Origin of the sequence: Blautia sp. AM29-29 (genome assembly GCF_003480555.1) — a bacterium.
GTDB classification, from domain to species: domain Bacteria; phylum Bacillota; class Clostridia; order Lachnospirales; family Lachnospiraceae; genus Fusicatenibacter; species Fusicatenibacter saccharivorans.
Genome location: NZ_QUJD01000001.1, coordinates 230,686 through 288,356, shown reverse-complemented (window position 1 = coordinate 288,356; position 57,671 = coordinate 230,686). Strand labels below are relative to the sequence as shown.

At 47.9% G+C, this 57,671-nt stretch carries 53 protein-coding genes, 1 other RNA gene and 2 pseudogenes (2 of these 56 only partly in view); 53 read left to right on the top strand and 3 right to left on the bottom strand.

Features of this window, described 5'->3' with window-relative positions:
• The 23 genes from DW769_RS01325 to rny all read left to right on the top strand — a co-directional run.
• Positions 1-135, top strand: partial view of a replication-associated recombination protein A gene (locus DW769_RS01325; protein WP_022462529.1) — the 3' portion only. Its footprint begins 1,188 nt before the window's first position; the window shows 135 of its 1,323 coding nt (coding positions 1,189-1,323); its start codon lies beyond the left edge, outside the window; its stop codon occupies positions 133-135.
• 14 nt (positions 136-149) lie between these two features.
• Positions 150-1,097 carry a TIGR01212 family radical SAM protein gene (locus tag DW769_RS01320; protein WP_118749863.1) on the top strand — a complete coding sequence of 316 codons (948 nt, stop codon included), beginning with the start codon at positions 150-152 and terminating at the stop codon, positions 1,095-1,097.
• On the top strand, positions 1,094-1,612 hold the full coding sequence (locus DW769_RS01315) for a DUF4364 family protein (protein ID WP_022462531.1): 519 nt from the start codon (positions 1,094-1,096) through the stop codon (positions 1,610-1,612). The genes DW769_RS01320 and DW769_RS01315 overlap by 4 nt, the downstream gene beginning before the upstream one ends.
• Before the next feature lie 107 nt (positions 1,613-1,719).
• Entirely contained in the window at positions 1,720-3,312 is a 1,593-nt protein-coding gene (locus DW769_RS01310; RefSeq protein WP_022462532.1) for a peptide chain release factor 3, read from the top strand.
• Between the two features lie 38 nt (positions 3,313-3,350).
• Entirely contained in the window at positions 3,351-4,034 is a 684-nt protein-coding gene (sdaAB, locus tag DW769_RS01305; protein ID WP_055218253.1) for an L-serine ammonia-lyase, iron-sulfur-dependent subunit beta, read from the top strand.
• On the top strand, positions 4,024-4,896 hold the full coding sequence (gene sdaAA / locus DW769_RS01300) for an L-serine ammonia-lyase, iron-sulfur-dependent, subunit alpha (RefSeq protein WP_118749862.1): 873 nt from the start codon (positions 4,024-4,026) through the stop codon (positions 4,894-4,896). Before sdaAB ends, sdaAA begins: the two co-directional genes overlap by 11 nt.
• A gap of 70 nt (positions 4,897-4,966) precedes the next feature.
• Positions 4,967-5,359: an Asp23/Gls24 family envelope stress response protein gene (locus DW769_RS01295; protein ID WP_022463352.1), complete on the top strand. Its 393-nt coding sequence runs from the start codon at positions 4,967-4,969 to the stop codon at positions 5,357-5,359.
• Positions 5,360-5,486: 127 nt separating this feature from the next.
• Positions 5,487-5,924 (top strand): transcription antitermination factor NusB, encoded by a 438-nt coding sequence (gene nusB, locus DW769_RS01290; protein ID WP_022463351.1) that lies wholly within the window; start codon positions 5,487-5,489, stop codon positions 5,922-5,924.
• Positions 5,914-7,140, top strand: a complete 1,227-nt coding sequence (xseA, locus tag DW769_RS01285) for an exodeoxyribonuclease VII large subunit (RefSeq protein ID WP_117509110.1) — start codon at positions 5,914-5,916, stop codon at positions 7,138-7,140. Before nusB ends, xseA begins: the two co-directional genes overlap by 11 nt.
• A 22-nt stretch (positions 7,141-7,162) precedes the next feature.
• Positions 7,163-7,408: an exodeoxyribonuclease VII small subunit gene (gene xseB, locus DW769_RS01280; RefSeq protein WP_226906307.1), complete on the top strand. Its 246-nt coding sequence runs from the start codon at positions 7,163-7,165 to the stop codon at positions 7,406-7,408.
• On the top strand, positions 7,386-8,300 hold the full coding sequence (locus DW769_RS01275; protein WP_330415388.1) for a polyprenyl synthetase family protein: 915 nt from the start codon (positions 7,386-7,388) through the stop codon (positions 8,298-8,300). Before xseB ends, DW769_RS01275 begins: the two co-directional genes overlap by 23 nt.
• Before the next feature lie 11 nt (positions 8,301-8,311).
• Positions 8,312-10,189: a 1-deoxy-D-xylulose-5-phosphate synthase gene (gene dxs / locus DW769_RS01270; protein WP_118749861.1), complete on the top strand. Its 1,878-nt coding sequence runs from the start codon at positions 8,312-8,314 to the stop codon at positions 10,187-10,189.
• Positions 10,186-10,995, top strand: a complete 810-nt coding sequence (locus DW769_RS01265; protein ID WP_055218243.1) for a TlyA family RNA methyltransferase — start codon at positions 10,186-10,188, stop codon at positions 10,993-10,995. The genes dxs and DW769_RS01265 overlap by 4 nt, the downstream gene beginning before the upstream one ends.
• A 19-nt stretch (positions 10,996-11,014) precedes the next feature.
• Positions 11,015-11,872 carry an NAD(+)/NADH kinase gene (locus DW769_RS01260; RefSeq protein ID WP_055218241.1) on the top strand — a complete coding sequence of 286 codons (858 nt, stop codon included), beginning with the start codon at positions 11,015-11,017 and terminating at the stop codon, positions 11,870-11,872.
• Between the two features lie 28 nt (positions 11,873-11,900).
• Positions 11,901-12,377: an arginine repressor gene (argR, locus tag DW769_RS01255; protein WP_022463344.1), complete on the top strand. Its 477-nt coding sequence runs from the start codon at positions 11,901-11,903 to the stop codon at positions 12,375-12,377.
• A gap of 64 nt (positions 12,378-12,441) precedes the next feature.
• Positions 12,442-14,133, top strand: a complete 1,692-nt coding sequence (gene recN / locus DW769_RS01250; RefSeq protein ID WP_118749860.1) for a DNA repair protein RecN — start codon at positions 12,442-12,444, stop codon at positions 14,131-14,133.
• A gap of 165 nt (positions 14,134-14,298) precedes the next feature.
• Complete coding sequence (spoIVB, locus tag DW769_RS01245; RefSeq protein ID WP_070103244.1) at positions 14,299-15,519, top strand: SpoIVB peptidase; 1,221 nt, start codon at positions 14,299-14,301, stop codon at positions 15,517-15,519.
• 206 nt (positions 15,520-15,725) lie between these two features.
• Entirely contained in the window at positions 15,726-16,526 is an 801-nt protein-coding gene (gene spo0A, locus DW769_RS01240) for a sporulation transcription factor Spo0A (RefSeq protein ID WP_055218233.1), read from the top strand.
• A 192-nt stretch (positions 16,527-16,718) separates the two neighbouring features.
• Complete coding sequence (gene glgA, locus DW769_RS01235) at positions 16,719-18,161, top strand: glycogen synthase GlgA (RefSeq protein WP_055218231.1); 1,443 nt, start codon at positions 16,719-16,721, stop codon at positions 18,159-18,161.
• A gap of 39 nt (positions 18,162-18,200) precedes the next feature.
• Complete coding sequence (locus DW769_RS01230; RefSeq protein WP_118749858.1) at positions 18,201-18,452, top strand: hypothetical protein; 252 nt, start codon at positions 18,201-18,203, stop codon at positions 18,450-18,452.
• The gene (gene recA / locus DW769_RS01225; protein ID WP_022463338.1) at positions 18,442-19,509 is read left to right on the top strand and encodes a recombinase RecA; all 1,068 of its coding nucleotides are present in this window, start codon (positions 18,442-18,444) and stop codon (positions 19,507-19,509) included. The genes DW769_RS01230 and recA overlap by 11 nt, the downstream gene beginning before the upstream one ends.
• Positions 19,510-20,136 carry a regulatory protein RecX gene (locus DW769_RS01220; RefSeq protein ID WP_117800848.1) on the top strand — a complete coding sequence of 209 codons (627 nt, stop codon included), beginning with the start codon at positions 19,510-19,512 and terminating at the stop codon, positions 20,134-20,136.
• Positions 20,137-20,284: 148 nt separating this feature from the next.
• Positions 20,285-21,850, top strand: a complete 1,566-nt coding sequence (gene rny, locus DW769_RS01215; protein WP_117800851.1) for a ribonuclease Y — start codon at positions 20,285-20,287, stop codon at positions 21,848-21,850.
• 112 nt (positions 21,851-21,962) lie between these two features.
• Here the strand turns inward: rny and DW769_RS01210 are convergent, their stop codons facing one another.
• A complete protein-coding gene (locus tag DW769_RS01210; protein ID WP_055267029.1) occupies positions 21,963-22,793 on the bottom strand; it encodes an AraC family transcriptional regulator in 831 nt (276 codons plus the stop codon).
• Between the two features lie 187 nt (positions 22,794-22,980).
• On the opposite strand from DW769_RS01210, the gene DW769_RS01205 reads away from it, so the two are divergent.
• From DW769_RS01205 to xerD, 3 genes are all read left to right on the top strand, one after another.
• Positions 22,981-25,563 (top strand): glycoside hydrolase family 3 protein, encoded by a 2,583-nt coding sequence (locus DW769_RS01205; protein WP_118749857.1) that lies wholly within the window; start codon positions 22,981-22,983, stop codon positions 25,561-25,563.
• Between the two features lie 214 nt (positions 25,564-25,777).
• Entirely contained in the window at positions 25,778-26,353 is a 576-nt protein-coding gene (locus tag DW769_RS01200) for a stage II sporulation protein M (protein WP_117814068.1), read from the top strand.
• A gap of 111 nt (positions 26,354-26,464) precedes the next feature.
• Complete coding sequence (gene xerD / locus DW769_RS01195) at positions 26,465-27,346, top strand: site-specific tyrosine recombinase XerD (protein ID WP_117509101.1); 882 nt, start codon at positions 26,465-26,467, stop codon at positions 27,344-27,346.
• Positions 27,347-27,444: 98 nt separating this feature from the next.
• Here xerD and DW769_RS01190 read toward each other — a convergent pair whose 3' ends face one another.
• Positions 27,445-28,479 carry a 3-deoxy-7-phosphoheptulonate synthase gene (locus tag DW769_RS01190; protein WP_022463331.1) on the bottom strand — a complete coding sequence of 345 codons (1,035 nt, stop codon included), beginning with the start codon at positions 28,477-28,479 and terminating at the stop codon, positions 27,445-27,447.
• 167 nt (positions 28,480-28,646) lie between these two features.
• Complete coding sequence (locus DW769_RS01185) at positions 28,647-30,008, bottom strand: oligosaccharide flippase family protein (RefSeq protein WP_118749856.1); 1,362 nt, start codon at positions 30,006-30,008, stop codon at positions 28,647-28,649.
• Positions 30,009-30,166: 158 nt separating this feature from the next.
• Between DW769_RS01185 and DW769_RS01180 the strand changes: the two genes are divergently transcribed.
• From DW769_RS01180 to DW769_RS01055, 27 genes and pseudogenes are all read left to right on the top strand, one after another.
• Positions 30,167-30,622 (top strand): RrF2 family transcriptional regulator, encoded by a 456-nt coding sequence (locus DW769_RS01180; RefSeq protein WP_022463329.1) that lies wholly within the window; start codon positions 30,167-30,169, stop codon positions 30,620-30,622.
• A gap of 6 nt (positions 30,623-30,628) precedes the next feature.
• Positions 30,629-31,810 (top strand): cysteine desulfurase NifS, encoded by a 1,182-nt coding sequence (gene nifS, locus DW769_RS01175; RefSeq protein ID WP_022463328.1) that lies wholly within the window; start codon positions 30,629-30,631, stop codon positions 31,808-31,810.
• Between the two features lie 107 nt (positions 31,811-31,917).
• On the top strand, positions 31,918-32,355 hold the full coding sequence (nifU, locus tag DW769_RS01170; RefSeq protein WP_022463327.1) for a Fe-S cluster assembly scaffold protein NifU: 438 nt from the start codon (positions 31,918-31,920) through the stop codon (positions 32,353-32,355).
• 2 nt (positions 32,356-32,357) lie between these two features.
• Positions 32,358-33,452, top strand: coding sequence for a tRNA 2-thiouridine(34) synthase MnmA (gene mnmA / locus DW769_RS01165; protein ID WP_055218213.1), 1,095 nt, complete (start codon positions 32,358-32,360; stop codon positions 33,450-33,452).
• Positions 33,449-34,249, top strand: coding sequence for a histidinol-phosphatase HisJ family protein (locus tag DW769_RS01160; protein WP_117800863.1), 801 nt, complete (start codon positions 33,449-33,451; stop codon positions 34,247-34,249). The genes mnmA and DW769_RS01160 overlap by 4 nt, the downstream gene beginning before the upstream one ends.
• Positions 34,250-34,512: 263 nt before the next feature.
• On the top strand, positions 34,513-35,526 hold the full coding sequence (gene gap / locus DW769_RS01155; RefSeq protein WP_022463324.1) for a type I glyceraldehyde-3-phosphate dehydrogenase: 1,014 nt from the start codon (positions 34,513-34,515) through the stop codon (positions 35,524-35,526).
• A gap of 214 nt (positions 35,527-35,740) precedes the next feature.
• Positions 35,741-36,934 (top strand): phosphoglycerate kinase, encoded by a 1,194-nt coding sequence (locus tag DW769_RS16710; protein WP_022463323.1) that lies wholly within the window; start codon positions 35,741-35,743, stop codon positions 36,932-36,934.
• A gap of 81 nt (positions 36,935-37,015) precedes the next feature.
• Positions 37,016-37,768: a triose-phosphate isomerase gene (gene tpiA, locus DW769_RS16705; RefSeq protein WP_022463322.1), complete on the top strand. Its 753-nt coding sequence runs from the start codon at positions 37,016-37,018 to the stop codon at positions 37,766-37,768.
• 247 nt (positions 37,769-38,015) lie between these two features.
• Positions 38,016-39,296 carry a type I restriction endonuclease subunit R, EcoR124 family gene (locus DW769_RS01140; protein ID WP_416822260.1) on the top strand — a complete coding sequence of 427 codons (1,281 nt, stop codon included), beginning with the start codon at positions 38,016-38,018 and terminating at the stop codon, positions 39,294-39,296.
• Positions 39,297-39,380: 84 nt separating this feature from the next.
• Entirely contained in the window at positions 39,381-40,889 is a 1,509-nt protein-coding gene (locus DW769_RS01135; protein ID WP_117814072.1) for an ATP-binding protein, read from the top strand.
• A 347-nt stretch (positions 40,890-41,236) separates the two neighbouring features.
• The gene (locus DW769_RS01130) at positions 41,237-41,620 is read left to right on the top strand and encodes a RidA family protein (RefSeq protein ID WP_055218381.1); all 384 of its coding nucleotides are present in this window, start codon (positions 41,237-41,239) and stop codon (positions 41,618-41,620) included.
• 15 nt (positions 41,621-41,635) lie between these two features.
• Positions 41,636-42,925, top strand: coding sequence for a homoserine dehydrogenase (locus DW769_RS01125; protein WP_118659126.1), 1,290 nt, complete (start codon positions 41,636-41,638; stop codon positions 42,923-42,925).
• Between the two features lie 181 nt (positions 42,926-43,106).
• Entirely contained in the window at positions 43,107-44,648 is a 1,542-nt protein-coding gene (gene gpmI, locus DW769_RS01120; RefSeq protein ID WP_022463319.1) for a 2,3-bisphosphoglycerate-independent phosphoglycerate mutase, read from the top strand.
• 270 nt (positions 44,649-44,918) lie between these two features.
• Positions 44,919-45,101, top strand: a complete 183-nt coding sequence (locus tag DW769_RS01115) for a hypothetical protein (RefSeq protein ID WP_118749855.1) — start codon at positions 44,919-44,921, stop codon at positions 45,099-45,101.
• Positions 45,102-45,233: 132 nt separating this feature from the next.
• Positions 45,234-46,577 carry a phosphopyruvate hydratase gene (gene eno / locus DW769_RS01110; RefSeq protein ID WP_022463318.1) on the top strand — a complete coding sequence of 448 codons (1,344 nt, stop codon included), beginning with the start codon at positions 45,234-45,236 and terminating at the stop codon, positions 46,575-46,577.
• Positions 46,578-46,663: 86 nt separating this feature from the next.
• Complete coding sequence (secG, locus tag DW769_RS01105) at positions 46,664-46,900, top strand: preprotein translocase subunit SecG (RefSeq protein ID WP_055226503.1); 237 nt, start codon at positions 46,664-46,666, stop codon at positions 46,898-46,900.
• Between the two features lie 223 nt (positions 46,901-47,123).
• Positions 47,124-48,953 (top strand): ribonuclease R, encoded by a 1,830-nt coding sequence (rnr, locus tag DW769_RS01100; protein ID WP_416388390.1) that lies wholly within the window; start codon positions 47,124-47,126, stop codon positions 48,951-48,953.
• A gap of 19 nt (positions 48,954-48,972) precedes the next feature.
• The gene (gene smpB / locus DW769_RS01095; protein WP_022463315.1) at positions 48,973-49,443 is read left to right on the top strand and encodes an SsrA-binding protein SmpB; all 471 of its coding nucleotides are present in this window, start codon (positions 48,973-48,975) and stop codon (positions 49,441-49,443) included.
• Between the two features lie 128 nt (positions 49,444-49,571).
• Positions 49,572-49,929, top strand: a transfer-messenger RNA (tmRNA) gene (gene ssrA, locus DW769_RS01090).
• A 745-nt stretch (positions 49,930-50,674) separates the two neighbouring features.
• Positions 50,675-52,114: pseudogene (locus DW769_RS17230) on the top strand (ATP-binding protein).
• A 13-nt stretch (positions 52,115-52,127) separates the two neighbouring features.
• Positions 52,128-52,434 (top strand): annotated as a pseudogene (locus DW769_RS17365) (DUF188 domain-containing protein); the annotation flags it as partial.
• Positions 52,435-52,823: 389 nt separating this feature from the next.
• Complete coding sequence (locus DW769_RS01075; RefSeq protein WP_117509086.1) at positions 52,824-54,176, top strand: ABC transporter substrate-binding protein; 1,353 nt, start codon at positions 52,824-52,826, stop codon at positions 54,174-54,176.
• A 35-nt stretch (positions 54,177-54,211) separates the two neighbouring features.
• The gene (locus DW769_RS01070; protein WP_055266562.1) at positions 54,212-55,060 is read left to right on the top strand and encodes a carbohydrate ABC transporter permease; all 849 of its coding nucleotides are present in this window, start codon (positions 54,212-54,214) and stop codon (positions 55,058-55,060) included.
• A gap of 21 nt (positions 55,061-55,081) precedes the next feature.
• Positions 55,082-55,846 (top strand): carbohydrate ABC transporter permease, encoded by a 765-nt coding sequence (locus DW769_RS01065; protein WP_147326093.1) that lies wholly within the window; start codon positions 55,082-55,084, stop codon positions 55,844-55,846.
• Between the two features lie 16 nt (positions 55,847-55,862).
• Positions 55,863-56,483 carry a hypothetical protein gene (locus tag DW769_RS01060; protein ID WP_022463309.1) on the top strand — a complete coding sequence of 207 codons (621 nt, stop codon included), beginning with the start codon at positions 55,863-55,865 and terminating at the stop codon, positions 56,481-56,483.
• A 242-nt stretch (positions 56,484-56,725) separates the two neighbouring features.
• Entirely contained in the window at positions 56,726-56,887 is a 162-nt protein-coding gene (locus DW769_RS16335; protein WP_158565807.1) for a hypothetical protein, read from the top strand.
• A gap of 203 nt (positions 56,888-57,090) precedes the next feature.
• Positions 57,091-57,671, top strand: partial view of a type IV toxin-antitoxin system AbiEi family antitoxin domain-containing protein gene (locus DW769_RS01055; protein WP_117804027.1) — the 5' portion only. The gene runs 13 nt beyond the window's last position; the window shows 581 of its 594 coding nt (coding positions 1-581); it begins with the start codon at positions 57,091-57,093; the stop codon falls past the right edge of the window.

Here is a 57,671-nt window from a genome sequence, read left to right as displayed (position 1 = left end):
TACCCGAATCACTACGTCGAGCAGCAGTATCTGCCGGACGAGATCTTAGGAAGCCGTTTCCTTCATCTTGGAACGAACGGCTATGAGCAGAAGATCCGGGAAAACTTCAAAAAAATTGGAAAAGACATCGAATAAAAGGGGAAGAAATCATGACAGACTGGCTTGGAAAGCCGTATTATTCGCTGGACGCCTATCTGAAAAAGACGTTCGGGGAAAAAGTGTACAAGCTCTCGCTCGACGGGGGGATGACGTGTCCGAACCGGGACGGCACCTGCGGTGACCGGGGCTGCATTTTCTGCAGTGCGGGCGGCTCCGGTGATTTTGCCGGGGACAGAAACAAATCCATCCCGGAACAGATCCGGGAGCAGAAATCCCTCCTGCAGCAAAAGCGGCCGGTGCATAAGTTCATCGCCTATTTCCAGGCGTATACGAACACGTACGCGCCGGTAGAATATCTGGAAAAAATTTTCCGGGAGGCAATTTCGGACGAGGAGGTCGTGGTCCTTTCGATCGGAACGAGACCGGACTGCTTAGGGGAAGAGGTTCTTTCTATGTTAGAAGAGCTGAACCGGATCAAACCGGTCTGGGTGGAGCTGGGACTGCAGACGATGCATGAAAAAACGGCACAGTATATCCGAAGGGGCTATCCGCTTTCCTGTTTTGAACAGGCAGTAAACGAGCTGCACAGGCGGGGGATTCCCGTGATTGTCCACACGATCCTCGGTCTGCCGGGGGAGGGACAGGAAGAAGTCTTTGCAACAATGGATTACCTGAATGGACTTTCCATTTCCGGCATCAAGCTTCAGCTGCTTCATGTGCTGAAAAACACGGATCTTGCGGCGGACTACGCGGCCGGAAAATTTGAGGTGCTAGAGCAGGAGGCGTATCTTACCCTTGTCATCGACTGCCTGCGGCGCCTCCGTCCCGATCTTGTGATCCACCGTGTGACGGGAGACGGCCCCGGGGATCTTCTGATTGCACCAACATGGAGCCAGGCAAAACGCACCGTCTTAAATGAGCTGCATCATCGCATGAAAGAAGAACATGCGTATCAGGGACAGCTTCTGGACGAAGAAAAAGGAGGAAACACACCGTGATTGAATCATCCTTTACGTTATACAAACTGATTATTCTCTACATGCTGCAGAATGTGAATTTTCCGCTGTCAAATACACAGATTTCGGATTTTATCCTGGAAAAAGAGTACACGAACTACTTTCATCTCCAGGAGGCGTTAAGCGAGCTGCAGGATACAAAGCTGATCGAGATCGAGAAGGTGCGCAACACCTCGTACTACCACATGACTGAGGAGGGCAGCAAGACGCTTTCCTTCTTCGAAAACGAGATCTCTCCGGAAATCCGGGAGGAAATCGACCGCTATATGAAGGAACACTCCTATGAACTGCGGAAAAAAGCGTCCGTTGTGGCCGATTACTACAAGACCGCGGGAGATGACTACGAGGTCCGCTGTCAGGCAAGAGAGCGGAAGACGACTATTTTTGAGATTGTCGTGACGGTTCCGTCCGAGGAGGCGGCCAAAAAGATCTGCAGCAACTGGGAAAACCGGAGTCAGAAGATTTATGCTTCGATTATGAATGAACTGTCAAGATAACGATTGACAGGAATGGTGGCATATAATAGAATAAATTAGTATGTCTAAAAAGCATAAACATGGAAAACATAGTAAATAAGATTTTATATTCTAAAGGAGATAAAACCGTGCCTGATTATACAAAAGAAATTGAAAGACGGCGTACCTTTGCCATCATTTCCCACCCGGATGCCGGTAAAACCACACTGACTGAGAAATTCCTGCTGTACGGAGGAGCGATCAATCTCGCCGGTTCCGTAAAAGGAAAAGCGACTGCGCGCCATGCCGTATCCGACTGGATGGAGATCGAGAAAGAGCGTGGTATTTCCGTTACCTCTTCCGTTCTGCAGTTCAATTACGACGGCTACTGCATCAACATTCTGGATACCCCGGGACACCAGGACTTCTCGGAGGATACGTACCGTACCCTGATGGCAGCCGATTCCGCCGTCATGGTTATCGATGCATCGAAGGGTGTCGAGGCACAGACCAGAAAGCTGTTTAAAGTCTGTGTCATGCGCCACATCCCGATCTTTACCTTCATCAACAAGATGGACCGCGATGCGAACGATACCTTCGAGCTGCTCGACGAGATTGAAAAAGAGCTCGGCATTGCAACCTGCCCGATCAACTGGCCGATCGGTTCCGGAAAGAAATTCCGTGGTGTTTACGACCGTGACAAAAAGAAAGTCCTTACCTTCTCCGATACAATGAAGGGAACAAAGGAAGGTATCGAGGAAGAAATCGATATCGACGATCCGCATCTTCTCGATGTGGTCGATGAGGACCAGAAAGAACAGCTCATGGATGAGATCGAGCTGCTCGACGGCGCAAGTGCAGAGTTTGACCAGGAGCTTGTCAGCAAGGGAGAGCTCTCCCCGGTATTCTTCGGATCTGCGCTCACCAACTTTGGTGTGGAGACTTTCCTGCAGCACTTCCTCACGATGACGATGCCGCCGCTTCCGCGTACGGCAGACTGCGGCGTAATCGATCCGGTCAAAGAGGATTTCTCTGCGTTTGTCTTTAAAATCCAGGCAAACATGAACAAAGCACACCGTGACCGTATCGCATTCATGCGCATCTGCTCCGGCAAATTCGACGCCGGAATGGAAGTCTTCCATGTGCAGGGAGGAAAGAAAATGCGTCTTTCCCAGCCGCAGCAGATGATGGCGAGTGACCGTCATATTGTTGATGAAGCATACGCCGGCGATATCATCGGTGTATTTGACCCGGGCATCTTCTCTATCGGAGATACGATCTGTATGCCGGGCAAAAAATTCGCATACGAGGGAATTCCGACCTTCGCGCCGGAGCATTTTGCAAGAGTGCGCCAGCTCGATACGATGAAGAGAAAACAGTTCGTCAAGGGAATTTCCCAGATTGCACAGGAAGGTGCGATCCAGATTTTCCAGGAGTACAAAGGCGGCATGGAGGAGATCATCGTCGGCGTTGTCGGCGTCCTGCAGTTTGACGTTTTAAAATACCGTCTGGAGAACGAGTACAACGTGGATATCCGTCTGGAGAACCTGCCGTATGAGCATATCCGCTGGATCGCAAACAAAGAGGAGATCAACCTGGACCGTATTCAGGGTACATCCGATATGAAGAAGGTCATGGACCTCAAGGGAAATCCGTTGCTTCTCTTTGTCAATCCGTGGAGTGTCGGCATGGTACAGGATCGAAACAAAGACCTTGTGCTGACCGAATTCAGCAAAAACTAAGAACAAAAGAGCGGGATGCCGCTTAAAAAGGAGAAGGAATGAACTTATTCGATATTCTGGGCCCTGTGATGGTCGGTCCGTCGAGTTCGCACACAGCGGGGGCAGTGCGGATTGGATGGATGACGCAGAAACTTCTCGGGGAACAGCCGGTGGAAGCAAAAATACTGATGTACGGTTCCTTTGCCGCAACGGGAAAGGGCCATGGAACGGACCGCGGTCTCGTCGCGGGTCTTCTCGGCATGCGGCCGGATGACGAGCGGATTCCGGACAGCTTTGAAATTGCCCGGAAGATGGGTCTTTCCTATTCATTCGGCATCGCCAATCTGACGAGTGCCCATCCGAACAGCGTCGTTCTGGAAGTAAAGGGAAAGAGCGGCCGGACGCTCGAGGTGCAGGCGTGCTCCCTTGGCGGCGGCCGTATCATGATCAACCGCCTCGACGGGCTGGATGTCAACTGCAGCTGCGAGATTCCGACCCTGATCGTCCACAATCTGGACCAGCCGGGCCACGTAGCCGAGGTTACGTCGATGCTGGCACATAAGTCAGTCAACATTGCGAATATGTCCCTCTACCGCGACAAGAGAGGCGGATCGGCCGTCATGGTCGTGGAGATGGATCAGCCGCTTCCCAAAGAGTCGCTGGAATGGCTGGAGCATCTTGAGGGCATTGTAAAGGTAACATACATCAACGTAACGGAAGGAGAAGAGGACGATGTCTTATAATTCACTGGAAGAAATTGTCCGGGAGTGCCAGGAAAAAGACCTGCCGTTTGATGAAGTTATCCTTCTGGACGATATGAATGAGAGAAATGTAAGCCGCGAAGAGTCCATTGAGACGATGCGCGGCATGTGGGAAGCCATGAAAGGCGCTGAACGGAATTACGACGGTTCGCTGCAGTCGAGAAGCGGTCTTGTGGGCGGCGCCGGAAAGACGATGCGCACGTATGTCGAGAGCGGGAACACGCTCTGCGGACCGTTTGTCGGAAAAGTTATGGCATCTGCACTTGCGATGGGTGAGTCAAACGCCTGCATGAAGCGGATCGTTGCAGCACCGACCGCAGGAGCGTGCGGTGTGCTTCCGGCTGTGCTCGTGAATTACCAGAAAGAGAAGGGGACAGCGGATGAGCAGATCGTGCGTGCGCTCTACACGGCAGCCGGTATCGGCCAGGTCGTTGCGGCGCGGGCCTACATTGCGGGCGCTTCCGGCGGCTGCCAGGCCGAAATCGGAACAGCAAGCGCGATGGCGGCAGGCGCACTGACCGCACTTGGCGGCGGCACTCCGTCCCAGATCACGCATGCGGCAGCGATGGCATTAAAGAACCTGCTCGGTCTCGTGTGTGACCCGGTCGGCGGTCTTGTCGAGGTCCCGTGCGTCAAACGGAATGTGATCGGTTCCGTGAATGCACTTTCTGCGGCGGACATGGCACTTGCGGGAATCATAAGCCGCATTCCGCCGGATCAGGTGATCGATGCGATGCGGGAAGTCGGCGACCAGATGCATCCGAGTCTGCGCGAAACCGGCCAGGGCGGCCTTGCCAACACGCCGGCAGCACGCGAGTGGTGCGCGGCACAGGAAGAAGAATAAAAAAAACTTTTATTTTCGGAAAACTTTTGGTATAATAAAGGAAAGTCAGCCAAGGAGGAGGTTCTTTAAGATGGCAGAGGCAAAAATTCAGAAAAGAAACACTTATACGATATATGATGACGAAGGAATCGGAACCGTGCAGATTGCAGACGAGGTGGTAGCTATTATCGCAGGACTTGCGGCAACGGAAGTGGACGGGGTAGCCTCCATGGCCGGAAATATTACCAACGAATTAGTCAGCAAGCTTGGCATGAAAAATCTTTCCAAGGGTGTCAAAGTTGATGTACTCGACGGCGTTGTCTGCGTGGATCTTGCCCTCAATCTCAAATATGGATACGAGATTCCGGCAACCTGCAAAAACGTACAGGAAAAAGTAAAAACAGCGATCGAGAATATGACAGGCCTGGAAGTTTCCGATGTCAATGTAGCCATTGCAGGCGTGAATATGGAACAGACGAAATAAAAAACAACGAACCGCGAGGGAATAAGGCGACCCCTTACAACCCCGCGGTTCTTGTTAACTATTCAGAGCCAGATAAAATGGAAGAAAAATAGTTAATTAACTATACAGGAAGGAATTAAAACAGACAATGAACAGAAGCAAACTTCGCGAAAATATTTTTAAACTTCTCTATACCGCAGAGTTCCAGGAGAAAGAGGAGATGCCGCAGCAGATGTCTCTTTACTTTACGTACTCTGACGACAACGACGAGGATGAAGAAGTAACCGTAAGCGAAAAAGATCAGACCTATATGGAAGAGAAATACCATCATGTGACCGAGCACATCCCGGAAATCGACGAGATGCTGAACCGTACTTCCGAGGGCTGGAAAACGACCCGTATGGGAAAAGTAGACCTGGCGATCCTGCGTCTTGCCGTTTACGAGATGAAATTCGACGAGGACGTTCCGGTCGGTGTAGCCATCAACGAGGCCGTTGAGCTGGCAAAACGCTTCGGCAGAGACCAGTCTCCGTCCTTTATCAACGGTATTCTTGGAAAACTGGCAAGAGAAGAAGATGAGAAATAAAAATCAGAATGTTTACACCGTAGGCCAGGTCAATTCATACATCAAAAACATCTTTGACCAGGACTATATGCTCCGCCGGATTTACGTCAGCGGAGAAGTAAGCAACTGTAAATACCATCCGTCCGGCCACATCTATTTTTCCTTAAAAGATGCGGAAGGAACCATTTCCTGTGTCATGTTCGCCGGTTCGCGGCGCGGCCTTGCCTTCCCGATGCGGGACGGCGATAACGTGATTGTCGGCGGCAGCATCAGCGTCTATGAGCGGGACGGAAAGTATCAGATCTATGCAAAAGAGATCACAAAAGAGGGCGCCGGCCTTTTATACGAAAAGTATCTGGCCCTAAAAGCAGAACTGGAAGAGATGGGCATGTTTGCCCCGGAGTACAAGCAGCCGATTCCTGCGTATGTAAAGAAAATCGGCGTTGTCACAGCACCGACGGGAGCTGCTGTGCAGGATATCAAAAACATTGCACTCCGCCGGAATCCCTTTGTCCAGATCATCCTCTACCCGGCCCTGGTGCAGGGAGAGGGAGCGGCGGACAGCATCGTGGAGGGCATACGCCGTCTGGACGTACTGAATCTGGATGTGCTGATCGTGGGCCGCGGAGGCGGTTCGATCGAGGATCTTTGGGCGTTCAATGAGGAAAAAGTAGCGCGTGCCGTTTTTTCCTGCCATACGCCGGTGATCTCCGCCGTCGGCCATGAGACCGACACAACGATCATCGATTTCGTGGCAGATCTGCGCGCCCCGACCCCGTCCGCAGCGGCGGAGCTGGCGGTCGCTGATGTCCGCGCGGTACTCAACACACTGGAAAATTATAAAAGCCGCATGAACCATGCGATGGCAAACCAGACGCAGAGAGCGAGAAGCCGCCTTCTGCAGTACGAGACAAAGTGGAAGTATCTCGGACCGGAAAATAAGATCCGTGACCAGAGAGCACGCCACGCCGAGCTGGAGCGTCGGTATACAGATGCGATGGAAGAAAAGCTCAAAGAAGCGCGCCACCGCCTTGCCCTTTACATTCAGGCGATGAAGGGTCTGTCCCCGCTGGACAAGCTGAACCAGGGCTATTCCTACGTGGAAAAAGAAGGAAAAGCCATCACTTCGGTGCAGGATGTCAAAGAAGGTGATCTGCTCGAAATCTGTGTATCAGACGGAAAGATCACAGCGCGCGCAGAGAAGACATCGGCCGTATCCTGGATGGAACAATCGTGAAAAAGCAGAGAATCGAGAAAACATGGGAAATATGGAAGCAGAAGAGAGAAAAGAAGAAGGAACCCCTTCCGGTGAGACACTGGAAGCAGCATTTGGAAAACTGGATCAGATGCTCGAAACGCTGGAGAGCAGCGATGTCAGCCTGGAAGACTCCTTTCGTTTATACAAGGAGGGAATGGAGCTTTTGAATGAATGCAGTCAGAAAATTGACCGCGTCGAGAAAAAAATGCTCCAGATGAATGAGGATGGAACATTCAGAGAATTTTAAAGCGGTACTCGAAGAAAAAACGCGGGAAGCGGAAAGTATCATTGCCGCTTACCTGCCGAAAGAGGAAGGCTTTGCAAAGGAACTGGCAAAAGCCATGAATTACAGTATGACAGCGGGCGGAAAGAGGCTTCGTCCGCTGCTTTTGCAGGAGAGTTTCCGTCTGTTCGGCGGAACCGGGGAGGCTGTAAAACCATTTATGGCAGCCATGGAGATGATTCACACCCATTCCCTGATCCACGATGATCTCCCTGCGATCGACAACGACGATTACCGCCGCGGCAGAAAAACGACCCATGTCGTCTTCGGGGAGGCCGTCGGCGTGCTGGCAGGAGACGCCCTTTTAAACTATGCATACGAGACAGCCTGGAAAGCCTTTCCACTGGAGGAGCACACCGACCGCGTAGTGCGTGCTTTTGGCATTCTCTGTCAGAAAACCGGAATTTCCGGCATGTTGGGCGGTCAGAGTGTTGACGTGATGAATGAAAAAGCCGGCCATTTCGCCATCGACCGTGAGATGCTGGACTACATTTACGAGAACAAGACTTCGGCGCTTTTAGAGGCTGCCATGATGGCAGGTGCGGCACTTGCAGGAGCAAACGACGATGATCTTGACGCGCTCTGCCGGATTGCCTCCAAAGTCGGAATCGCGTTCCAGATCCGGGACGACATCCTGGATGTCACATCCACGATGGAGGAGCTTGGAAAGCCGGTTTTCAGTGATGAAAAGAATGAAAAAACAACGTATGTGACGATGTTTGGCACAGACGGGGCGGAGCAGGAGGTAAAACGGCTCACGAAAGAGGCCGTAGACGAACTGAAAAATCTGTCCTGTCCGGGAGATAAAATATTTCTGGAAGAGCTGTTTGAATCTCTGACTTCCAGAAAAAAGTAAGGGATGATTTCATGTTAGAAAAAATACAGAAACCAAACGATATTAAGAAGATTCCGGCGGACCAGCTTCCGGCGCTTGCAGAGGAAATCCGGGAATTTATTATCGAGTCTTTGAGTAAAACCGGCGGCCATCTGGCGTCCAATCTTGGTGTCGTGGAACTGACGATTGCGATGCACCGCGTCTTCGATCTTCCAAAAGACAAGCTGATCTGGGATGTGGGACACCAGTCCTACACGCACAAGATTCTGACCGGGCGGAAAGACGGGTTTGAAACGCTGCGCCGGGAAGGCGGCATCAGCGGATTCCCGAAGCGGAGCGAGAGTGACTGCGATGTATTCGACACCGGCCACAGCTCGACCTCGATTTCCGCAGGTGTCGGCTATGTGCGTGCACGGGAACTGAAAAAAGAAAATTATTCCGTTGTTTCGATCATCGGAGATGGTGCGCTGACCGGCGGCATGGCGTACGAGGCGCTGAACAATGCGGCCAGCCTGAAATCGAATTTTATTATCGTTTTAAATGACAACGAAATGTCGATCACCGAGAATGTCGGCGGTATGTCATCGTACCTGTCCGGCCTTCGGACGGCATCGGCGTACACGGATTTCAAGATGGACGTCACAAAGGCATTGAACCGCATTCCGGGCATCGGACCTGGCATGGTGGATGCGATGCGGAAGACGAAAAGCAGCATCAAACAGATCATCATTCCGGGCATGCTGTTTGAGGATATGGGACTTACGTATTTAGGTCCTGTGGACGGCCACAACATTCCTCAGCTGATCAAGACCTTCCAGGAAGCAAAACGGTTTGAAGGACCGATTCTGGTGCATGTCCTGACACAGAAGGGCCGCGGCTATGAGCCGGCGATGCGCCACCCGGCAAGATTCCACGGTGCGGGTCCGTTCGATGTGAAAACAGGATTGCCGGTTGGAAAATCCAATCCGACGTACACGGATGTCTTTTCCACAGTCATGCGGAAAATGGGAGATCGAAGAAAGGATGTTGCGGCAGTCACGGCGGCGATGATGACCGGTGTCGGACTGAAACGCTTCTCCAACATGTTCCCGGACCGCTGTTTCGATGTGGGAATCGCAGAAGAGCACGCGGTGACATTTGCAGCGGCACTGTCACTCGGCGGCATTACGCCTGTCGTTGCGATTTATTCTTCATTCCTGCAGCGGGCGTACGATCAGATCATGCATGACGTCTGTATGCAGAATCTCCATGTCGTCTTTGCGATTGACCGCGCCGGTCTTGTGGGCTACGACGGGGAGACACACCACGGCATTTTCGACCTTTCCTATCTGGGTTCGATGCCGAATATGACAATTCTTGCACCGAAGAACCTCTGGGAGCTTTCGGATATGATCAAATTTGCGGTCGATTACGACGGCCCGATCGCGGTGCGCTACCCGAGAGGGGAAGCGTATACGGGATTAAAAGAGTTCCGTGCGCCCATCTGCCTCGGAAAATCAGAAGTGATCCATGAGGGAAGCCGTGTTGCACTTCTTGCCGTCGGCAGTATGGTAAAAATGGCAGAAGAAGTGCAGAAACAGTTAAAAGAGCGGATGGATATGGATGCGGCGCTTGTGAATGCGCGGTTCGTCAAACCAATCGATGAAGAACTTCTTCGAAGCTTTGCCGATACGTATGAGCTTGTCGTAACACTCGAGGAAAATGTAAAAGACGGCGGCTTTGGAGAGCGCGTCCTTGCTTTTGCCGAGGAAGAAGACCTTCCGTTCGGCGTGGAGATCATTACACTGCCGGACCGCTTTATTCCGCACGGAAGTGTATCATACCAGATGAAACAGGTCGGCTTTACGCCGGAAGATATCTGCGGCAGAATTGAGGAATACTATAGAAAACGGGGGCAGGAAGAAAGATGAAAAAACGATTAGATGTATTACTGGTAGAACGGGGCCTTGCCGCATCGCGGGAAAAAGCGAAAGCCATGATTATGGCAGGAGAAGTTCTGGTGGACAATGAGCGGGAGGATAAAGCCGGTTCCATGTTCCCGGAAGAAGTGGAGATTGTCTTAAAAGGAAAACCACTGCCGTATGTGAGCCGCGGCGGCTTAAAATTAGAGAAAGCAATGAAAAACTTTAACCTTACCCTGGATGGAAAGGTCTGCATGGATGTCGGAGCATCCACCGGCGGCTTTACCGACTGTATGCTGCAGAACGGCGCCGTCAAGGTATATTCCGTGGATGTCGGCCACGGCCAGCTCGACTGGAAGCTGCGGAACGATCCGCGCGTTGTCTGCATGGAGCGCACGAACATCCGTTACGTCGTGACGGAGGATATCGAGGAGAGACCGTCCTTCGTATCGATCGACGTATCGTTTATCTCCCTGACCAAGGTGCTGCTTCCGGTTCGAAATCTGATGGAAGAGAACGGCGAAATTGCAGCTCTGATCAAGCCGCAGTTTGAGGCAGGACGCGAAAAAGTCGGCAAAAAAGGTGTTGTCCGTGATCCGGCTGTACACAAAGAAGTCATTGAGATGGTCATTTCCTATGCGAAAAGCATTTCCTTCGGCGTGCGCCATCTGGAATTTTCTCCGATCAAAGGACCGGAGGGAAATATCGAGTATCTCGTTCACCTTGTCCGGCTGCCGGACGGCGTGACAGAGGAAGAGACCAATGTCGATGTAGACGCCGTTGTAAAGAGCGCACACGATACACTGGATAAATAAAAGGGTTAAGGAGCATGATATGGAGCGATTTTACCTGATCACAAACAGAGCAAAAGACCCGGACCTTACCGTGACAGACCAGATCAGGCAATATCTGGAGGAGCGCGGAAAAACGTGTCTTCTCTGCGATAACAGCGAAAAAGGGGAAAAATACCATTATACGGATCCGGCGAAGGTTCCGTCAGATATCGACGGCATTCTGGTGCTCGGTGGTGACGGCACGCTTCTGCAGGCAGCAGGCGACGTGGTGGATTTACAGATTCCACTGCTCGGCATCAATCTGGGAACGCTCGGCTATCTTGCGGAAATCGACCGTGACACGCTTTATCTGGCGCTGGATCATTTGATGGCGGATGAGTATACGATTGAGCACCGCATGATGCTCTGCGGATCGATTTACCGAGACGGAAAGCTGATTGCGGAGGACGCGGCACTCAACGACATTACGATCACCCGTGAGGGAAACCTGCGTGTCGTCCGGTTCGACAATTACGTCAACGGGGAGTTTTTAAATTCCTACAGCGCCGATGGCATCATCATCGCAACGCCGACCGGTTCGACCGGCTACAGCCTCTCCGCGGGCGGCCCGATCATCTCACCGTCAGCCAGCCTGATGCTGATGACACCGCTTGCCCCGCACACCCTGAATACGAGAAGCATTGTCTTTCCGGCAGAGGATGTGATCGAGGTGGAGCTCGGGCCTTCGAGAGACGGCGGCATTGAACAGGGCATGGCATATTTTGACGGCGACACCCGCGTTCCGATGAAAACCGGCGACCGGATCGTGATCAAAAAGGCCAGACGGGATACTCTGATTGTGAAGATCAGCAACATCAGTTTTCTGGAGACATTAAGAAAGAAAATGGCAAACATTTAAGATATAGTTACTGGGGAAGGATATTGAAATGAAAATCGCGAGACATGCACAGATTATCAAATTAATTAACCAATATGACATTGAAACACAGGAGGAGCTGGCAAAGAAGCTGGAGGAGAGCGGCTTTGCCGTAACGCAGGCGACGATTTCGAGGGATATCCGCCAGCTGAAGCTCACAAAAGTACCAAAAGAGAACGGCGGAAGCCGCTATGCGGTTCTGCAGAACGCACCGTCCGAGGTTGGGAGCCGCTATGCGCGCGTGTTAAAAGACGCGTATATTTCCGTTGATCTTGCCAAGAATATTCTGGTCATCAAAACCGTGTCTGGAATGGCGATGGCGGCGGCAGCGGCTTTCGATGAGATGAACTGGAATGAAATTGTCGGCTGCATCGGCGGAGACGATACGATTCTCTGCGTGGCAAGAGACGATGATGCGGCGCTTGTGGCAGCAGAACGACTGAAAAAAATGGTGGACGGCATGGAGGAGACGGGCGAAGAGTTCTAAAGAACGCACGTCTCTGCAAAAAGAGACAAAAAGATGACAGCAGGTGTGACACCGGAGGAAAAGAATGCTCACAAACTTACACGTAAAAAATCTGGCCCTGATCGACGAAGCGGAAGTGGAGTTCGGTCCGGGCCTGAATATACTGACCGGAGAAACCGGAGCCGGAAAATCCATCCTGATCGGTTCGATCAACGCGGCGCTTGGAAAGAAGATATCCCGCGAGATGATCCGGACGGGAGAGACAAGCGCGCTGGTGGAACTGGTCTTTGAAACCGAAAATCCGCATGTGCTGGAGCTGTTAAAAGAGATGGATCTCGAGGCGGAGGAGGGTCAGGTGATTATTTCCAGAAAGATCACCGGATCCCGCAGCGTCTGCCGCATCAACGGCGAGGCATGCAATATCTCGCAGGTAAAAGCTCTTGCGTCCCTGCTGCTCGACATCCACGGCCAGCATGAGCACCAGTCGCTGCTCTATCCGGACCGGCAGATCGCGATTCTTGACGCGTTTGCGGGAACCGAGGCGGCCACGGCAAAAGGAGAGGTCCGGGCGCTGTACCAGGAGTGGAAGAATGTCCGAAAGGAGCTCTCGGCGTACGAACTCGACGAGGAGGCAAGAAAGCGGGAGGCAGCATTTCTTACGTTTGAAATCAACGAGATTGATCAGGCAGAGCTAAAAGAGGGCGAGGACGAAGCGTTGGAAACTGCGTACCGGAAAATGGGCCATGCGAAAAAGATCGCGGAATCTCTGCAGACGGTATATACGATCACCGGCTACGGTGCAGAGAACAGCGCCGGGGAGCAGGTCGGCCGCGCAATACGGGAGCTGCAGCAGGCCGCGGTGTACGACGATGCACTTTCCGGTCCGTTGCAGACCCTTTCCGATATTGACGGACTGCTGAATGATTTCAACCGCGAAATTTCCGCATATCTTTCCGAACTGACCTTTTCCGAAGAAGAGTATTACGAGACGGAAAAGCGGCTCGATGAGATCAACCGCCTGAAAGCAAAGTATGGAAAGACGATGGAAGAGATCACCGCATACCGCGAAGAACAGCAGAAAAAACTGGAAAAACTGGAAAACTTTGAGAGCTGCCGTGCCGCACTGCAGGAGCAGTTACAGAAAACGGAGCAGAAACTGGATGCGGCCGCACATAATCTGTCCAAAATCCGCAGAAACTATGCAAAACGGCTCGAAACACAGATTATCGAAGGTCTGCGCGACCTGAATTTCCTGCATGTCGCATTTAAAATTTCATTTGAAAAGACAAAAAGTTACACCGAAAACGGAACCGATGCTGTGGAGTTCTTAATCTCCACAAACCCGGGCGAAGCGATCCGTCCGCTGGCGAAAGTTGTTTCCGGCGGTGAACTGTCGCGAATCATGCTTGCAATCAAGACGATTCTTGCCGACCGCGACGAGACAGAAACCCTGATTTTCGATGAAATCGACACCGGAATCAGCGGAAGGACGGCGCAGAAAGTTTCCGAAAAAATGGCACAGATCGGGCAGCGCCATCAGGTCATCTGCATCACCCATCTGCCGCAGATCGCAGCGATGGCAGATTCTCATTTTGAAATCGAAAAAAACGTCGAAGAAAACGAGACCGTCACATCGATCCATCCATTATCCGAGGAAGATTCTGTCAGAGAACTGGCAAGAATGCTCGGCGGCGCGAAAATTACGGATTCTGTTCTGGCAAATGCCAGCGAGATGAAGGAATTGGCACAGGTACAAAAATCTGCAAGACTCAAATAAAGAGAAGTCCGCATACTAAGAGGGAAATCACGAAACAAAGCGTGGTTTCCCTCTTTTTCGCGGGCGGCGAGTCAAAGTCCGTGCCTGCACGAGAACTTGACGACCGCCGCGAAAACAAAAGAAATGCCGCAGTTCTGCCCTGCGGCGGAAAGGATGGGAATGCAAATGACGAGAAAACAAAAATACCGAAGAGTCCTGCTTGCGCTGGCGGCGCTGTTTCTGATCCTCGCTGTTCTTCTTGGCTACGATGCCATGCGCGAATCCCTGCCGGATACGATGTATGTGGATGAGAACAGCGAAAGCCCGTTTCAGCCGCTCACGAAACATCCGCTTCTGACGATTTCGGAAGATACGAAGGAAGCAGAAAAAACCGAATTCGGAGAAACGGGAGAAACGGTTGTAGAATGTTCCGCCGCCGGGATCCCGCTGAAAAAGATCCGTGTGATCCAGGAAGAACGGCCGAAAGTTGCCGTCTGCGGCGCGCCGGTCGGTATCTATATGGAGACCGACGGTGTGATGGTGATCCGTACAGCCGAAATCCGTTCGTCCGACGGAACCGTCAGCCGTCCGTCAGAAAATATTCTGCGGGAAGGCGACTATATCACAAAAGTAAACGGACAGAGCATCCGCAGCAAGCAGGAGCTGATTGATGCAGTAAAAGTATCAAACGGTTCCCCGGTGTGTCTTTCCCTGCTTCGGGACGGGGAAACGATCGAGGTGCAGGTGACACCGCAGAAAAGCCAGGACGGCACCTGCCGCCTCGGGGCCTGGGTCCGCGACAATATGCAGGGAATCGGAACACTGACTTTCGTGGAACCGGATGGAACCTTTGCAGCGCTCGGCCATGGAATCAGTGATGTCGATACCGGAAAAATGCTCCAATTGAACGGCGGAGAACTGTATCTGACACAGATTCTGTCTGTGATCCCGGGAAAAGCGGGTGTACCGGGTGAACTGCAGGGTGTGATCCATTACGAAGAAAAGAACCGTATCGGATCAGTGGCGGAGAATACCATCTACGGTATCCACGGCGTTCTGGACAGGGAAAAAAGCAGTGCACTGCCGCTTACCGTGACGGAAATTGCCTACCGGCAGGAGATCGAGACGGGCCCGGCCACCGTGCGGATGTGCGTGGACAATACGGTAGAAGAGTATGAGGCGGAGATTACGGAAATCGATCTTGGAAGCGAGAATACGAACAAAAATTTTGTGCTCGAAATTACCGATCAACGGCTGCTACAGAAAACCGGCGGCATCGTACAGGGAAATTCCGGCTCGCCGGTGCTCCAGAACGGAAGGCTGATCGGCGCCATTACCCATGTTTTCGTAAACCATCCAGAAAAAGGCTACGGTGTCTTTGCGGAAAACATGCTTGCACGGAACTGAAAAAATATGCGTTAATTTGGTTGAAATTGTTATAAACTTCCGAATTTTTACGGAAAATGTCGATCGAATTTTCAAAAATTTACGGGAAATATATTGAAAATGCGAAAAAATAAAATTATAATGTCTGTGTGATTGGAAAAAGTTCAGAAGAAAACGGATGCAGTGAAATTCCGGAAAGACTATGAGTTTTTGCAAAGGAGAGCTTTATGGAAAAGATCAACATTGCCATCGCGGATGATAACGAACGCATGCAGGAAATGCTTGGGAACGTCATAAAACAGGATGACACGCTTGAACTGATCGGGCAGACCGGAAACGGAAATGATATCTACAGTATCATCCGCGACAAAGAACCGGACGTCGTACTGCTTGACATTTTCATGCCGAAGATGGATGGTCTGACTGTAATGGAGAAAGTCAATGAGGATAAAAATCTGAAAAAAAGACCTGCCTTTATCGTTGTCTCCGCCGTAGGAGAGGAGAGGATCACCGAAGATGCGTTCCGGCTCGGCGCTTACTATTACGTCTTAAAACCGTTCGACAACGAAACTCTTCTGAACCGGATCAAAGCAACAAAAGGAATGACAGCAGTAAGAAGATACCATCCAAGAAATTTTACAAACCCCGGAAAAGAGCCGATCTGTCCGCCGGAAAACAGTCTGGAAATCGATGTGACAAATATGATCCACGAGATCGGCGTTCCTGCCCATATCAAAGGATACCAGTACCTGCGCGATGCGATTCTGCTTTCCGTAGAGGACACGGAAATGCTCAATTCCATTACCAAGATTCTCTATCCGACCATCGCGAAACGCCACCAGACAACGTCAAGTCGTGTCGAGCGTGCCATCCGCCATGCGATTGAAGTGGCCTGGAGCCGCGGCAAAATGGACACAATCGACGAGCTGTTCGGCTATACTGTGAACAACCGCAAGGGTAAACCGACAAATTCTGAATTTATTGCATTAATTGCAGATAAAATACGTCTTGAACTGAAAAATCAGTAAAAAGTAACAAAAAAATCCGAACAAACGGAGAAATTACAGAAGTTTAGACTTTTTTTTCTGGACAAAGTACGGTATAATACAGACAGGACGTTGATTATCCTTTCGCGTTTCATAGGATCGTGACAAAAAGGAAGGAATTACAGAAAAACAAAGATGCGATAATCAGCATGAAATTACAGGAGGATTCTTTTCATGAAAAATATTTTGTTCGTGGCTTCAGAGTGTGTACCGTTCATCAAAACAGGCGGTCTGGCGGATGTAGTAGGTTCTCTGCCGAAATACTTCCCGAAAGAGTATTTTGATGTGCGCGTGGTGATTCCAAAATACGCAGGAATCAAAGAACAGTTTAGAAATCAGATGCAGTATGTGACAAACTTCTACATGGATCTGAACTGGAGACAGCAGTATGTCGGCATTTTCGAGATGGAATATGAAGGCATCAAATTCTACTTTATCGACAACGAGGAGCATTTCGGAGGAAGCACTCCATATGCGGGCATGCCGTGGGATCTGGAAAAATTTGCTTACTTCAGTAAAGCAGCGCTTTCCATTTTACCGACCATCGGCTTCCGCCCGGATCTCATCCACTGCCACGACTGGCAGACCGGTCTTGTTCCGGTTTACCTGCACGAGCGTTTCCAGGCAGATGAATTCTATCGGGGAATCAAAACCGTCATGACGATCCACAACCTGAAATTCCAGGGCATCTGGGACCGCAAGACGATTCAGAGCATTACCGGCCTTTCCGACTACTACTTCACACCGGATAAGCTGGAGTTCAAACACGATGCCAGCTACTTGAAGGGCGGTCTGGTTTACGCAGATGCGATCACCACCGTCAGCAATACATACGCGCAGGAGATTCAGACCCCGTTCTATGGCGAAGGACTCGACGGTCTGATGTGTGCAAGAGCAAACGATCTGCGCGGTATTGTAAACGGACTCGACTACAATGAGTGGAACCCGGAGACAGACGCTCAGATTGCAAAGAATTTCAATGTAAAGAACTTCCGTAAAGAGAAAGTGAAAAATAAACTGGCACTGCAGGAGGAGTTAGGACTCGAGGTCAATCCGAAGACGATGATGATCGGTATCGTATCCCGTCTGACCGATCAGAAGGGCTTCGACCTCATCAGCTATATGATGGATGAGATGTGCCAGGATGCCGTACAGTTTGTGATCCTTGGAACCGGCGAGGAGCGCTACGAGAACATGTTCCGCCACTTCGCATGGAAATACGACAAGAAGGTTTCGGCAAACATCTACTATTCCGATGCAATGTCACACAAGATCTATGCATCCTGCGATGCCTTCCTGATGCCGTCCCTGTTTGAGCCATGCGGACTCTCCCAGCTCATGAGCCTCCGCTACGGAACCCTTCCGATTGTCCGCGAGACCGGCGGCCTCAAAGACACCGTAGAGCCGTACAATGAGTACGAGGGAACAGGAACTGGATTCAGCTTCACAAACTACAATGCGCATGAGATGATGGGTACCGTGCGGTACGCAGAGCGCATCTATTACGACAAAAAACGCGAGTGGAACAAGATGATCGACCGCGCAATGGCACAGGATTTCTCCTGGGCGAATTCCGCAAAACAGTACGAGGAAATGTACAACTGGCTGATCGGATAAGCTGGTCTGCATTCTGAAAAATAAGAAAAAAATCCCGAAATGGCAGAAGAGGAAAGAAAAGCCGTTTCGGGATTTTTTGCAGTATTTTTGGGTTGCGGCAGGAGAGTGGAATATGCTACACTTGTGCATAAGGATATATTCGAAGCAGCTCCGGTGCAGAGGATTTGGGGGCTGAAAAAAGACACAGGAAAAAAAGAAAAACAGTTGACAACAAAGCAGATTTGTAATAGTATGGATACAGAAGCGAACGGACGTTCGCATGGTAAGGAGAATATTCAGTATGGGAAATAATAACGAAGATAAACTGCGTGCACTCGATGCCGCACTTGGACAGATTGAAAAACAGTACGGAAAAGGAGCTGTCATGAAGCTCGGAGATTCCGCAGCAAACATGAACGTGGAAACCATCCCGACCGGCTCTTTAAGCCTGGATATCGCACTCGGTCTTGGCGGTGTGCCGAAGGGAAGAATCATCGAGGTATATGGACCGGAGTCTTCCGGTAAAACAACCGTAGCGCTCCACATGGTAGCCGAAGTACAGAAACGCGGCGGAATCGCCGGCTTCATCGATGCAGAGCATGCGCTCGATCCGGCCTATGCCAAAAACATCGGTGTTGATATTGAAAACCTCTATATCTCACAGCCGGACAACGGCGAGCAGGCACTTGAGATCACCGAGACGATGGTCCGTTCCGGTGCGGTAGACATCATCATCGTGGACTCTGTTGCAGCACTCGTTCCAAAAGCCGAGATCGACGGCGACATGGGAGATTCCCACGTCGGACTTCAGGCGCGTCTGATGTCTCAGGCACTCCGGAAACTGACTGCAGCGATCAGCAAATCCAATTGTATTGTTATCTTTATCAACCAGCTGCGTGAAAAAGTCGGTGTCATGTTCGGAAATCCGGAGACCACAACCGGCGGCCGTGCACTGAAATTCTATTCTTCCATCCGTCTCGATGTCAGAAGAATCGAAGCCTTAAAGCAGGGCGGAGAGATGGTCGGAAACCGTACCAGAATCAAAGTCGTGAAAAACAAAGTAGCTCCGCCGTTCCGCGAGGCAGAATTTGATATCATGTTCGGAAAAGGAATCTCCAAAGAAGGAGACGTTCTGGATCTGGCAGCTTCCGTCGGCATCGTACAGAAGAGCGGCGCATGGTTCGCATACGGCGGCGACAAGATCGGCCAGGGACGCGAAAATGCGAAAGCATACCTGCGCGAGCATCCGGAAATCATGGATGAGATCGAGCACAAAGTGCGCGTGGCTTACGGCCTGATCAAGGAAGAAGCACCGGAAGGCACAGAAGAAACAGCAGCAGTTCCGGAAACCGAAGGAGACGACGAATAAATGTTTGTGACAGAGATTCGTCCTCTGAATAAAAAGAAATCACGGATCCTCTTCGATGACGGAGAGGATCTGGTTCTTTATAACGGGGAAATCCGCGCTTCCCGCATCAAAGAGCAGGAGGAGCTTCCCGATGAGGTTTATGAAAAGCTGGCAGGGGAAGTGCTGACTAAAAGGGCCAAACACCGCGCGATGTATCTGCTGCTCAGACAGATGCGGACGAAAAAAGAGCTGGAAGATAAGTTACGAAAAGACGGCTATCCCGAGAGAGCCATTGAAGAGGCTGTCTCGTACGTGGAGAGCTTTCACTATATCGACGACCGCGCATACGTGGAGCAGTATCTTGCGGGCAGCGGTGCGAAAAAAGGGAAAAAGGCAGTCCTCTATGCGCTGGCACAGAAAGGCGTGGACCGGGAACTGGTGGAATCCGTCCTGGAAGAGCAGGAGGATGCCCGCGATGAGTATGAACTTGCAAAAAGTGCCGCCTTCGCAAAGCTCGGCACGCCGCACCGGCTGGATGAAAAAGAGTACCGCCGTGCCGCCGGTTTTCTGATGCGGAAGGGATTCGGCAGTTCCGAAATCCGTCGGGCATTGGAAGAATACCAAGATTCCGCTGACGAAGAATTCTGAATATTCCCGGCGATTCCGCCACATGCCGCGAAATTATGTGCAATAAATTACATGAATATTTTTAAAACATTGACAAATTTGTGAAAACAGTATAAAATTGTAGTGTTGTAAATGTGCAATGAAAACTAAATAAGGAGGTGCTCCGGTAATGAGTACAGGTATTACAATTCTGCTGGTATTCATTGCTGTAGTAGTCACGCTGCTTATTGCGGTTCCTGTTACCAGGAAAATTGCTGTGGACAATAAAATCAAGCAGGATGCTGAGAAAATTGGCACAGCGGAAGAAAAGGCGAGAAACATCATAGATGAAGCACTGAAAACTGCCGAAACTAAGAAACGGGAAGCCCTGCTGGAGGCGAAGGAGGAGTCTCTTCGTACGAAGAATGAAGTAGAAAAAGAGACCCGAGAGCGCAGAGCGGAACTGCAGAAATATGAGAAGCGCGTTTTATCGAAAGAAGAATCTGTAGATAAAAAAGCGGACGTATTGGAGCGTCGTGAAAACGAAATTGCAGCAAAAGAGGCAAGCGTCAGAAAGAAAGAAAAGGAAGTAGACGGTCTACACGAAAAAGGAGTACAGGAACTGGAAAGAATTTCCGGTTTTACCTCCGAGGAAGCAAAAGAGTATCTGTTAAAATCTGTGGAAGACGAAGTAAAAATCGACACAGCAAAGCTCTACAAAGAGCTGGAGAGCAGAGCAAAAGAGGAAGCAGGCCGTAAGGCAAAAGAGTATGTGGTAACAGCTATTCAGAAATGTGCTGTCGATCACGTATCCGAGAGTACCATCTCCGTGGTACAGCTTCCGAGCGATGAAATGAAAGGCCGCATCATCGGCCGTGAAGGACGAAATATCCGTACACTCGAAACCATGACAGGCGTTGACCTGATCATCGACGATACACCGGAAGCAGTCGTTCTTTCCTCATTCGATCCGATCCGCCGTGAGGTGGCAAGAATTGCTCTGGAAAAACTGATCGTAGACGGAAGAATCCATCCGGCCCGCATCGAAGAGATGGTAGAAAAGGCCCGCAAAGAAGTAGAACAGAATATTCGCGAGGAAGGCGAGGCAGCCGCACTGGAAGTCGGTGTACACGGACTTCATCCGGAGCTGATCCGTCTCCTTGGAAGAATGAAATTCCGTTCCAGCTACGGACAGAATGCATTAAAGCATTCGATCGAGGTAGCACAGCTTTCCGGTCTCCTCGCAGGAGAGGTAGGATGCGATGTCCGCATGGCAAAACGTGCCGGACTGCTTCATGATATCGGTAAATCCATCGACCATGAGGTAGAAGGATCTCACATTCAGATCGGTGCAGATCTCTGCAAAAAGTACAAAGAATCTCAGATTGTGATCAACACAGTAGAATCACATCACGGGGATGTAGAGCCCCAGTCTCTGATTGCATGTATCGTTCAGGCAGCGGATGCAATTTCCGCAGCAAGACCGGGTGCAAGAAGAGAAACACTCGAAACATATACCAACAGATTAAAACAGTTGGAAGACATCACGAATTCGTTCAAGGGTGTCGAAAAATCTTTTGCTATTCAGGCTGGTAGAGAAGTCCGCATCATGGTTGTTCCTGAGCAGGTATCCGATTCTGAAATGGTACTGCTCGCAAGGGATATCTCGAAACAGATCGAAGCTGAACTGGAATACCCGGGACAGATCAAGGTCAATGTTATCCGCGAGAGCCGTGTAACGGATTACGCGAAATAAAAGACTTTCTACGAAACAATTTAATAACGAAATCAAAAAGAGGCTGTGGACATGAGCAATCATGTTCCACAGCCTTTTCAGTGTGTATAAGAACAGTAAGTTTCAAAAGAATTTATACGTGCCGTATCCGGTTCGAGCGCATTTTCTGAGGTGTAGAGCCATACAGCTTTTTGAAGGTCCGCATAAAAATTTTGTAATTCGACAGCCCGTTTTTCTCCATCAGTACCGTGATCGTTTCGTCGGAATTCTGTAAATCTTCGTACAGGTGCATCGTGCGCACATCGTTCAGATATTCGAGAAAGGTTTGTCCGGTATACTTTTTAAAGAGCCGGCAGAAATACTCCTTCGAGAGCGCCAGGGAATCCGCGGCTGTTTCGAGGCTTAACGGTTCCGGGTAATGCACTTTCACCCAGTTCATAACGTGTGTCACGCGCTGCAGATCGCGCTGTGAACCCGTGAGGGATGCCGAAGGGATCTGGTGGGAATACGACCGGCAGAGATGGTACAGAAATTCGTACAGTCGTGAGGTAAAGAGAAGCTGGTATGAATCGGAAGGATTCTGCCGGATCTCGTTCATCTCCGAGAGCAGTGCGCGGAGCGGAGCCGGCTGTTCCGAGCAGGGAATGATCGTGTCGAAACGCATCGTATCAAAGTCCGGCAGATATTGGCGCATCTGGCTTGCGGAAATCTGCAGCAGAAGATATGTACAGGTGTTGGAGCGCGTCATATGGAGGTCGCCGGAGTTGATGATAATCAGATCGCCCTCGTTTAACCGATACTCCGTTGCCTGGACAATCGCGGAAAACTGTCCCCTGATCAGATAGAGAATTTCCACATATTCGTGCCAGTGCGCCGGAAAAACAAAAGCGGGCGCATCCTGCAGCTCAAAACGGACGTGCAGCAGATCGGTTTCGTGTATTGTTTCGTAAAAGCAGGATTCCATAAGTACCTCCAGGATGTGATAGAAATATACGTCAATTATAATCAAAAAAGATAAGAATATTGTACCAGAAATTGGGCGAAATATCAATATCAACCAGAGAAAGGACAAGAAAGGAACTAGAAGTTACACGAAAAAGGGAAGATAATGGAGACATTAGCACGAAACAAAGTTTGGGAGGAACAAAGACATGAAAGCAAAGGTAAGAACCTTTAACGGAACTACATCTCCGGAAGTAACCCAGCGTGAAACAGATCACCGCAAACTTGCCCGCGAGGCAGCAGCAGAGGGATTCGTTCTTCTGGAAAACAAAGATCATTTCCTGCCGCTGGCGAAGGGCAGCAAGGTAGGTCTTTACGGAGCAGGTGCGATCCGCACCATCAAAGGAGGCACCGGTTCCGGCGATGTCAATGAGCGTGACAGCGTCAATATTTTCCAGGGCATGAAAAATGCAGGCTACGACGTAACAAGCAGTGAATGGCTGGAGGATTACGATAAACTCTACGTACAGGCAAGACTGGACTGGAAAAATGAGATTTTCACAAAATTGAACGGAGACGACACAAAATTCTTTGATGCTTACTCTGCAACCCCGTTCTTTATGCCATCCGGAAACCCAATCGATGAAGAGAAAGCAGCAGCCGACGGTGCAGACACCGCATTCTTCGTTCTGGCACGTATCGCAGGAGAGAACAAAGACCGTTTTGATACGGAGGGTGACTACTTCATCTCCAAAGAAGAGAAAGCTATTCTGGCACAGGTTTCCAGATGCTATAAAAACGTTGTTCTTGTTATCAACACCGGCGGCCTGATGGATCTGGCATTCGTAGAAGAATTTGACAATATCCGCTCTATTTTACAGTACGTACAGGCAGGCCAGGAAGGCGGAAATGCATTTGCTGATGTTGTAAGCGGCGATGTAACCCCATCCGGAAAAATGACAGATACCTGGGCAAAAGATTACTATGATTATCCGGGTGCAGAGGTTTACAGCTACAAGAGCGGCGACCTCATGAAAGAAAAATACGAAGAGGGTATCTTCGTTGGATACCGTTACTTCGATACCTTTGAAGTACCAGTCCGTTACTCCTTCGGTTACGGTATGTCCTACACCGATTTCGAGATCAGAACCGATGACATCAAAGTAAGCGGCCGCGGTATGATGAATCCGAAAGTAAGCGTGACTGTTACCGTCACCAACACCGGCGATACTTATGCAGGAAAAGAAGTTGTACAGATCTACGCTTCCTGCCCGCAGGGCAGACTGGTGAAAGAGTTCCGCCGTCTGGCAGGCTTTGGAAAAACAAAACTGCTGGCTCCGAAGGAATCCCAGACCATGACCATCACCTTCCCGCTGTATCAGCTGACTTCCTATGAGGAGGAAAGCGCATCCTGGATTCTGGAGCCGGGCATGTATGGTATCTGGATTGGAAATGATCTGAATACATCTGTTCTCTCCGGCGCGCTGGAGCTGGACGAGAAAGCAGTCATGACAGCGTGTGAAAATATCTGCCCGCTGAAAGAGGAATTGAATGAGATTGTTCCTGATGCAGAAAAAGTTCAGGCAAGAGAGGCTGCATGGCAGAAGGAAGTAAAAGAAAAGAGAATGAGCGTGATCGAGCTCAAAGCATCTGAGATCCCAACTGAGAAAGTAGATTACCAGCCGGTACCGGAAGAGCTTCCTGGAAAAGCAGGAAAGATTGTGGAATCCCTTTCTGTGGATCAGCTGGCACTCCTTGCAACCGGTGATCCGGGAAGAGCACAGGGCAACGCGCTTGGCTCCGCAGGAATTTCTGTTCCGGGAGCAGCAGCGGAGACATCCCCGTGTGCTTCGGAGGAGCCGTGGAATGTAACCACGATTGCTCTGGTCGACGGACCTGCAGGTCTTCGTCTGAAGAGAGAATACCAGGTAGACAACGGAAAGATCGTAGCGAGCGATTTCCTGGCGGCACTGGAAGGCGGTTTCTTCAGCAAACCGCAGGAAAAACGCGGAACAACCTATTATCAGTTCTGTACCGCAATCCCGGTCGGAACACTTCTGGCACAGAGCTGGGATGTAGAACTCATCAAGAGAGTCGGCGAAATGATCGGCCATGAGATGGAACTGTTCAACGTAACACTGTGGCTGGCACCTGGTATGAACATCCACAGAAATCCGCTCTGCGGAAGAAACTTTGAATACTATTCCGAGGATCCGCTGCTTGCCGGTATGATGGCGGCTGCCATGACACTCGGTGTACAGAAGGTACCGGGCTGCGGAACTACGATCAAACACTTTGCATGCAACAACCAGGAGGACAATCGTATGGGCTCCGATTCTATCCTGTCCGAGCGTGCCCTGCGTGAGATCTATCTGAAAGGCTTTGAAATCGCAGTCAAAGATGCACAGCCGATGTCCATTATGACATCTTACAACCTGATCAATGGTGTACACGCTGCAAACTGCTACGATACCTGCACGAAAGCAGCGAGAGATGAGTGGGGATTTGCAGGAGCTATCATGACCGACTGGACAACCACCAACGTACAGATCCAGGGCGAGTGTACCGCAGCGGGCTGCATGAGAGCCGGAAATGACATGGTAATGCCGGGTCTGCCGGAGGATCACGAGAACATCAAAAAAGAACTTGCAGATGGAACTCTGACGATGGCAGAACTGAAACGCTGCATCTATAACACGGTAAATATCGTACTGCAGTCCAATATGTACGAGGGCGCAGTCAGCTACCTTGATCAGTTCGATGATCTGGATACCTACCTTGTCGTGAAATAAAAGAAGTGAAAAATATCTTATGGGGATATACAAAAAGCAGGGTTTGAAATGAACGGACATTTCGGTGCGTGAGACATTGGGGGACCCTGAAAAGAGGAAAGAAGTGCCATTCGCAGATGGGGGTCTGCGGAGCAGGCACTTCTTTTACGTATATTGTCTATGAACCGTGAATACATTGACAGTAAGGCAGAAAATAAGGAGGCGCAAAAAGCAAATGAGAGAACGGGATGAGAATGCATATATTCGTTTTTTTGCCCTCTGGTTTGCGGCCGGTATGACCCTCGGTGTACTGCTGCTGCTTACGGCATCCCACACGGGAATGAAGGAGGGAAATAGCGTCCGCCTCTTTCAGGCGGAGGCGTTTTTGGGAAGAAAAATTTCCGCAAAGGCCTGCTTTTCCTATCTTCTAAAGGTACGGTTAGCACCGGCATTTGCGGGACTTCTCTTTGGATTGACGGCAATCGGTGCGTATTTTGCCACTGCTGCCGTTTGGGCATATGGTTTTCTGTGTGGCGTCTTTCTCTCGGCTGCTTATCTGCAGAACGGAATGGCAGGTCTTTTATTCTTTTTTCTGGCTCTTTTTCCGCAGATTTTCCTCTACCTTGCCGCGTTATTTCTGATGGCTGCTGCGTGCAGCCGGATGGCAGAGACGAATCACCTTGCCGGCGGCATACAGAAAAAGGAATATTTTTGCTTCGGCGTGCGCTACTTCTTTGCACTGATCCTGCTTCTGTGGGGTATTCTGCTTGAGAGTTATGTCAATCCGTGGTTTCTTGCGAAAATCCTGTAAAAACGGTCGGAAAAGGGAATTGCATTTTTGAAAAAACGTGTATATAATTAAAAGCATTGTTACCCTTTATCGGGCAGTGAGAGGGAGAAAAAAGCAAAAAGGAAAAAAGCTATGCAGGAAACGATACAGTCATTTACGGACTATCTACAGACGGAAAAGAAAGCGTCAAAAAATACAGAAGTCTCCTATCAGCGCGATCTTCGAAAGCTGGCAGTTTTTTTGAAGGAGCACGGAATAGAAAAACCGGAGCAGATGAATGCAACGGTTTTAAATTCTTATTTATTATATCTGGAGCGGGAACACTTCTCCCCGGCAACGATCTCGCGCAGCATTGCGGCGATTCATATGTTTTGCCAATATGCATGTCAGGAGGGAAAAATGGTATCTGACCCGTCGAAAGCGTTGCAGCCACCGAGGGTTGAGCGAAAAATGCCGGAGATCCTTTCCATCGCAGAGGTCGATCTGCTGCTTCGCCAGCCCAAAACCGACACGCCAAAGGGGATCCGCGACAAAGCAATGCTGGAAATGCTGTATGCGACCGGTATCCGCGTCAGTGAGCTGATCCATTTGAAGATACAGGATGTCAACCTTATGATGGGCTACATCACCTGCCGCGATGAAAAGGAGCGGATCGTTCCGTTCGGCGGACCGGCGAAAAAGGCGTTGGAGCAGTATCTGGGGAGTGCGCGCGCAGCCCTGATGCATGGACGGGATGATGATGTATTGTTTGTCAACTGCTCCGGAGGTCCGATGAGCCGTCAGGGATTCTGGAAAATTCTGAAATCCTATGCGAAATCCGCAGGCATTACGGCGGATATTACGCCGCATACCCTGCGTCATTCGTTTGCAACCCATCTGCTGCAAAACGGTGCGGACTTAAAGAGTGTCCAGGAGATGATGGGACACGCCGATATTTCGACGACGCAGATGTATCTCCACCTTGGTGTGAATAAAATCAGGGATGTGTACCGGAAGGCACATCCGAGAAAGTAAAGGTGGAACAGAAAAGTAAAACGATAGAAAAACCTCCGCCGCAGACTGGTGAAAAACTGCAGCGAAGGTTTTTGATGTTTTTAGGGTGTTGAGAAAATTTAGCACTCCTCAGCGATATCATAAATCAGGCGTTCGGTCTGATCCCAGCCAAGGCACGGGTCAGTGATGGATTTACCATAGACATGATTTCCGCATCCGATTTTCTGATTGCCAGGCTCCAGATAGCTTTCGATCATAACACCTTTTACGAGACTTTCGATATCCTTGTTGCATCGTCTTGTGTGCAGAACGTCTTTGACGATACGGATCTGCTGCTCGTATTTCTTTCCGGAGTTGGAATGGTTGGCATCGATGATGGTAGCCGGGTTTACGAGATGTGTTTCGTTGTATTTCTCCAGCAGAAGCTGAATGTCCTCGTAGTGATAGTTCGGCACGGAGTTGCCGTGCTTGTTGGTCGCACCGCGGAGAATGGTGTGCGCCAGCGGATTTCCGCTTGTCTTTACCTCCCAGGTACGGTAAATAAAGGAGTGGGAGCCCTGTGCGGCAATGACGGAGTTGATCATAACAGAAAGATCACCGCTGGTCGGGTTTTTCATGCCGGCCGGAATGTCGATGCCGGAAACAGTCAGACGGTGCTCCTGGTTTTCTACGGAACGTGCGCCGACCGCAACATAGGAGAGAATATCGGACAGATAGCTCCAGTTGGACGGATACAGCATTTCGTCTGCAGAAGTCAGATCAGTCTCTTCTACTACACGCATATGCATTTTACGCATGGCGATCAGGCCGTGCAGCAGGTCCGGCTTTCCTTCCGGGTCTGGCTGATGAACGATACCTTTGTAGCCTTCACCTGTGGTACGCGGTTTGTTGGTATACACACGCGGGATGATGATCAGTTTGTCGGATACTTTGTCAGCAACCTTTGCCAGACGGTGATTGTACTCCAGAACAGCGTCTTCGTTGTCTGCGGAGCAAGGTCCTACGATAACAAGAAATTTATCGGAATCCCCGGTAAAGACTTTTGCGATTTCAGCGTCACGCTGTTTTTTGATTTCAGTTGCGCGGGCGCTTAAGGGATATTGTTCCCGGATCTCTGTTGGGGTGGGAAGTTTTCTTACAAATTCAAGGCTCATTTTCGTTCTCCTTTATCTTAGATGCACTTCTTTTCTAGCTGCGGACAGAGGAGCGTTCTTGTGTGCCCCGTCGCAAACTATCTATAAATTATAATACATAACGCGAAGATTGTCGATATTTTTTCGGCGAAAATTCTGTTTCTCTTAAAAAAGATAGAAAAAAGGTATCAATGAACAGCAAATCCGTTTGCAGATTCCCGATGCAGGAACAAAAGTGCCATTGTCATAATGGTAAGTTCACTTGCAAGAATACCATAGAGATAGCCACGGATGCCGAAAACCGGGACGAGAAAAAGAATTGCAAGAATACGAATTACATCTCCGGCAAGGTTCTGGAAAAAAACGAGAGAAGTTTTTCCAAGGCCGTTTAAAATGCTTCCAAGTGTCGTTTCCAGATAGAGAAAAGGACTTAAAAATGAAAGGATACGCAGAAAAACGCCGACTTCTTCGTTTTGAAAAAGGAAACGTCCAAGCCACGGACCGAAAAAGAAAAAGGCAAAAACAGCGAAAGTGCCAAGCAGCACACAGAAAGAAATTGTATAACGGATCGTGTCTGATATTTGCTCCGGCGTACCGTCGGCCTGCTGTTTTGCTACGCCGGGCAGAAGCATGACGGACACCGCGTGGGTGATGGCAGATGGAAAAAAGATCATCGGAAGTGCCATACCGGTGAGAATGCCATACTGCGAGAGCGCTGCTTTCCGGGAAAGACCGAAGGTGACCAGACAGCCGGGGAGCAGAGCACTTTCAATGCTGTGGAGGACATTCAGAAGAATACGGTTCAGCGTAAGCGGAAGATTCAAAACGGCAAGCTCTCGGAAGGTATCGTACCAGAGGGTCTTTTCTTTGAAAAAAACAGAAATCGGGCGGTGTTTCTGAGGGGACCTGCTGTGCGAGACGGACAGGCAGGCCATCAGAAAGAGACACGAAAAGAGTTCGCCGGCGGCAGTACCGAATGCAGCGACAGCGGCAGAGGGGAGGCTTGTGGAAAGACAGAAAAGCCAGGCAAGGTAGGAAGCGCCCATGCGCACGAACTGTTCCAAAAGCTGGCAAAAAGAAGGCAGTGCCGTCTGATTCTGGCCAAGATACCATGCCGAGAGACAGTTGTGGATCCCGGAGGGGAGAATGCCGAGTGATAAAATCCGGAGGAGCAGAATCGTCCGCGGCTCAAAAAGAAGCCGTGTTCCGATAAAATCCGCGCTGAAAAAGAGAAAGATGGAGGCGGAGAAGGAAAGTATCACTACAATGCCGCATCCGGCCGCCAGACAGATCTTTGCCCGTCTGGAATCCTTTTTGGCAAGGTACGATGCGACAAAGCGCGAGAGCACCGTCTGCATGCCGCCTGCGCCAAGGGAGAGCATCAGTGCGTAGAGTGGTGTGGCGAGCTGGTAGATACCAAAGGCTTCCGCACCGATCCGGCGCGACAGGAATATTCTATAGAGAAATCCAAGAATTCTGCAGATGATCCCGGACGCGGTCAGGATCAGTGTGCCAAGAAGAAGCGTGTTCTTTCTTGTGATTTTCAGCATGGGATAGACTCCTTTCACGGCATTGCGCAGATAGTCTAAAATATGCGAAAAAACTCCTTGACAGAACCCCGTGATAGGTGCTATTCTGAGTGAGAAATAAATCCGATTAAAACTGTCGGAATTGGAAAACGACAGCACAGGAAAAAGGAGAACCAGGAATGAAATTATCGACCAAAGGAAGATATGGTCTGCGTGCCATGATCGATCTGGCGAGTCACGAAGAAGAGGGTGCAGTGTCCATTGCCAGCATTTCAGAACGCCAGAATATCTCAGAGAGCTATCTGGAGCAGCTGGTGCGTCCGCTTCGAAAAGCCGGATTCATTGAGAGTGTGCGGGGGGCAGGCGGTGGATATGTACTTGCAAAACCGGCAGATTCCATTTCGGTAGGAGATGTTCTCCGTGTGCTGGAGGGCGGACTCGAGGCAGTCACGTGCTCGGTCAATGAAGGCCTGGGCGGCTGCGATGCGGCCGATTTCTGCGTCACGCGTTTTGTGTGGCAGAGGATCAATGAGGGAATTACGAACGCTGTGGATTCCATCAGCCTCGGAGAGCTGGTTCAGCAGAGCCGGCAATTAGAGAAAAACAGAAACAGCGATAGAAATGACAAGGAGTGAACAACAATGATTTATCTGGACAATGCGGCAACAACAAAAACAGCCCCGGAAGTTGTCGAGGCTATGCTTCCTTATTTCAGCGAATACTACGGAAATCCATCCAGTATTTATGCAATTGCAGGAAAAAGCAAAGAAGCCATCACCAAAGGAAGAGAGCAGATCGCAAACGTGCTCGGCGCAAAACCGGAGGAAATTTATTTCACAGCCGGCGGCAGCGAGTCCGATAACTGGGCGTTAAAAGCTACCTTTGAAGCATATAAAAATAAAGGAAACCACATCATCACCACAAAAATCGAGCATCATGCGATTCTTCATACCTGTGAGTATCTGGAAAAAGAGCGCGGTGCGAAAATCACCTATATCGGCGTCGATGAGAACGGCGTTGTCAATCTGGATGAACTCGAAGCAGCCATCACACCTGAGACCATTCTGATTTCCGTTATGGCGGCAAACAACGAAATCGGAACGATTCAGCCGATCAAGGAAATCGGAAGAATTGCAAAAGAACACAATATTTTATTTCACACAGATGCCGTACAGGCATTTGGCCAGATCCCGATCAATGTGGATGAGTGCAATATTGATATGCTCAGTTCCAGCGGTCATAAGATTAACGGACCGAAAGGAATCGGCTTCCTTTACATCCGAAAGGGTGTGAAAATCCGCTCCTTCGTACACGGCGGTGCGCAGGAAAGAAAACGCCGTGCCGGAACAGAAAATGTACCGGGCATCGTAGGATATGGAGTTGCGGCAGAGCGTGCGGCAAGAACTATGGCGGAGCGTACCGCAAAAGAAATCGAAGTACGTGATTATCTGATCAACCGTATTTTAACCGAGATTCCGAACTGCCGTCTGAACGGCGATCCGGTAAAACGTCTGCCGAACAACTGCAACATCAGCTTTGAATTCATCGAGGGAGAGTCCCTTCTGATCATGCTGGATATGAAAGGTATCTGCGCATCCAGCGGTTCTGCATGTACTTCCGGATCCCTGGATCCGTCCCATGTACTGCTGGCCATCGGACTGCCGCACGAGAAAGCACACGGTTCCTTACGTCTGACTTTAAGTGAGGAGATCACAAAAGAGGACGTTGATTTTGTTGTAGAGCAGATTAAAGCGATCGTAGACCGTCTGCGCAGCATGTCCCCGCTGTATGAGGATTACATCAAAAAACAGCAGGGTAAATAAGTTTAAAAAAATAAGACAGTCCATCCAGAAAGCCGGTACAGAAAAATTCAGGTAAAAGCTGTGCCGGAGGAGGACTGCTTTGAAATAGTTCAGGAGGAAGAATAACAATGTACAGTGAAAAAGTAATGGATCATTTCCAGCATCCGAGAAATGTAGGAGAAATTGAGAACGCAAGCGGTGTAGGTACCGTTGGAAATGCAAAATGCGGCGATATCATGAGAATGTATCTTGACATCGACGATAACGGCATCATTCAGGACTGCAAATTCAAAACCTTCGGCTGCGGCGCCGCAGTTGCAACCAGCAGTATGGCAACCGAGCTGGTAAAAGGAAAAACCATCCAGGAAGCTCTGGAAGTAACCAACAAAGCTGTTATGGAAGCACTCGACGGACTTCCGCCGGTCAAAGTTCACTGTTCTCTGCTTGCAGAAGAAGCAATTCACGCTGCACTCTGGGATTACGCAGAGAAACACCACATCAAGATCGAAGGTCTTGCAAAACCGAAGTCTGATATCAGCGAGGGCGAGGAAGAGGAAGAATACTAAGTATGGGAAAAAAGAAAGTAGTCGTTGGAATGTCCGGCGGCGTAGATTCCTCGGTGGCAGCGTATCTCCTGAAAAAAGCAGGATACGATGTCATCGGGGTGACCATGCAGATCTGGCAGGATGAGGCCGAGACAGTCCAGGAGGAAAACGGGGGCTGTTGCGGCCTCTCTGCTGTTGATGATGCAAGGCGCGTGGCACAGGTGCTGGACATTCCGTATTATGTCATGAACTTCAAAAAAGAGTTCCGTGAGAACGTCATGGACTATTTCACGAACGAATATCTCTGCGGCAGAACACCGAACCCGTGTATCGCCTGCAACCGCTATGTGAAATGGGAAGCGTTGCTTCAGCGCAGTCTTTCCATTGGAGCGGACTACATTGCGACCGGACATTATGCAAGAATCGAACAGCTTGCCAATGGACGGTATGCGATTGCAAATTCGGTAACAGCGGCAAAAGACCAGACGTATGCACTGTATAATCTGACCCAGGAGCAGCTTTCGCATACGCTGATGCCGGTCGGAGACTACACAAAAGATCAGATTCGTGAGATTGCAGCAAAAATCGGTCTTCCGGTAGCAAAAAAGAAGGATTCCCAGGAAATCTGCTTCGTGCCGGATCAGGATTACGCTTCCTTTATCCAGAACGAGACAGGAATCGTGGCACCGAAAGGCAATTTCGTGAATACAAAGGGTGAAATCCTCGGTACCCATGAGGGGATTACCCATTACACCGTAGGACAGCGCCGCGGACTCGGCCTTCCGATGGGACACCGCGTGTTCGTACTGGAAATCCGTCCGGAGACGAACGAGGTTGTGGTCGGCGAAAATGAAGAGGTTTTCGCAAAAGTAGTAAAAGCAAACAAAGTAAACTATATGGCAATTCCGCCGCTGGAACTTGGAGAAGAGCTCTCCTGCACCGCAAAAATCCGGTACGGGCACAAAGGCTCCCCGTGCGTGATCAAACGGACCGGGGAAGATGAGATTACCTGTACCTTCCCGGACGGCGTGCGTGCTCCGACACCGGGACAGGCTGTTGTCTTCTACGTGGACGGCTGTGTCGGCGGAGGCGGAACGATTACGGAGGCCGAAAGATGAAAATAGCGGACTGTCATATGCACAGTTTCTTTTCAAGTGACAGCGAAGCACCAACAGAAGAGATGGTAAAACGGGCAGTCGAGCTGGGACTTCCGGCAATCTGCCTGACGGATCACTACGATATGGATTACAGTACCGGCGAGTTCCAGCTCGATACACCGGCATATGCGGCAAAAATCCGGGAACTGCAGGAAAAATACCACGACAGAATTGATATCCGATTCGGCGTGGAACTGGGACTGCAGCTCCACTTAAAAGAACGGATGGAAGAGTATGTAAATGCGTGGCCGTTCGACTACGTGATCGGCTCCATGCATGTCATTGACGGAAAAGACCCCTATTATGAGGATGCTTTCCCGGACTGGACAGCAGAAGAGCTGTACCGGGCGTATTTTCGGGCTACAGCAGAAAATATCCGGTTCTTCCACAATTTCCAGACGCTTGGTCATCTGGATTATGTGGTACGCTACTGCAGAGAAAAGGGAAAAGATTACAGCTACCGCGCATTTACGGACGAGATCGATACCATTTTAAAAGAGCTGATTCAGTACGATATCGCGCTGGAAATCAACACCGGCGGCTACAAGGCAGGCCTTGGCGTGCCGAATCCGACGCCGGATGTCATCAGAAGATACCGGGAACTGGGCGGCGAAAAGATCACCTTCGGTGCCGATGCCCACAAACCGGAACATATAGCGTTTCATTTCGCGGACGCGGCAGCTATCGCGCAGGAAGCCGGATTCCGGTACTACGTGCGGTTTAAAGAGAAAAAGCCGGAATATCTGCCGATCCAATAGAAAACACGCAGGAAAAGCCGGAAAAAGCCCCAGAAAGGCTGGATTCCGGCTCTTTCTGCAATAGACGGATCTTTCGAAATTTTGCAGAAATACGGATTGGCATCCGGCTTCTTCACAAATTTTAGAAATAATTTCGTATTTTCTTGAAAATAGAACTTGAATTTTCCGACGAAATTAGGTATTATACAGATAAGGTTGATGTTTCTTTAACAAAGTACAGAGACTCAAAATTAAAATTCACTTTTTAGGAGGAATTGAAAATCATGGCAGTAAAAGTAGCAATCAATGGTTTTGGCCGTATCGGACGTCTTGCATTCAGACAGATGTTTGGAGCAGAAGGTTATGAAGTAGTAGCAATCAACGATTTAACATCCCCGAAGATGTTAGCTCATCTGTTAAAATATGACTCTTCTCAGGGAAAATATGCTCTGGCTGATACCGTAACATCCGATGAAGATTCCATCACAGTAGATGGCAAAAACATCAAAATCTATGCTTTCCCGGATGCTAACAACTGCCCATGGGGAGAGCTTGGCGTAGACGTAGTTCTGGAGTGCTCCGGATTCTACACCTCCAAAGCAAAAGCTCAGGCACACATCAATGCAGGCGCTCGTAAAGTAGTTATCTCCGCTCCGGCTGGTAACGACCTTCCGACCATCGTTTACAATGTAAACCATGAGACCCTGACAGCAGACGACAACATCATCTCCGCTGCATCCTGCACCACAAACTGCCTTGCACCTATGGCAAAAGCTCTGAACGAACTGGCTCCGATCAAATCCGGTATCATGGTTACTATCCATGCTTACACTGGAGATCAGATGACTCTGGACGGACCGCAGAGAAAAGGCGATCTGAGAAGATCCCGTGCAGCTGCAGTTAACATCGTTCCAAACAGCACCGGTGCTGCAAAAGCAATCGGCCTTGTTATTCCGGAACTGAACGGCAAACTGATCGGTTCTGCACAGCGTGTTCCAACCCCAACCGGTTCTACCACAATCCTTACAGCAGTTGTAGAAGGAACTGTAACTGTTGACGAGATCAACGCAAAAATGAAAGCATCTGCAACCGAGTCCTTCGGATACAACACAGATGAAATCGTATCCAGCGACATCGTTGGTATGAGATATGGTTCTCTGTTCGATGCAACTCAGACCATGGTTCTTCCGCTGGACAACGGAACAACAGAGGTACAGGTTGTTTCTTGGTATGATAACGAGAACTCCTACACAAGCCAGATGGTTCGTACCATCAAATACTTCAGCGAGTTAGCATAATTTAACAAACTGAACGGCAAAATTTCAGAGCCCAAAGGGTCCGGTCTGTTAAGGACCGGGCCCTTTTTGCGAATGCGGCGGAAAAATACGGCATAAAAACAGCCATTTTCCGTGTGCAAAAATTATAAACTGCATTTTTAAATAAGGACCGCGATGCCGCAAAAACAAAGAAACGGCGCGGCAGATGCAGTTGGATATATGGAGGGAAACGCCCATGTTAAACAAAAAAACCGTAGATGATATCAACGTAAAAGGAAAAAGAGTCCTTGTAAGATGCGACTTCAACGTTCCGCTGATCGATGGAAAAATCACAGATGAGAACCGTCTGGTAGCTGCTCTTCCGACGATCAAAAAACTGATCGCTGACGGCGGAAAAGTAATTCTCTGCTCTCATCTTGGAAAACCGAAAGGAGAACCAAAACCAGAGCTTTCTCTTGCACCGGTTGCAGTTCGCCTTTCCGAGCTTCTCGGACAGGAAGTTAAATTTGCAGCAGATCCTGAGGTTGTAGGACCGAACGCAAAAGCAGCTGTTGAGGCTATGAAAGACGGAGATGTAATCCTTCTGGAGAACACCCGTTATCGTGCAGAAGAGACCAAAAACGGTGAGGAGTTCAGCAAAGAACTGGCTTCCCTGTGCGACGTATTCGTAAATGATGCATTCGGAACCGCACATCGTGCTCATTGCTCCAATGTTGGTGTTACTAAATATGTTGACACTGCAGTTGTTGGTTATCTGATGGAGAAAGAGATCGCATTCCTTGGAAATGCTGTCAACAATCCGGAGCGTCCGTTTGTTGCCATCCTTGGTGGATCCAAAGTATCCAGCAAGATTTCTGTTATCGACAACCTGATCGATAAAGTTGATGTCCTGATCATCGGCGGTGGTATGGCTTATACCTTCGCAAAAGCAGCAGGCGGCACCGTTGGTGATTCTCTGCTTGAGATGGATTATCTGGATTATGCAAACAAAATGAAAGAAAAAGCAGCAGCAAAAGGCGTGAAACTGCTTCTTCCGGTAGACAACGTTGTTGCAGATGCATTCTCAAACGACGCAAATACACAGGTTGTTCCGGCCGGACAGATTCCGGATGGCTGGGAAGGTCTGGATATCGGACCGGAAACTGCAAAACTGTTCGCTGATGCTGTTAAAACTGCTAAAACCGTTGTATGGAACGGACCGATGGGATGCTTCGAGATGCCGAATTTTGCAGCAGGAACCAAAGCAGTTGCAGCAGCACTGGCTGAAACAGATGCAGTTACGATCATCGGCGGCGGAGATTCCGCAGCAGCTGTAAACCAGCTTGGATATGGCGATAAGATGACTCATATCTCCACTGGCGGCGGCGCTTCTCTGGAGTTCCTGGAAGGAAAAGAACTGCCGGGCGTTGCAGCAGCAAACGACAAATAAAACAACGATTCAGAGCGCAAGCGGAATCGAGAGGTGGCTCTGAACCGTTTCAATAAGTAAAACTAAGGAGATCAAACGATCATGGCAAGAAAGAAAATTATCGCCGGAAACTGGAAAATGAACATGACTCCGAGCGAGGCAGTAGAGTTAGTTAATACATTAAAACCACTGGTGGCAAATGACGACGTTGACGTGGTTTTCTGCGTACCGGCCATCGATATCATCCCGGTTGTAGAGGCTGCAAAAGGCTCCAACATCCAGATTGGTGCTGAAAATATGTATTTTGAGGAGAAAGGTGCTTTCACAGGCGAAATCTCCCCGGCTATGCTGACAGACGCTGGCGTGAAATACGTTGTACTTGGCCACTCTGAGAGAAGAGAATACTTCGCAGAGACCAGCGAGACCGTAAACAAAAAAATGCTGAAAGCTTTCGAGCACGGCATCACCCCGATCATGTGCTGCGGAGAAACTCTGGAGCAGAGAGAGCAGGGTGTAACGATGGATTTCATCCGTCAGCAGGTAAAGGTTGGATTCCTGAATGTAACAGCAGATCAGGCAAAAACAGCCGTTATCGCTTACGAGCCAATCTGGGCAATCGGAACCGGCAAAACTGCTACAACAGAGCAGGCTGAGGAAGTTTGCAAAGGCATCCGCGAGTGCATCGCTGAAATCTATGATGATGCAACAGCAGCAGCTATCCGTATCCAGTACGGCGGCTCTGTAAACGCAAAAACCGCACCGGAACTGTTCGCACAGGAGAACATCGACGGCGGCCTGGTAGGCGGAGCATCCCTGAAACCAGATTTCGGAGCTATCGTAAACTACAATAAATAATTGATTTTTATACGAAATCAATAAATAAAACAGACTAAGACGCCACCAAACACGGTGAATTTGGCAGAAATGCTGAAGGTGAGATGTTTGGTGGCGCTTTGCTGTTTTTTATGCAACATATAATCCTTGATTTAGCTATAGAGAGTGCCAGTTTGTGCAAAAAGAAATCACTTCGTTTCTGTGTTTTGAAGCGGAGTGATTTTTTGCGCGGATTGAAAAATTCACGTTTTCGTGATATGCTTGTTTTATATCTGTCGACCAGCCGTCCAGAGAGTTTCTGGAAGAAGTAATCAAGGATTATAACAAAATGTTCCATACGAACTACGATACCTCAAGTGATAAATTCCAGAATTATTATAAAGATGTGTCGCTTCGCATGAAGAATAAGGAATTGGACATTCTGATCGTAGTCAATATGTTTCTTACCGGTTTTGATGCGACGACTATGAATACGCTGTGGGTGGATAAAAATCTGAAAATGCACGGACTGATACAGGCGTTTTCCCGTACAAACCGTATTCTGAATTCTATCAAGACCTTTGGAAATATTGTATGTTTCAGAAATCTGCAGAAGCGAGTAGATAGTGCCATTTCCTTGTTTGGGGATAAGAATGCCGGGGGCATTGTTTTGCTGCAGAGCTTTAAGGATTACTATTACGGATATGAATCCGTAGATGGTAAGCCAATGCCAGGGTATGTGGATCTGATGGAGGAATTGAATCATAAGTTTCCGCTGTCAGAACCGCAGATTGTCGGAGAGCAGAACCAGAAGGATTTTATTGCTTTGTTTGGTGCTATTCTTCGTATGAGAAACCTTCTGCTTTCCTTTGACGAATTTAAGGGGAATGAGCTGATTTCTGAGCGCAATTTGCAAGACTACATTGGACGTTATCAGGATTTGCGTGACGAGTGGAAACGGAAACGCCGGGAAAGTACGGATATTACAGATGATGTGGTGTTTGAAATTGAATTGATCCGGCAGGTAGAAATCAACATTGATTATATTCTGATGCTTGTAAAGAAGTATCATGATACCCACTGTGAAGATAAGGAAGTGCTGATAACCATCAATAAAGCGATTGATGCCAGCCCGGAGCTGCGCAGCAAGAAACAGCTTATTGAAACCTTTATTGCAGGAATCAATGATGTGGACGATGTTATGGATGAGTGGCATGAATTTGTTGTGGAACAGCGTGATTATGATCTTAATGTAATTATTGTGGAAGAAAAATTGAAGCCGAAAGACACACGAAAGTTCATAGAGAATGCGTTTCGGGACGGAGAGATCAAAACAGCGGGAACGGATATAGATAAAATCATGCCGCCAATTTCTCGTTTTGGTGGTGGCGGAAGAGCCAAGAAAAAACAGAGAGTCATTGAAAAACTGAAAACGTTTTTTGAAAAATATTTCGGTATCGGTGGTTCGTATTCCTTTAATGAGCCAGAGCATAAAGCCGTGACATACGATCTGAGCGATCAGGAAACAGTGTTGATGGCGGCAGAATCTGAAGCACCATACGGAAAATAGTCATAAATGAATGGAACCACATTGGAAGCAAAAAGCAAAATAATAGAGTCATCATGGACAAAACTTAATCATGGAGGTGATCGGATGACAATAGAAGAAATCCTTGCTGGAGAATCCAAGAACGTTGAATTCAAAGTACAACGTCCAGACAAGAGCATGAAATATATGAAAACGGTTGTTGCTTTCGCTAACGGAAAAGGTGGGAGGATTATATTTGGTATTGACGATAAAACAAGAGAAGTTGTTGGCATTCCGGAGGATAAAGTTTTTCGGGAGATTGATGCGATTACGAATGCTATTTCTGACAGTTGTGAACCTACAATTATCCCGGATGTTTATTTGCAAAATATAAATGATAAACCTGTAATTGTTGCAGAAATCAGGACGGGACGTCGGAAACCATATTATATTAAGGCAGAGGGGCTGGAGAATGGCGTATATATTCGAGTTTCTGGAACAACACGCCCTGCTGACCGTGATATGTCAAGAGAATTATATTATGAATGCGATGCCCGCTCTTTTGATTCAATAATCCGCAGAGATATAGAAGTGACCGATGAAGATATTAAAAGTCTCTGTGAACAAATGAAGGAAGTTGCTATTGCCAACTGCAAATCCAATCTTCAGCGATCAGCAGTTAAAGATGTAACGAAAAATGTTTTGCTCAGTTGGGGAATTTTGAAAAAAGATGAGAATGAAAAAATCTATCCGACAAATGCGTATATTTATTTAACGGGACAAGGTGGACTCCGTTCCATGATACAGTGCGCTGTGTTTAAGGGAACGACGCGAGCTGTCTTTTTGGATCGACGTAATTATGAAGGACCGCTTTGGAAGCAAGTAGAGGAAGCGGTGCAGTTTGTCCTTAGAAATATTCGTATGGGATGTCGGCTGGAAGGAGTATATCGACAGGATATTTATGAACTGCCGCCGGATAGTATCCGTGAGTTGATCGTTAATGCAGTTATGAATTGCAGTTACATTCAGAATTCTAATATTCAGGTGGCAATTTATGATGATCGCTTGGAGATCACATCTCCTGGTGGACTGCTTCCTGGCGTAACGATTGAGTTGATGAAGGAAGGATTTTCAAAAATCCGAAATCGTTCGCTTGCCAATGCTTTTGCCTATATGAACCTTGTGGAAGCATGGGGAAGTGGTATTCCGAAACTTATGCAGGCTATGCAGGAATACGGATTGCGTGAACCGGAATTTATTGATATGGAAGTAGCTTTCCGCATCAATCTTTATCGCGGCCAGAATGAGGTCATTGAGGTCAAAAATCGAGATCATGACCTCAATCATGGGTCAAATGATCTCAATCGTGAGCCCGATAATCTCAATCATGAGCCTGTTGACCTCGATCGAGATCCCAATGACCCCAATCATGATCCCAAAGATGACCTTGAAATTCAATTGTCAGAAATGATTTATAAAAATCCGAAACTGACTCAGAAAGAATTAGCAAAAGCGCTTGCAGTTTCTACGGCAACGATTAAGCGTATGCTTACAAAAATGCAGCATGAAGGTAAAGTTATCCGTGAGGGGTCTAATCGAAAAGGAAAATGGATATTGACGGATAAAATGAAATAGGATTGATGATTTGATTGGAAAAGGCAAATGAATTTACCGGCTTTTTTAAGAAAATCAGACGAACTTACAGAACAGTTATCAAAGAAACAAGTGATTGCTGTTATGTCGACATATCACAAAAGATATCCTAGACGGAGTGCGTTCATACATGAATTAATAGAATTTGGATATGTGAAATGAACGATTCTGAACTTTTCTTGTGTCCGGGAGCGGCTTTTTCGCACTTGCGGACATCTCCCACATGTGATATGATGGGAACGACAAAAGTGTCGGAAAAACCGCATGATAGAGGGAAAAAACGCGGCAAATCAGACGACGCGAAAGAAAGCATAAAGGAGAATATGATTATGGCAAGAGAAATCATTAATACAGAAAAAGCACCGGCAGCAATCGGACCTTATGTACAGGCAGTCGCAGACAACGGCCTTTTATTTATTTCCGGACAGCTTGGCTTTGATGTAGAGCATGGCAGCGTGATCCCGGAAACCGTAGAAGAGCAGGCAACCCTCTCTTTAAAGAATCTGGACGCAATCATGACAGCAGCAGGAACTGACCGCACGAAAGTGATGAAAACAACCATTTTCCTGACCGATATGAACGATTTTGCCAAGGTAAATGAAGTATACGGTGCTTTCTTTGGTGAGTCCAAACCGGCTCGTTCCTGTGTAGCAGTTGCCGCTCTTCCGAAAGCAGCAAAAGTGGAAATTGAATGCATCGTATCCCTGAAATAAGAGAGAGAGATGAGTATGGCAGAGGAAAGAGTAATTAAAATCGGAATGCTGGGTCTTGGTACTGTCGGTACCGGTGTGTATAAAGTGCTGAAAAGCCAGCAGGAGGAAATGCTTCCGAAGCTGGGAGCGCGTGTGGAGCTGAAAAAAATTCTCGTGCGCAATGTGGAAAAAGCAGCTGCAAAGGTTGATGATCCGTCGATCATTACCACGAACTTTGAGGACATTGCCAATGACCCGGAGATTGAGATTGTTGTTGAGGTTATGGGTGGAAAACAGCCGGCTATGAATTACATTCTTGCCTGCCTGGATGCAGGAAAGAATGTTGTAACGGCAAACAAAGATCTGGTGGCATCCGAGGGCAAAAAAATCCTTGCAACAGCAAAGAGAAACGGAAAAGATTTTCTCTACGAGGCATCCGTGGCAGGAGGAATTCCGATCATCCGTCCGGTGAAACAGTGCCTTGCAGCCAATCATATCACAGAGCTGATGGGTATTTTCAACGGTACCACAAATTTTATTCTGACAAAAATGTCGCAGGAAGGCATGGAGTTTGGTGATGCGCTCCGTCTGGCGCAGGACATGGGTTATGCAGAAGCAGACCCGACCGCAGATGTGGAAGGTCTTGATGCCGGCCGCAAGGTAGCAATCCTAGCTTCGGCAGCGTTCAACTCCAGAGTGACATTTGAAGATGTTTACACCGAAGGCATTACCAAAATCACGGCGACTGATATCGAGTATGCAAAAGAGATGGGATGCACGATCAAGCTGCTCGGCGTGGCAAAAGATACCCCGGAAGGAATCGAAGCCCGCGTTCATCCGATGCTGATCGACAGCAATCATCCGCTCGCGACTGTCAATGATTCCTACAATGCCGTATTCCTGACAGGCGATGCCGTACAGGATACGATGTTTTACGGACGAGGTGCCGGAGAGCTTCCGACTGCGAGTGCCGTTGTGGGCGATATTTTCGATGTTGTGCGCAATATTTTATGGAACTGCTGCGGCAGAATCGGCTGCACATGCTACCGGGAATGCCCGATCAAGCGTGTCGGCGAAATTAAGTCGAAATATTTTGTACGCATGCAGATTGAAAATCGGTATGGAACGCTGGCATCGGTAGCTTCTGTCTTTGGAAACAACAAGGTTTCGATTGCACAGATGCTTCAGAAACGTGTCAATGGAAAATACGCCGAGATCGTCGTCATTACGGACGAGGTCAAAGAGCGCCATTTTGAGGATGCCATGCAGATTTTAGGCGGAATGTCGATGATCCAGGAGATTTCTTCGACAATCCGGGTATACTAACAAAATGTAACAATTCAGATCCATGCGAAATGGAAGAAAAATCGCGAATCATGCTTGCATGAAGGAGCGCTTTTTCTGGAGTTTCATATGGCGAAAAGCAACATCGAGATGCAGCGTAAGCGGAATCGAGATGGGGATCTGGATTGTTACCCCAAAATTAAATCAAAGAAGGGAATTCACAATGAGTAAAAAACCAACCGTATTAATGATTCTTGACGGATATGGACTGAATGACAAATGCGAGCATAACGCTGTCTGCGAAGCAAAAACTCCGATTATGGACCAGCTGATGAGCCAGTGCCCGTACGTAAAAGGACAGGCCAGCGGACTTGCTGTAGGTCTTCCGGACGGACAAATGGGTAACTCTGAGGTAGGTCATCTGAACATGGGCGCAGGCCGTGTTGTATACCAGGAGCTGACCAGAATCACAAAAGCAATCCAGGACGGCGATTTCTTCGAGAATGAAGAGCTGGTAAAGGCTGTTGAAAATGCAAAAGCAAATAATTCCGCACTGCACCTGTTCGGACTTCTTTCTGACGGCGGTGTTCACAGCCACATCACCCACGTATTCGGACTTCTGGAGCTGGCAAAACGTAAGGGTCTCGAGAAAGTTTATGTACACTGCTTCCTGGATGGCCGTGACACTCCTCCGGCATCCGGAAAATCCTATGTTGAGCAGCTGCAGGCAAAAATGGATGAGATCGGTGTCGGCGAAATCGGCGTGATCTCCGGCCGTTACTATGCAATGGACCGTGATAACCGCTGGGATCGTGTCGAGCTGGCTTACAAAGCTCTGACAAAAGGGGAAGGCGTAGAAGGAACCGATGCGGCAGAGGCTGTTCAGGCTTCTTATGATGCTGAAAAAACCGATGAGTTCGTTCTGCCGACCGTTCTGAAAAAAGACGGAAAACCGGTTGCAACGATTCAGGATAAAGATTCTGTGATTTTCTTCAACTTCCGCCCGGACCGTGCAAGAGAGCTGACAAGAGCATTCTGTGCAGATGAGTTCACCGGATTTGAGAGAGAAAAACGTCTGGATCTGACCTACGTATGCTTCACGGAATACGATGAGACCATCCCGAACAAATCCGTTGCATTCAAAAAAGAAGAGATCACCAATACCTTCGGTGAGTATCTGGCAGCACATAACATGACGCAGGCTCGTATCGCCGAGACCGAGAAATATGCACATGTAACCTTCTTCTTCAATGGCGGCGTTGAGGAGCCAAATAAAGGTGAGGACAGAATCCTTGTGAAATCCCCGAAGGTTGCTACTTATGACCTGAAACCAGAGATGAGTGCTTACGAAGTATGCGACAAGCTGACGGATGCCATCCGTTCCCAGAAATACGATGTCATCATCATCAACTTTGCAAATCCGGATATGGTTGGCCATACCGGCGTTGAGAGCGCAGCAATCCAGGCAGTTGAGGCTGTTGATGAGTGCGTAGGCAAAGCAGTTGATGCATTAAAAGAGGTTGACGGCCAGATGTTTATCTGTGCGGACCACGGAAATGCAGAGCAGCTTGTAGACTATGAGACCGGCGAGCCATACACCGCTCATACCACCAATCCGGTTCCGTTCATTCTGGTTAATGCAGACCCATCCTACACGTTAAGAGAGGGCGGATGCCTGGCAGACATCGCACCGACCCTGATCGAGCTGATGGGAATGGAGCAGCCAAAAGAAATGACAGGAAAATCCCTGCTGATTAAGAAATAAAGAGAAATCGTGAAAATGTCCCTGCCGGATTCGTTTTGAAACGGGTGCGGCAGGGATATTTTATCATAATAATCTGAAAATAAAAATAATTACGCAATAAGAGACAGAATAAAAATGAAAAACAGATAAAAAATCAAAATAAAGTGTTGACAAACGATGAGAAAACTGATATAGTAAAGTCAACAAAAGAAAACGGAAGAAAAAAACAGAAAGAGAGGACGGACCACCGAGAACATAACGAATTACCCCATAAACTAAGAAAGCGAAGGTATGGACCCAAGAAAACGTAACGAAGTACCCCAAAGCGAAACAAAAGAACAAAAGAACAAAAGAACAAAAGAACAAAAGAACAAAAAAAGAAAGGATTCAGTCCAATGCACAGTTCTAACTTATGAAAGCCATCCGAAAATGGAAAAATCGGATGGCTTTCATATTGCGTTTTTTTATGTTTGAAAAGAATAAGGACTGGAAAAAAGAGGTTTCGACAGAGAGAGCAACATATTTTTCCCATAGCACGGTCATACTGTGAACGCAGAGAAGAAACTTGGTTACTGTTCACTTTGCAGCAAAACAGGAGGGAAAACTATGTTTCGATATTTACCAATTCGAAGCGTGACAGGAAGAGAAATTCTGGATTCGCGCGGAAATCCGACCGTAGAGGTGGAAGTGGCCGTCGGGGAGGGGATTCTCGGGCTGGAAGGCCATATGGGGCGTGCCCAGGTGCCGTCCGGGGCATCGACAGGAAAATTTGAGGCACTGGAAAAAAGAGATCAGGAAGTGCGCTATCTGGGGCAGGGCGTGAGAAAGGCTGTAGAAGCGGTCAATACCGTGCTGGCCGATGCCGTTGTCGGCGAGAATGCGCTCGAGCAGGAGCGGATTGACCATATCCTGTGCCAGGCAGACGGAACCGAAACGAAAGAAAACCTCGGGGCAAACGCCATTCTCGGTGTCTCACTTGCTGTGGCGCGCGCGGCGGCAAATGCGCTTCATCTGCCGCTGTACCAGTACCTGGGCGGCTGCCACACAAGCCGTATGCCCGTGCCGATGATGAATATTTTAAACGGCGGCCGTCATGCCGACAACACCGTCGATCTGCAGGAATTTATGATTATGCCGTGCGGCGCTCCCTCATTCCGGGAGGGTCTTTCCATGTGCGCGGAGATTTACCATACGCTGAAGCAGCTCCTGAAGGAGAAGGGATACTCGACTTCTGTCGGCGATGAGGGCGGCTTTGCGCCGGATTTAAAGGATTCCGATGAAGCACTGCAGCTCATTGTCAATGCGGTCCAGAAAGCCGGCTATGCGCCCGGAAACGACGTGATGATCGCGATCGATGCGGCGGCAAGCGAGCTCTACGAGGAGAGCAGGAACGTCTACTACTTTCCCGGGGAATCCCGTCAGTGCGGAAAGACAGTATTTCGGGATACCGCAGAAATGGTTGCCTACTATGAGGAACTGATCGAAAAATACCCGATCGTATCCATCGAAGACGGGCTGTGCGAGGACGATTTCGAAGGCTGGAAACAGATGACGGAAGCGCTCGGGAACAGAGTACAGCTGGTCGGGGATGATCTGTTTGTGACGAATGTAAGAAGGCTTTCCTGCGGCATTGCACTTGGCACGGCAAATGCGGTTCTGATCAAGGTAAACCAGATCGGAACGCTCTCTGAGGCGCTGGATGCGGTGGAGATGGCGCAGAGAGCAGGGTACCGCGCCGTCATTTCCCACCGGTCCGGAGAGACAGAGGATGATTTTCTGGCAGACCTTGCCGTCGCGACAGGCGCCGGCCAGATCAAAACCGGAGCACCGTGCCGGTCGGAGCGGAATGCGAAATACAATGAGCTTCTCCGCATCGAGGAACGCCTCGGTGAGGAAGCGAAATACCGGAATCCGTTCCCGCAAAAGGGAACCGGCGTAAGAGAATGGTGAAAAATGGCGTAAAACAGGCAAATAACAGTTGAAATCGTTCTTCCGCTATGGTAAAATAATATAAGTTGGCCGTAGGAGGTGTAATTGTGGAAATTTTAAGAACGATTTTGACAGTCATTTATGTCATTGATTGTATTGCTTTAACCGTTGTTGTATTGATGCAGGAAGGAAAACAGCAGGGTCTCGGTGCTATCGCAGGTATCTCAGACACTTACTGGGGAAGAAACAAAAGCCGTTCTGCAGAAGGAACTCTGATCCGTGCAACAAAAATCATGGCAGTTCTGTTTATTGTACTGTCGGTTGTATTAAACATGAATTTTTAGCAAAGTAAAGACATCCTTATTCCCACGAGAAGGCGTAAGGGTGTCTTTTTCTACAAAGAGGAGATAATAGATGAAAGATAATAAGAAGAAAAAAGATCGGAGGAAATATCCGCAGGGCAGCGCGGCGTCCCATGCAGGACAGAACAGCGGGAACCATGGCGGTCATGCGGGCCATCCGCGTTCCAGAAGTTCGAAACTGCTGAAAAACCGCAAGACGCTGCTGATGGATCTCGTAAGCTCGAAAAACTATGAGCCGATGCGTCTGAAAGACATTGCCATGCTGCTGCAGGTGCCGAAAGCAAAACGGTCGGAGCTTGCGGAGGTTATGGAAATCCTGGTAAAAGAAGGAAAAATCGATGTGATCTCCGACGGCCGTTACCAGAAGAGCCGCGGTGCATCCACAACGACGGAAAAACGGGAAAAAAGAGACCGCCGCGCCGGAGAGCAGGGCAGAAGAGGACGCGATGACCGATTCCGCAGAAAGAATGGAAAGGACGGCGACACAGAGAAGAAGCCGCGTATCCAGACTGTCGATATCCAGGCAGTCGTGGACGCTTACCAGATCCCGGAGGAGTTCCCGGCACGCGTGATCACACAGGCAGAAAAATGCCCGGAGGAAGTAATTCCAAACGATTACAACGGCCGCCTCGATCTGAAAAGCTGGCAGATGGTGACAATCGACGGCGAGGATGCCAAAGACCTCGATGACGCCGTATCCGTCACAAAAGCGGGCGATACGTGGACGCTTGGCGTTCATATCGCTGATGTCAGCAACTATGTGCAGGAAAATTCCGCCCTCGACCGTGAGGCGTTAAAGCGCGGCACCAGTGTCTATCTGCCGGACCGCGTCATTCCGATGCTGCCGAAGCGTCTGTCAAACGGCATCTGTTCCCTGAATGAAGGACAGGAGCGCCTGGCACTCTCCTGTATTATGACGATCAACGAGAAAGGCCGCATGATCGGCCATCAGATCGCTGAGACGGTGATCCGCGTGGACCGCCGCATGACCTACACCGCCGTCAATGCAATCCTGACCGAGCCGGAAGCACATCCGGAGCTGCTGGAGGAATATCATGAGCTGGTTCCGATGTTCCGCCAGATGCAGGAACTGTCTGCACTGATCCGGAGCTGTCGGAAAGAACGCGGAGCAATTGATTTTGAATTCCCGGAGAGCAAAGTAATTCTTGATGCAGAAGGGACGCCGGTGGAGATCCGCCCGTATCCGTCGAACGTGGCAACACGGATGATCGAGGACTTCATGCTGATGGCGAACGAGACCGTGGCAGAGGAATACTGCACACGCGAAATCCCGTTCTTATACCGGACGCATGACAAGCCAGACGGAGACCGCATGGAGGCAACGCTGACGCTGATCCGTGAACAGGGCATCAAAGTCGAAAAGCGTTCCCATGAGATTACGCCGGGTGAGGTGCAGAAGATTCTCACCAGCATCGAGGGAACCCCGGAAGAGCCGCTGATCAGCCGCCTGCTGCTCCGGTCGATGGCAAGAGCCATTTATACCCCGGAATGCAGCGGCCACTTCGGACTGGCAGCGTCATATTACTGCCATTTTACCTCACCAATCCGCCGTTACCCGGATCTGCAGATCCACCGCATTATCAAGGATGATCTGCGGGGACGTCTCGACAAGGGCGGCAGAATCGGCAAATATTCGTCCATTTTGCAGCATGTGGCGGAGCAGTCGAGTGCGATGGAGCAGCGTGCTGCAGAGGCAGAAAGAGAGGCTGTGAAACTGAAGAAAGCCGAATATATGCTGGAGCATGTCGGCGAAGAGTACGACGGCGTCATTTCCGGCGTGACCGGATGGGGCTTCTATGTGGAGTTGCAGAATACCGTTGAGGGACTCGTTCACATCATGACACTGAAAGACGATTATTATAATTTTGATGAAGAAAATTACCGTCTGGTCGGAGAGCAGCACGGAAGAGTATTCCGCCTTGGTGAGCCGGTGCGTGTCCGTGTACGAAACGCCGAGCCTGCCAACCGGACAATCGATTTTACGTATGTAGAAAAAGAAACCGAGACAGAATAAATCCCTGGAGGAAAAAGCTATGGCAAAACAAAAAGGAAATCGAATGATTGCCAACAATAAAAAGGCATATCATGACTATTTTATCGAGGATAAATACGAGGCCGGCATCTCCCTTGCCGGTACCGAGGTAAAATCCCTCCGCATGGGAAAATGCAGCATCAAGGAGTCCTTCATCCGCATTGAGCGTGATGAGGTATTCATCTACGGCATGCACATCAGTCCGTACGAGAAGGGCAACATATTCAATAAAGACCCGCTGCGCATCCGGAAACTGCTGCTGCACGACTATGAGATCCGCAAACTTGAGGCGCAGATCAAGGAAAAAGGCTACACGCTCGTTCCGCTGCAGGTGTATTTTAAAGGCAGCCTCGTAAAAGTCGAGATCGGTCTGGCACGCGGTAAAAAACTGTATGATAAACGGCAGGATATCGCAAAGAAGGATCAGAGACGTGAGGCGGAGAGAGATTTCAAAGTTAAAAATCTGTATTAAAAATCCTTGACAAAAAGTATGGGGAAAGACTATAATACAATATACGGCAGTTGAAAGAGAGTTTTCACTGCACCGGGACGATCTGTTTGCGTCCCCGTATCAAAGAAAAGCGTCTGTAGAACCAGCACGGGCTTGTACTGGTTTCGACGGGGGTTTTGAAGTTTGGGAAGCCATTCGTGGACTCCGGGACCGCGTCATCAACCTGGAACCTAAATTTAAACGCAGACGATAATTACGTAGCGTACGCTGCCTAAGTGCGGCGTTGTCAGCTGAATAGTTTTCCGCGGCTATTCTCCTGACATCAAACAGATGCGGAGCACTTCGTTTCCAAAGCTTTGCGGAGATGGAAGATTTTATGAAGCTACCGAAGCGGCAAGCCTGTCATCCGGCGTGCCGATGGGGGAATCTTTAATAGAATGACTGTAATGGGAGATGCCTGAATGAATAGGCTTTCGGACAGGGGTTCGATTCCCCTCAGGTCCATACCTGAAAAACCGCTAAAATCCAGTGTTTTAGCGGTTTTTTTGTACATTTTTGATGGAAAAAACAGGGCAAAAATGCCGCTTTAGACCGTTTCAGACCGTTTAAAACCGCATGAATTTTGGTCAAAAAAGAAAGGAAAAATTCGAAATTTTGTCAAACTTTATCTTTATTCGCACTGTTAAGAACGTAAAAGAGACCGTTTCAAAGTGCTGCAGGCACATGAAGTAGAGATACTTGATGTGCCTGCTTTTTTGTACAATAGGAAAGTTCGACTTCCGTCGAACTCTTGATAAAAAGAGCCCGCACAAAGGCGGGCATGGCAAACAGACGATAGATTAAAAGAAGTCAATGTAAAAGCCTTCTTCAAATTCATCCTTATCAAGATCGTCATCTTCGGTAAGAAAATAGTGCATATGCACTATTTAAAAACGGTGGCTCCGTATAACAAAGATTTCTGTTCACAATATAAAAAAATATCCAGCAGGTTAACTTTTGAAGCGGTAAAACAAATGCTTAAGGATGTTTTGAGTTGGTAAGGGACTAATAGATTCTGTACTTTTCGCCCTATGATTGAATCTGATCATGCGCGAGAAAAGGAAAATAATAGAATTGACAGACTTGAAAAAATGAATTACGATTTTTAAAAGTACTGCATTGCTTGAATGAGAATTATATGTTAAGGTAACAGATATAAAGAGAACTTTAAGCATTGATTTATTAAAATAAACACGGATAGCGAGGTGTATTTATGACCATAGAAGAAATTCTTGCAGGAGAATCCAAAAACGTAGAATTCAAAGAGAACCTGCCGGAAAAGAGCATCAAATATATGAAGTCTGTGGTTGCCTTTGCAAATGGAACCGGAGGAAAAATTATTTTTGGAATTGCGGATAAAACCCGAGAAGTGGTTGGCTTTGACAAGGAAGATGTATTCAAAAAGATGGATGCGATTGCCAATGCCGTCTCGGATAGCTGTGAACCGGCAATTATTCCAGATATTACGCTGCAGACAGTTGATGGCAAGACGGTTATTGTGGCAGAAATTTCTGAAGGCAGACAGCGGCCATATTACATTAAAGCGCTTGGACGAGAGAGAGGCGTATATGTCCGTGTTGCTGGAACAACCCGGCTTGCTGACGAGTATATGATCAAAGAGCTGATGCTTGAGGGAAGCAATCGTTATTTTGATCAGGCGTTATGTACTGGACTGAGTGTTACAGAAGAAGAAATTGATACACTTTGTAAAGCGATGAAGGAGCAGGCAGTCAAAAATGCCCATAATGAGGAGCAGAAAGCATCGGTAAAAGACGTTGGAAAGCAGCAGCTTTGATCCTGTGGTATTTTGATTGAACGTGATGGAAAAGACTACCCTTCTAACGCTTATGCTATCTTAACGGGCTGTGGAGGGCTTCATGTTGCCATTCAGTGCGGTGTGTTTAAGGGAACAACGAAAGCGGTTTTTGTTGATCGAAGGGAATATACGGGTCCTTTGTGGGAACAAATAGAGGAAGCATTTCAGTTTGTTCTGCGAAATATTCATCTGGGAGCTACGCTTGTCGGCATTTACCGTCAGGATATTTATGAAATCCCGCCGGATGCAATTCGTGAGCTGATTATCAACGCGGTGGTGCATCGCAGCTATCTGGATCATGGTACAATACAGGTTGCGGTGTATGACAACCGACTGGAAATCACATCGCCGGGGAAATTGCCGATGGGACAAACGTTGGAGCGTATGAAAGAAGGCTATTCCAAAATCAGGAATGAAGCCCTTGCACATGCCTTTTCGTATATGAATCTGATTGAACATTGGGGAAGCGGGATTCCGAGAATTATAGACAAGGTAAAATCTGCTGGACTACAGGAACCGGAGTTTATCGGTGGAGAAGTTGACTTGCGTATCAATATCTATCGAGGACAAAACGATACAAATAACGCCAGAATCAACGCCAAGAAAACAAAAAATGGCATTGATGGCGTTAAAATATCACGAACGAAGGAACAGGTTCAGATAGAAAAACTGTTACAGGCTATAGAAAAGAACCCATTTGCAACCCAGGCGTATTATGCGAAACAGATCGGTGTGTCCAAAAGAACTGTTTCACGAATATTTGTTTCTTTACAGCAAAATGGTGTGTTGGTACAAAATGGAACAAACAGAAAATCGAATTGGGTAATCACAAAGTAGGAGAAACAGAAGAATGCAAAAATTGGTCGATGCAGATGCCTGTCCGGTAATTGAGACGGTTGAGAAAATTGCAAAAGAGCATTGTGTTCCGGTAACACTGTTGTGCGATACCAATCATGATTTGATATTTGATATCGGATTATAGCGAAATAGTCGTGGTTGGTGATGGAGCAGATGCTGTGGATTATGAACTGATCCGTGTCTGTCATAAAGGCGATATTGTCGTATCGCAGGATTATGGTGTGACGGCGATAGCGTTGGGAAGAGGTTCTTATGCGATTCATCATTCTGGTAAATGGTACACGAATAAGAATATCGATTAGATGCTCATGGAGCGTTATTTAAACAACGAAGTGAAAAAATACCCGCATCATCGTGTCAGAAGGACAAAGAAGCGAAAAAAAGGCGGATACTGAGGGATTTGAACAGTCTTTTGAAAAAATGTTAGGGATGATACAGGAGAAAGAAGGAAAAGAGTTTAGAAGATAAAATTATCAGAGAGTGAAATAAAGTGATTTGATAATATTAGGAGATATGCCCGGATGCTATTTTTCAAAAAGGAAAAAGTGTCAGGGCATTTTTATGTGCAAAACTAATAAAAATAATTCTGAAAATATAGTAAAAATAAGCATATTGTCAAATGAAACGGAGGGTATATAATAAAATATAGAAATATAAGCGGTGAGAAAAATTGAAAGGAAAAGTGCCTATGAAAAAACTCGGAAAATATGGTAAAAAGGTATCCTGCGTGGTAATTGGAATGCTATGTGCAGCAGCGATTGGCGCCTGTGGAAGCACACAAAGTGGGTCCCAAGATGAAAAAGATGTGAGAAATGATATTTCTGTCTATGAAGAGGGAGCTGATTTGGAAGGAACGCTTACATATGGAACCTTATTTATTGAGCCGCAGACCCAGCATATGATTGATTTATTTATGAAGGAGCATCCAGGCGTAAAAATTGAAACAAAGGTTGTTTTTGACAATGATGTTACGGATGAACAGTATAATGAAGGCTTAAATACCTTGCTTACAGAACTTGCATCGGATCAACGGGCGGATATTTATGATGCAACGTATTTACCATCGGAAATTAAGACGAAAGGCAGCGGCTATTTCGAGGACTTAAATCAGTATATTGATGCAGATCCTAATTTTAACAGAGATGATTATTACGATAATATCCTGCGAGCAGCAGAAGTCGATGGAAAACTGTATCAAATTCCGGAAGGTTTTTATTGTGTTATGCTTCGGTTGAATAGAAACATAACGGATGAACTGAATTATGAAGTCCCGGACGAAATGGATATCAATGATTTATATGAGTTATATCAGCAGGCCAAGCCAATTGCAGATGATGATTTTACGATTGATGTACAAAACAATATTTACGTGTTTCTGCCGATGACAGAGGACAGAGCTTATTTGAAGAAGGAAGAAGTAAATTTTGATTCAGAAAATTATGTGGATTTTCTGAGAAAAATGCAGGAACTGTATCAATATCAACCATCCTATGCGACCCATGCATTCACGGATATTAAAAGCTTTTCCGGAAAGAGTGTCCTGCTGAATACATTTACAAATTTACTCGAAGGTTCTCCGAGCGGAATGTTTGAAGAAACCGATACGGCAACAAAACCGATCCTGTTGAAATCAACGGATGGAAAAATTCCTTTCTGGAGAATTGGTGAGGACTTTTCCATGAGCTCAGGCTGCAAAGATAAAGCGCTTGCATGGGAATTTATCAAATTCTGCATTGGTCAGAAACAATTTGAGTTCGAAGATGCAAACAGTGATTCTTACTACAGAAATTTCTTTACCTATGGCAGTATGCTGAACAAAGAAAACACACGGCAGCTTGTTGCGTATCAATTGGAAAATGATGACGACACAGCAGAAAAATGGGAAGCATACAATGAAAAAGTTTCTGCAAAAGCTTTTCGGGATTTACAGTTAGACAGTATTTTGACTGAAATTCGAAACGAATGTATGGAGCAGAAAATCACCCCAGAGGAATGTGCGAAGCTTTTTCAGCAAAGAGCAGAGCTTTATGTTAATGAGTAGAAGCTGTCCTTAATCCATGGAATCAGGTATATGAAATGAAAAAACGAAATTTTATTTATATGTGTTTTATCCTTCCAAGTTTTATCGGGATCATGGCTTTTTACATCGTGCCGTTTCTTCTGTCCTTGTATTTTGCAGTGATTGACAACATGATGAACAAGGAATGGGTGGGTCTTAAAAACTTTAAACTGTTATTCGAAAATGAGTTATTCCTTTCAGCACTCCGTAATACCGGAATTTTTTGCGGGATTGCAATACCGCTGGGAATGGCGATTGCTTTGCTTCTGGTACTGGTTTTGAAAAAGCAGAGGAGAGGTCGAATTCTTCTTATCCTGCTCCTGATCCCATTAATCGTTCCATCTGGAACGGTGATTGCTTTCTGGAAATATTTGTTTGAGAGAAATGGTTTTCTGGATGGGTTTTTACAGCTTTTTGGAAAAAACATGTTCGATATTGAGAATTCTAGATGGGCCATTTTGATTATTATCCTGATGTATCTATGGAAAAATATCAGTTTTTCGATTGTCCTTTTCTGGTCCGGGATAAACTGGATTCCGCAGATCTATCATGAGCAGTGCCAGCTGGATGGAGCTACAGGGCGGCAGGAATTCCAATATATTACATGGATCTTATTAAAACCAACGACGTTAGTTGTGCTGTTGATGTCGATCGTGAATTCTTTTAAGGTTTTTAAAGAGATCTATATGCTGTATGGGGCCTATCCATCACCGTATGTTTATATGCTGCAGCACTATATGAATAACCAGTTTTTGTCACTTAATATGCAGAAACTGTCTGCTGCAGCATGGTGTATGTTTCTCATACTGGGAATTTTTCTGGGCATCATTTATCGGGTCCAGAGGAAGAATCTGGATTATTTGTAAAGATCTTTTGTGGGTGATTTTATGAAAAAGAGATATTCGAATTTTTTCGAAAAGCTGATCTGCATGGGAGCTGTCATTTTGGCAGTCATTCCGTTGTTGTTTGTGGCTGGAAAGTCGGTACAAGTTCCAGAAGAGTATCTTATATTGCTCTTTAAGAGACCTTTGTATTTGCGGATGATGTGGAATTCCCTGATTATTACTATTCCGGTTTTGATTGGACAGCTTTTGCTTGCACCGCTTGCCGCATACGGCTTTTGGCAATGCAGGTGGAAATACAAGGAGATTTTGTTCTATCTTTACATGATTGTCATGCTTATGCCGCTGCAGCTGACTTTAGTGCCAAATTATTTAGTGGCGAATTGGCTGGGCATTCAAAATTCGTCCTTGGCAATTATTCTTCCGGCAATGTTTCAGCCATTGGGGGTATTTCTGATTCGTCAGCAGATACAGGATTTTCCGCAGGAAACGTTAGAAGCAGCCAGACTGGACGGAGCCAGCGAATACAGAATTTATCGTTCCATTGTAAAGCCTAATTTGAGTTCAGCCATTGCTGCTGCATTAATCTTGATTTTTATTGACAATTGGAATATTGTAGACCAGGCGGTCATTTTTTTGAGAGAGCCATATCAGCAGCCGTTATCCGTGTATCTTTGCCAGATTTTAGAGGAACAGCCGGATATCTTTTATGCAGCGTCCGTTTTTTACGCAGTACCAGTTTTATTGATATTCTTAATGGGACAGGACTATTTGATACAGGGAATCAGTATGTCCGGTGTGAAAGCGTAGAGGGGAAGAAAGTACGATGAAGTTCAAAAAAATAAGTATAGGGTTAATCGCTCTGTGGTTTCTGTTTTTAACTGCCGCAACGTTTTGGTCGGTCAAAGAAGAGAACAAAACGCTTCCTTCCGTCTGGACAGAGGAGGCACAGGAAGGCAGCATTGAGTATGAATTTCCAGTTGATTTGGAAGTAAGCGCAGCTGATCAGGCAATTGGCTATATCAGCGTGTATGATAACGTTCCGGAATCTTTGCTGCAGGAGGGCAGAGATCTTCTGGTTGGAAAAGTGTGTTCTGTCATTCGAAAGGATGATTTGTATGAGCTTACGGTAGATCTGTATGAAAAACATTCGATTGGTGAAAACGTTGAGGGAAAAATCGAAATCACTTCTGAAGATGTTTTTCCAAAAGTGATCACACGGCAGGCGATTCATGAAGGAGACTTTGGAAAAACGTGTGTCTATTATATTAAGCGTCAGAAGGGAGCCTGGGGGTATGAAAATATTCTGGAAGAAAAAGCTGTGACATGTTTTCCAAATAGAAATTCAGATTTCGTGGTACTTTTATCAGAAGTAGACGAACCGATGGTCGTAAGCACATCAGAACTGACAAATGGAGAACGGGTGAAATTAACAGAAAAAGATTAAGGAAAAGAATACAGCCTCACTACCGGGACTTTCAGGGGTGAGGCTGTTTCATTATGTTCTATGCATGTGCCGATTTATACAGGCTTTAAAACACATTATCATCCGAATAATGCGTCATGATACCTTTCGCATTGTAGCCCAATATATTCCGTAACTTATCAATTGCATTTGCTTCTATATATTGATTATGCCATAACCGCTTCATAAGAACTACGGTCCTAATCGTAAGAACTGGAAACATTGTGAATGACAATGAAAAATGTACGACTATCACCAAAGCCGGAAGCATAGAAACAGGAGATGCGACCTTGACCGGCATTTTAATGGCGCTGGTGGCAGGATTTTTCGGTGTGCTGGAAGAAACCGTCCGCAGAAAAAACGCCAGTAATGCGGTGGTAATTTAAAAAATATGGAAACAAGGAACGATATAGCTTAACGGCTATGCCGTTCTTTGTTTTTTACTTAAGTACATGTTAGAAATTCCCTGGTATCTGACAATCACACATTATTTTTACGTAATTTAATGTGTGTTCGTCGCTTTACAGTTGACAATCACACATTATTTCAATATAATATAATGTGTGATTGTCAAAGAGGGGTGAGAAACATGAATGTTAAGGAGAAAATCAAAGAACTGCGAGAAGCGTCAGAGGACGGTACGATTACCGCAGCGCAAGTAACAGAAGCCGGACTGCACCGCAGCGTTTTACAGAAGTTTGTCAAGAGCGGCGAGATATACCGCTTCGGGCGTGGCCTGTATGTGTGGAGCGACGTATGGGAGGATGATTTCTACCTTTTACAGCGAAAGTATGGGCGCGGAATTTATTCGCACGATACTGCTTTGTATCTGCGGGGCTATTCGGATCGTACCCCGGCAAAATATACGATGACCTTTCCCAAAGGCTACAATGCTTTATCCTTGAAACGGGAAAATCTAATTGTCAAGCGCGTTGTGCCGGAGAACTATGAACTTGGCAGAATTGAAATGAAATCCCCATCCGGCAATCCAATTCGTGTTTACAATTTGGAACGGACGCTGTGTGACATCCTGCGCGGCAGCGGCAGTGATATACAGATTGTCGGAGAAGCTATGAAACGCTATGCAGCATCCAAGGATAAGAACATTCACAGACTGATGCAGTACGCAGATCAGCTTCGTGTGAAGCCCAAGGTGCTGCGATATATGGA

Excerpts from the sequence above, each read along its gene's own strand:
- DW769_RS01320 (WP_118749863.1), top strand. The coding sequence starts at position 150 with ATGACAGACTGGCTTGGAAAGCCGTATTATTCGCTGGACGCCTATCTG.
- sdaAB (WP_055218253.1), top strand. The coding sequence starts at position 3,351 with ATGAACTTATTCGATATTCTGGGCCCTGTGATGGTCGGTCCGTCGAGT.
- sdaAA (WP_118749862.1), top strand. The coding sequence starts at position 4,024 with ATGTCTTATAATTCACTGGAAGAAATTGTCCGGGAGTGCCAGGAAAAA.
- DW769_RS01295 (WP_022463352.1), top strand. The coding sequence starts at position 4,967 with ATGGCAGAGGCAAAAATTCAGAAAAGAAACACTTATACGATATATGAT.
- nusB (WP_022463351.1), top strand. The coding sequence starts at position 5,487 with ATGAACAGAAGCAAACTTCGCGAAAATATTTTTAAACTTCTCTATACC.
- xseA (WP_117509110.1), top strand. The coding sequence starts at position 5,914 with ATGAGAAATAAAAATCAGAATGTTTACACCGTAGGCCAGGTCAATTCA.
- xseB (WP_226906307.1), top strand. The coding sequence starts at position 7,163 with ATGGGAAATATGGAAGCAGAAGAGAGAAAAGAAGAAGGAACCCCTTCC.
- DW769_RS01275 (WP_330415388.1), top strand. The coding sequence starts at position 7,386 with ATGGAACATTCAGAGAATTTTAAAGCGGTACTCGAAGAAAAAACGCGG.
- dxs (WP_118749861.1), top strand. The coding sequence starts at position 8,312 with ATGTTAGAAAAAATACAGAAACCAAACGATATTAAGAAGATTCCGGCG.
- DW769_RS01265 (WP_055218243.1), top strand. The coding sequence starts at position 10,186 with ATGAAAAAACGATTAGATGTATTACTGGTAGAACGGGGCCTTGCCGCA.
- DW769_RS01260 (WP_055218241.1), top strand. The coding sequence starts at position 11,015 with ATGGAGCGATTTTACCTGATCACAAACAGAGCAAAAGACCCGGACCTT.
- argR (WP_022463344.1), top strand. The coding sequence starts at position 11,901 with ATGAAAATCGCGAGACATGCACAGATTATCAAATTAATTAACCAATAT.
- recN (WP_118749860.1), top strand. The coding sequence starts at position 12,442 with ATGCTCACAAACTTACACGTAAAAAATCTGGCCCTGATCGACGAAGCG.
- spoIVB (WP_070103244.1), top strand. The coding sequence starts at position 14,299 with ATGACGAGAAAACAAAAATACCGAAGAGTCCTGCTTGCGCTGGCGGCG.
- spo0A (WP_055218233.1), top strand. The coding sequence starts at position 15,726 with ATGGAAAAGATCAACATTGCCATCGCGGATGATAACGAACGCATGCAG.
- glgA (WP_055218231.1), top strand. The coding sequence starts at position 16,719 with ATGAAAAATATTTTGTTCGTGGCTTCAGAGTGTGTACCGTTCATCAAA.
- DW769_RS01230 (WP_118749858.1), top strand. The coding sequence starts at position 18,201 with ATGGCAGAAGAGGAAAGAAAAGCCGTTTCGGGATTTTTTGCAGTATTT.
- recA (WP_022463338.1), top strand. The coding sequence starts at position 18,442 with ATGGGAAATAATAACGAAGATAAACTGCGTGCACTCGATGCCGCACTT.
- DW769_RS01220 (WP_117800848.1), top strand. The coding sequence starts at position 19,510 with ATGTTTGTGACAGAGATTCGTCCTCTGAATAAAAAGAAATCACGGATC.
- rny (WP_117800851.1), top strand. The coding sequence starts at position 20,285 with ATGAGTACAGGTATTACAATTCTGCTGGTATTCATTGCTGTAGTAGTC.
- DW769_RS01210 (WP_055267029.1), bottom strand. The coding sequence starts at position 22,793 with ATGGAATCCTGCTTTTACGAAACAATACACGAAACCGATCTGCTGCAC.
- DW769_RS01205 (WP_118749857.1), top strand. The coding sequence starts at position 22,981 with ATGAAAGCAAAGGTAAGAACCTTTAACGGAACTACATCTCCGGAAGTA.
- DW769_RS01200 (WP_117814068.1), top strand. The coding sequence starts at position 25,778 with ATGAGAGAACGGGATGAGAATGCATATATTCGTTTTTTTGCCCTCTGG.
- xerD (WP_117509101.1), top strand. The coding sequence starts at position 26,465 with ATGCAGGAAACGATACAGTCATTTACGGACTATCTACAGACGGAAAAG.
- DW769_RS01190 (WP_022463331.1), bottom strand. The coding sequence starts at position 28,479 with ATGAGCCTTGAATTTGTAAGAAAACTTCCCACCCCAACAGAGATCCGG.
- DW769_RS01185 (WP_118749856.1), bottom strand. The coding sequence starts at position 30,008 with ATGCTGAAAATCACAAGAAAGAACACGCTTCTTCTTGGCACACTGATC.
- DW769_RS01180 (WP_022463329.1), top strand. The coding sequence starts at position 30,167 with ATGAAATTATCGACCAAAGGAAGATATGGTCTGCGTGCCATGATCGAT.
- nifS (WP_022463328.1), top strand. The coding sequence starts at position 30,629 with ATGATTTATCTGGACAATGCGGCAACAACAAAAACAGCCCCGGAAGTT.
- nifU (WP_022463327.1), top strand. The coding sequence starts at position 31,918 with ATGTACAGTGAAAAAGTAATGGATCATTTCCAGCATCCGAGAAATGTA.
- mnmA (WP_055218213.1), top strand. The coding sequence starts at position 32,358 with ATGGGAAAAAAGAAAGTAGTCGTTGGAATGTCCGGCGGCGTAGATTCC.
- DW769_RS01160 (WP_117800863.1), top strand. The coding sequence starts at position 33,449 with ATGAAAATAGCGGACTGTCATATGCACAGTTTCTTTTCAAGTGACAGC.
- gap (WP_022463324.1), top strand. The coding sequence starts at position 34,513 with ATGGCAGTAAAAGTAGCAATCAATGGTTTTGGCCGTATCGGACGTCTT.
- DW769_RS16710 (WP_022463323.1), top strand. The coding sequence starts at position 35,741 with ATGTTAAACAAAAAAACCGTAGATGATATCAACGTAAAAGGAAAAAGA.
- tpiA (WP_022463322.1), top strand. The coding sequence starts at position 37,016 with ATGGCAAGAAAGAAAATTATCGCCGGAAACTGGAAAATGAACATGACT.
- DW769_RS01135 (WP_117814072.1), top strand. The coding sequence starts at position 39,381 with ATGACAATAGAAGAAATCCTTGCTGGAGAATCCAAGAACGTTGAATTC.
- DW769_RS01130 (WP_055218381.1), top strand. The coding sequence starts at position 41,237 with ATGGCAAGAGAAATCATTAATACAGAAAAAGCACCGGCAGCAATCGGA.
- DW769_RS01125 (WP_118659126.1), top strand. The coding sequence starts at position 41,636 with ATGGCAGAGGAAAGAGTAATTAAAATCGGAATGCTGGGTCTTGGTACT.
- gpmI (WP_022463319.1), top strand. The coding sequence starts at position 43,107 with ATGAGTAAAAAACCAACCGTATTAATGATTCTTGACGGATATGGACTG.
- DW769_RS01115 (WP_118749855.1), top strand. The coding sequence starts at position 44,919 with ATGGACCCAAGAAAACGTAACGAAGTACCCCAAAGCGAAACAAAAGAA.
- eno (WP_022463318.1), top strand. The coding sequence starts at position 45,234 with ATGTTTCGATATTTACCAATTCGAAGCGTGACAGGAAGAGAAATTCTG.
- rnr (WP_416388390.1), top strand. The coding sequence starts at position 47,124 with ATGGATCTCGTAAGCTCGAAAAACTATGAGCCGATGCGTCTGAAAGAC.
- smpB (WP_022463315.1), top strand. The coding sequence starts at position 48,973 with ATGGCAAAACAAAAAGGAAATCGAATGATTGCCAACAATAAAAAGGCA.
- DW769_RS01075 (WP_117509086.1), top strand. The coding sequence starts at position 52,824 with ATGAAAAAACTCGGAAAATATGGTAAAAAGGTATCCTGCGTGGTAATT.
- DW769_RS01070 (WP_055266562.1), top strand. The coding sequence starts at position 54,212 with ATGAAAAAACGAAATTTTATTTATATGTGTTTTATCCTTCCAAGTTTT.
- DW769_RS01065 (WP_147326093.1), top strand. The coding sequence starts at position 55,082 with ATGAAAAAGAGATATTCGAATTTTTTCGAAAAGCTGATCTGCATGGGA.
- DW769_RS01060 (WP_022463309.1), top strand. The coding sequence starts at position 55,863 with ATGAAGTTCAAAAAAATAAGTATAGGGTTAATCGCTCTGTGGTTTCTG.